Origin of the sequence: Microtetraspora malaysiensis (assembly GCF_050947145.1) — a bacterium.
Taxonomy (GTDB): Bacteria; Actinomycetota; Actinomycetes; order Streptosporangiales; family Streptosporangiaceae; genus Microtetraspora_A; species Microtetraspora_A malaysiensis.
The window spans coordinates 1978614-2034779 of sequence record NZ_CP191998.1 but is presented as its reverse complement, the minus strand read 5'-3'; the positions used below and the strand labels follow the sequence as shown (position 1 = coordinate 2034779).

Annotated in this window: 53 protein-coding genes, 2 tRNA genes and 1 pseudogene (2 of these 56 running past the window's edge); 24 read left to right on the top strand and 32 right to left on the bottom strand. The window is 70.9% G+C overall.

The features are described from left to right. The 4 genes from ACQP1V_RS09910 to ACQP1V_RS09895 form a co-directional block, all read right to left on the bottom strand. Nucleotides 1–35, bottom strand: partial view of a roadblock/LC7 domain-containing protein gene (locus ACQP1V_RS09910; protein ID WP_433421203.1) — the start only. The gene continues 403 nt to the left of window position 1, outside the view; the window shows 35 of its 438 coding nt (coding positions 1–35); it begins with the start codon at nt 33–35; its stop codon lies off the left edge, out of view. Nucleotides 36–96: 61 nt separating this feature from the next. Then, complete coding sequence (locus ACQP1V_RS09905) at nt 97–858, bottom strand: hypothetical protein (RefSeq protein WP_433421200.1); 762 nt, start codon at nt 856–858, stop codon at nt 97–99. Nucleotides 859–883: 25 nt separating this feature from the next. Then, nucleotides 884–1300 carry a hypothetical protein gene (locus ACQP1V_RS09900; protein ID WP_433421197.1) on the bottom strand — a complete coding sequence of 139 codons (417 nt, stop codon included), beginning with the start codon at nt 1298–1300 and terminating at the stop codon, nt 884–886. 239 nt (nt 1301–1539) lie between these two features. Next, nucleotides 1540–2682 carry a DUF4388 domain-containing protein gene (locus ACQP1V_RS09895; RefSeq protein WP_433421194.1) on the bottom strand — a complete coding sequence of 381 codons (1143 nt, stop codon included), beginning with the start codon at nt 2680–2682 and terminating at the stop codon, nt 1540–1542. Nucleotides 2683–2976: 294 nt separating this feature from the next. Between ACQP1V_RS09895 and ACQP1V_RS09890 the strand changes: the two genes are divergently transcribed. Then, entirely contained in the window at nt 2977–3390 is a 414-nt protein-coding gene (locus ACQP1V_RS09890; RefSeq protein WP_067135790.1) for a hypothetical protein, read from the top strand. 663 nt (nt 3391–4053) lie between these two features. On the opposite strand, the gene ACQP1V_RS09885 is transcribed toward ACQP1V_RS09890, so the two are convergent. From ACQP1V_RS09885 to ACQP1V_RS09870, 4 genes are all read right to left on the bottom strand, one after another. Beyond that, nucleotides 4054–4626 (bottom strand): exonuclease domain-containing protein, encoded by a 573-nt coding sequence (locus ACQP1V_RS09885; protein ID WP_433421192.1) that lies wholly within the window; start codon nt 4624–4626, stop codon nt 4054–4056. A 256-nt stretch (nt 4627–4882) separates the two neighbouring features. Then, the gene (locus tag ACQP1V_RS09880; RefSeq protein ID WP_433421189.1) at nt 4883–5884 is read right to left on the bottom strand and encodes a DUF418 domain-containing protein; all 1002 of its coding nucleotides are present in this window, start codon (nt 5882–5884) and stop codon (nt 4883–4885) included. 109 nt (nt 5885–5993) lie between these two features. Then, nucleotides 5994–6647 (bottom strand): response regulator, encoded by a 654-nt coding sequence (locus tag ACQP1V_RS09875; protein ID WP_433425798.1) that lies wholly within the window; start codon nt 6645–6647, stop codon nt 5994–5996. 68 nt (nt 6648–6715) lie between these two features. Continuing rightward, nucleotides 6716–7939, bottom strand: a complete 1224-nt coding sequence (locus ACQP1V_RS09870; RefSeq protein WP_433421187.1) for a sensor histidine kinase — start codon at nt 7937–7939, stop codon at nt 6716–6718. Here ACQP1V_RS09870 and ACQP1V_RS09865 point away from each other — a divergent pair. Beyond that, nucleotides 7931–8131 carry a hypothetical protein gene (locus tag ACQP1V_RS09865; protein ID WP_433421184.1) on the top strand — a complete coding sequence of 67 codons (201 nt, stop codon included), beginning with the start codon at nt 7931–7933 and terminating at the stop codon, nt 8129–8131. The genes ACQP1V_RS09870 and ACQP1V_RS09865 overlap by 9 nt on opposite strands. A gap of 58 nt (nt 8132–8189) precedes the next feature. Here the strand turns inward: ACQP1V_RS09865 and ACQP1V_RS09860 are convergent. The 5 genes from ACQP1V_RS09860 to ACQP1V_RS09840 form a co-directional block, all read right to left on the bottom strand. After that, a tRNA-Lys gene (locus ACQP1V_RS09860) sits at nt 8190–8265 on the bottom strand. A gap of 180 nt (nt 8266–8445) precedes the next feature. Further along, on the bottom strand, nt 8446–9348 hold the full coding sequence (locus ACQP1V_RS09855) for an HNH endonuclease (protein WP_433421181.1): 903 nt from the start codon (nt 9346–9348) through the stop codon (nt 8446–8448). 157 nt (nt 9349–9505) lie between these two features. Next, nucleotides 9506–10222 carry a restriction endonuclease gene (locus tag ACQP1V_RS09850; protein ID WP_433421179.1) on the bottom strand — a complete coding sequence of 239 codons (717 nt, stop codon included), beginning with the start codon at nt 10220–10222 and terminating at the stop codon, nt 9506–9508. 138 nt (nt 10223–10360) lie between these two features. Then, nucleotides 10361–10591, bottom strand: coding sequence for a hypothetical protein (locus ACQP1V_RS09845; RefSeq protein ID WP_433421176.1), 231 nt, complete (start codon nt 10589–10591; stop codon nt 10361–10363). Then, nucleotides 10592–11146 (bottom strand): DUF402 domain-containing protein, encoded by a 555-nt coding sequence (locus ACQP1V_RS09840; protein ID WP_433421173.1) that lies wholly within the window; start codon nt 11144–11146, stop codon nt 10592–10594. A gap of 309 nt (nt 11147–11455) precedes the next feature. On the opposite strand from ACQP1V_RS09840, the gene ACQP1V_RS09835 reads away from it, so the two are divergent. The 9 genes and pseudogenes from ACQP1V_RS09835 to ACQP1V_RS09795 all read left to right on the top strand — a co-directional run bounded on the left by ACQP1V_RS09835 (nt 11456) and on the right by ACQP1V_RS09795 (nt 26134). After that, nucleotides 11456–13030: a hypothetical protein gene (locus ACQP1V_RS09835; RefSeq protein ID WP_433421170.1), complete on the top strand. Its 1575-nt coding sequence runs from the start codon at nt 11456–11458 to the stop codon at nt 13028–13030. Nucleotides 13031–13034: 4 nt separating this feature from the next. Then, a complete protein-coding gene (locus tag ACQP1V_RS09830; protein ID WP_433421168.1) occupies nt 13035–17570 on the top strand; it encodes a DEAD/DEAH box helicase in 4536 nt (1511 codons plus the stop codon). A gap of 109 nt (nt 17571–17679) precedes the next feature. Continuing rightward, the gene (locus ACQP1V_RS09825; RefSeq protein ID WP_433421165.1) at nt 17680–19221 is read left to right on the top strand and encodes a TIGR02677 family protein; all 1542 of its coding nucleotides are present in this window, start codon (nt 17680–17682) and stop codon (nt 19219–19221) included. Next, the gene (locus ACQP1V_RS09820) at nt 19218–20657 is read left to right on the top strand and encodes a TIGR02678 family protein (protein WP_433421162.1); all 1440 of its coding nucleotides are present in this window, start codon (nt 19218–19220) and stop codon (nt 20655–20657) included. Before ACQP1V_RS09825 ends, ACQP1V_RS09820 begins: the two co-directional genes overlap by 4 nt. Next, the gene (locus ACQP1V_RS09815; protein WP_433421159.1) at nt 20654–24724 is read left to right on the top strand and encodes a TIGR02680 family protein; all 4071 of its coding nucleotides are present in this window, start codon (nt 20654–20656) and stop codon (nt 24722–24724) included. The genes ACQP1V_RS09820 and ACQP1V_RS09815 overlap by 4 nt, the downstream gene beginning before the upstream one ends. Nucleotides 24725–24786: 62 nt before the next feature. Further along, nucleotides 24787–24942 (top strand): annotated as a pseudogene (locus ACQP1V_RS09810) (TIGR02679 family protein); the annotation flags it as partial. 40 nt (nt 24943–24982) lie between these two features. After that, complete coding sequence (locus tag ACQP1V_RS09805) at nt 24983–25216, top strand: DUF2399 domain-containing protein (RefSeq protein ID WP_433421156.1); 234 nt, start codon at nt 24983–24985, stop codon at nt 25214–25216. Next, complete coding sequence (locus ACQP1V_RS09800) at nt 25217–25396, top strand: NucA/NucB deoxyribonuclease domain-containing protein (RefSeq protein WP_433425796.1); 180 nt, start codon at nt 25217–25219, stop codon at nt 25394–25396. An 81-nt stretch (nt 25397–25477) separates the two neighbouring features. Further along, on the top strand, nt 25478–26134 hold the full coding sequence (locus tag ACQP1V_RS09795) for a hypothetical protein (RefSeq protein ID WP_433421154.1): 657 nt from the start codon (nt 25478–25480) through the stop codon (nt 26132–26134). A 455-nt stretch (nt 26135–26589) separates the two neighbouring features. On the opposite strand, the gene ACQP1V_RS09790 is transcribed toward ACQP1V_RS09795, so the two are convergent. Both ACQP1V_RS09790 and ACQP1V_RS09785 read right to left on the bottom strand, forming a co-directional pair. Then, a complete protein-coding gene (locus ACQP1V_RS09790; protein WP_433421151.1) occupies nt 26590–27402 on the bottom strand; it encodes a transposase in 813 nt (270 codons plus the stop codon). 14 nt (nt 27403–27416) lie between these two features. Beyond that, nucleotides 27417–27848: a transposase gene (locus ACQP1V_RS09785; protein ID WP_433421148.1), complete on the bottom strand. Its 432-nt coding sequence runs from the start codon at nt 27846–27848 to the stop codon at nt 27417–27419. Between the two features lie 74 nt (nt 27849–27922). Here ACQP1V_RS09785 and ACQP1V_RS09780 point away from each other — a divergent pair, with 74 nt between their 5' ends. Together ACQP1V_RS09780 and ACQP1V_RS09775 are read left to right on the top strand one after the other, a co-directional pair. Then, nucleotides 27923–28483, top strand: a complete 561-nt coding sequence (locus ACQP1V_RS09780; protein WP_433425794.1) for a site-specific integrase — start codon at nt 27923–27925, stop codon at nt 28481–28483. Between the two features lie 430 nt (nt 28484–28913). Then, nucleotides 28914–29342: a hypothetical protein gene (locus ACQP1V_RS09775; RefSeq protein ID WP_433421145.1), complete on the top strand. Its 429-nt coding sequence runs from the start codon at nt 28914–28916 to the stop codon at nt 29340–29342. Between the two features lie 307 nt (nt 29343–29649). Here the strand turns inward: ACQP1V_RS09775 and ACQP1V_RS09770 are convergent. After that, nucleotides 29650–29726 (bottom strand) — tRNA-Lys (locus ACQP1V_RS09770). 88 nt (nt 29727–29814) lie between these two features. Between ACQP1V_RS09770 and ACQP1V_RS09765 the strand changes: the two genes are divergently transcribed. Both ACQP1V_RS09765 and ACQP1V_RS09760 read left to right on the top strand, forming a co-directional pair. Continuing rightward, nucleotides 29815–30660 (top strand): AAA family ATPase, encoded by an 846-nt coding sequence (locus tag ACQP1V_RS09765; RefSeq protein ID WP_067135788.1) that lies wholly within the window; start codon nt 29815–29817, stop codon nt 30658–30660. A gap of 95 nt (nt 30661–30755) precedes the next feature. Next, complete coding sequence (locus tag ACQP1V_RS09760) at nt 30756–32126, top strand: vWA domain-containing protein (protein WP_433421142.1); 1371 nt, start codon at nt 30756–30758, stop codon at nt 32124–32126. Here ACQP1V_RS09760 and ACQP1V_RS09755 read toward each other — a convergent pair. Next, a complete protein-coding gene (locus tag ACQP1V_RS09755) occupies nt 32123–32431 on the bottom strand; it encodes a GNAT family N-acetyltransferase (protein ID WP_433421139.1) in 309 nt (102 codons plus the stop codon). The two genes, ACQP1V_RS09760 and ACQP1V_RS09755, sit on opposite strands and share 4 nt — an antisense overlap. Nucleotides 32432–32584: 153 nt before the next feature. On the opposite strand from ACQP1V_RS09755, the gene ACQP1V_RS09750 reads away from it, so the two are divergent. Continuing rightward, complete coding sequence (locus ACQP1V_RS09750; RefSeq protein ID WP_433421138.1) at nt 32585–33058, top strand: GNAT family N-acetyltransferase; 474 nt, start codon at nt 32585–32587, stop codon at nt 33056–33058. On the opposite strand, the gene ACQP1V_RS09745 is transcribed toward ACQP1V_RS09750, so the two are convergent. Then, a complete protein-coding gene (locus ACQP1V_RS09745; protein WP_433421136.1) occupies nt 33055–33837 on the bottom strand; it encodes a nuclease-related domain-containing protein in 783 nt (260 codons plus the stop codon). The two genes, ACQP1V_RS09750 and ACQP1V_RS09745, sit on opposite strands and share 4 nt — an antisense overlap. 190 nt (nt 33838–34027) lie before the next feature. Between ACQP1V_RS09745 and ACQP1V_RS09740 the strand changes: the two genes are divergently transcribed. After that, nucleotides 34028–34627, top strand: a complete 600-nt coding sequence (locus tag ACQP1V_RS09740; RefSeq protein WP_387413005.1) for a TetR/AcrR family transcriptional regulator — start codon at nt 34028–34030, stop codon at nt 34625–34627. A 6-nt stretch (nt 34628–34633) separates the two neighbouring features. Here the strand turns inward: ACQP1V_RS09740 and ACQP1V_RS09735 are convergent, their stop codons facing one another. Genes ACQP1V_RS09735 through ACQP1V_RS09720 form a run of 4 tightly spaced genes read right to left on the bottom strand, consistent with a single transcriptional unit; the run spans nt 34634 to nt 39194 of the window. Then, complete coding sequence (locus ACQP1V_RS09735; RefSeq protein WP_433421132.1) at nt 34634–35821, bottom strand: acyl-CoA dehydrogenase family protein; 1188 nt, start codon at nt 35819–35821, stop codon at nt 34634–34636. After that, complete coding sequence (locus ACQP1V_RS09730; RefSeq protein ID WP_433421129.1) at nt 35818–37002, bottom strand: acyl-CoA dehydrogenase family protein; 1185 nt, start codon at nt 37000–37002, stop codon at nt 35818–35820. The genes ACQP1V_RS09735 and ACQP1V_RS09730 overlap by 4 nt, the downstream gene beginning before the upstream one ends. Beyond that, nucleotides 36999–38213 (bottom strand): acyl-CoA dehydrogenase family protein, encoded by a 1215-nt coding sequence (locus ACQP1V_RS09725; protein ID WP_433421126.1) that lies wholly within the window; start codon nt 38211–38213, stop codon nt 36999–37001. The genes ACQP1V_RS09730 and ACQP1V_RS09725 overlap by 4 nt, the downstream gene beginning before the upstream one ends. Nucleotides 38214–38216: 3 nt before the next feature. Further along, nucleotides 38217–39194, bottom strand: coding sequence for a phosphotransferase family protein (locus ACQP1V_RS09720; RefSeq protein ID WP_433421123.1), 978 nt, complete (start codon nt 39192–39194; stop codon nt 38217–38219). 75 nt (nt 39195–39269) lie between these two features. Here ACQP1V_RS09720 and ACQP1V_RS09715 point away from each other — a divergent pair, with 75 nt between their 5' ends. Beyond that, nucleotides 39270–39851: a GNAT family N-acetyltransferase gene (locus ACQP1V_RS09715; protein WP_433421121.1), complete on the top strand. Its 582-nt coding sequence runs from the start codon at nt 39270–39272 to the stop codon at nt 39849–39851. Here the strand turns inward: ACQP1V_RS09715 and ACQP1V_RS09710 are convergent. Continuing rightward, entirely contained in the window at nt 39843–40433 is a 591-nt protein-coding gene (locus ACQP1V_RS09710) for a TetR/AcrR family transcriptional regulator (protein ID WP_433421118.1), read from the bottom strand. The two genes, ACQP1V_RS09715 and ACQP1V_RS09710, sit on opposite strands and share 9 nt — an antisense overlap. Nucleotides 40434–40516: 83 nt before the next feature. Here ACQP1V_RS09710 and ACQP1V_RS09705 point away from each other — a divergent pair, with 83 nt between their 5' ends. After that, the gene (locus tag ACQP1V_RS09705; protein ID WP_433421115.1) at nt 40517–41668 is read left to right on the top strand and encodes an FAD-dependent monooxygenase; all 1152 of its coding nucleotides are present in this window, start codon (nt 40517–40519) and stop codon (nt 41666–41668) included. Here ACQP1V_RS09705 and ACQP1V_RS09700 read toward each other — a convergent pair. Together ACQP1V_RS09700 and ACQP1V_RS09695 are read right to left on the bottom strand one after the other, a co-directional pair. Then, nucleotides 41646–42515, bottom strand: a complete 870-nt coding sequence (locus ACQP1V_RS09700; protein ID WP_067135762.1) for a DMT family transporter — start codon at nt 42513–42515, stop codon at nt 41646–41648. The genes ACQP1V_RS09705 and ACQP1V_RS09700 overlap by 23 nt on opposite strands. A 90-nt stretch (nt 42516–42605) precedes the next feature. Next, entirely contained in the window at nt 42606–42965 is a 360-nt protein-coding gene (locus tag ACQP1V_RS09695) for a VOC family protein (protein ID WP_433421112.1), read from the bottom strand. A 151-nt stretch (nt 42966–43116) separates the two neighbouring features. Here ACQP1V_RS09695 and secA2 point away from each other — a divergent pair, with 151 nt between their 5' ends. Further along, nucleotides 43117–45378, top strand: a complete 2262-nt coding sequence (secA2, locus tag ACQP1V_RS09690; protein WP_433421110.1) for an accessory Sec system translocase SecA2 — start codon at nt 43117–43119, stop codon at nt 45376–45378. 3 nt (nt 45379–45381) lie between these two features. Here secA2 and ACQP1V_RS09685 read toward each other — a convergent pair whose 3' ends face one another. After that, complete coding sequence (locus tag ACQP1V_RS09685; protein WP_433421107.1) at nt 45382–46719, bottom strand: lanthionine synthetase LanC family protein; 1338 nt, start codon at nt 46717–46719, stop codon at nt 45382–45384. A gap of 166 nt (nt 46720–46885) precedes the next feature. On the opposite strand from ACQP1V_RS09685, the gene ACQP1V_RS09680 reads away from it, so the two are divergent. Next, nucleotides 46886–47437, top strand: a complete 552-nt coding sequence (locus ACQP1V_RS09680; protein WP_433421104.1) for an MFS transporter — start codon at nt 46886–46888, stop codon at nt 47435–47437. Nucleotides 47438–47477: 40 nt separating this feature from the next. Next, nucleotides 47478–48209: a YcnI family copper-binding membrane protein gene (locus ACQP1V_RS09675; protein WP_433421102.1), complete on the top strand. Its 732-nt coding sequence runs from the start codon at nt 47478–47480 to the stop codon at nt 48207–48209. Between the two features lie 66 nt (nt 48210–48275). Here ACQP1V_RS09675 and ACQP1V_RS09670 read toward each other — a convergent pair whose 3' ends face one another. Together ACQP1V_RS09670 and ACQP1V_RS09665 are read right to left on the bottom strand one after the other, a co-directional pair. Next, nucleotides 48276–50594 carry an FdhF/YdeP family oxidoreductase gene (locus tag ACQP1V_RS09670; RefSeq protein WP_433421099.1) on the bottom strand — a complete coding sequence of 773 codons (2319 nt, stop codon included), beginning with the start codon at nt 50592–50594 and terminating at the stop codon, nt 48276–48278. A 5-nt stretch (nt 50595–50599) separates the two neighbouring features. Continuing rightward, on the bottom strand, nt 50600–51325 hold the full coding sequence (locus ACQP1V_RS09665) for a nucleoside/nucleotide kinase family protein (RefSeq protein ID WP_433421096.1): 726 nt from the start codon (nt 51323–51325) through the stop codon (nt 50600–50602). 49 nt (nt 51326–51374) lie between these two features. Here ACQP1V_RS09665 and ACQP1V_RS09660 point away from each other — a divergent pair, with 49 nt between their 5' ends. Further along, on the top strand, nt 51375–51521 hold the full coding sequence (locus ACQP1V_RS09660; protein ID WP_433421094.1) for an SAM-dependent methyltransferase: 147 nt from the start codon (nt 51375–51377) through the stop codon (nt 51519–51521). A gap of 6 nt (nt 51522–51527) precedes the next feature. On the opposite strand, the gene ACQP1V_RS09655 is transcribed toward ACQP1V_RS09660, so the two are convergent. The 4 genes from ACQP1V_RS09655 to ACQP1V_RS09640 all read right to left on the bottom strand — a co-directional run bounded on the left by ACQP1V_RS09655 (nt 51528) and on the right by ACQP1V_RS09640 (nt 55262). After that, complete coding sequence (locus tag ACQP1V_RS09655) at nt 51528–52658, bottom strand: winged helix DNA-binding domain-containing protein (RefSeq protein ID WP_433421091.1); 1131 nt, start codon at nt 52656–52658, stop codon at nt 51528–51530. Between the two features lie 21 nt (nt 52659–52679). Continuing rightward, nucleotides 52680–53234: a 2'-5' RNA ligase family protein gene (locus ACQP1V_RS09650; RefSeq protein WP_433421089.1), complete on the bottom strand. Its 555-nt coding sequence runs from the start codon at nt 53232–53234 to the stop codon at nt 52680–52682. 108 nt (nt 53235–53342) lie between these two features. Next, nucleotides 53343–53957, bottom strand: coding sequence for a cysteine hydrolase family protein (locus ACQP1V_RS09645; protein WP_433421086.1), 615 nt, complete (start codon nt 53955–53957; stop codon nt 53343–53345). Between the two features lie 54 nt (nt 53958–54011). Continuing rightward, nucleotides 54012–55262 (bottom strand): MFS transporter, encoded by a 1251-nt coding sequence (locus ACQP1V_RS09640; RefSeq protein ID WP_433421083.1) that lies wholly within the window; start codon nt 55260–55262, stop codon nt 54012–54014. A 134-nt stretch (nt 55263–55396) separates the two neighbouring features. On the opposite strand from ACQP1V_RS09640, the gene ACQP1V_RS09635 reads away from it, so the two are divergent. Beyond that, on the top strand, nt 55397–56166 hold the 5' portion of the coding sequence (locus ACQP1V_RS09635) for a LysR family transcriptional regulator (protein WP_433421080.1). The gene runs 166 nt beyond the window's last position; the window shows 770 of its 936 coding nt (coding positions 1–770); it begins with the start codon at nt 55397–55399; its stop codon lies off the right edge, out of view.

Genomic DNA, 56166 nt, shown 5'->3' with positions numbered 1-56166 from the left:
TCGGGGGTCAGCCCTTCGATGCCCGGCGCGGTCATCCGGTCCCCCCGGCGGATCCGGATCCACCATCGCGGATCTCTCGATTCATCGCTCCCCCGTTCATTGGGCCACTGCCCGGAGAAAAGACATGGTGTCGCGCCGCGGGTCGGACAGCGTGTCCGCTGCCCGGGGCATCGGCGAAGCCGAGGTGCCGTCCACCGACAGTAGCCGCAGGGTGATCAGCCGGAAAACTTCGACGGTCGTGCTGAAAACGCTGTGCTCAAGCTCCCACGCGAGGTCGCGCGGCGTGGAGCGTTCGCCCGTCCGGATGAGCAGGGCCCACTGAAGCGCGGACACCTGCAGGCCGGGGGCCGCGATGTGCGGATTCCGCACGACCGTCGTGTCGGCCGTAACGGATCCGGACAGTTGCTTCACGATCTCCTGCCGCCGGGTCACCTCGGCAAGCAGCATCGGGAAGGGCATGCCGTTCAATCTGCCGACCGCGGGGGTTTCGAGTTCCCGGAACCGGTGACGCGGTGAATTCCGGGAGCCGCCTGACAGCAGTTCCAGCGCGGCGTCGACGGTGGCCTCCCTGACCGCGAAGCTCCACTCGAGCGAGCCGGCCGTCTCCGCATCGACGGCAGCGGCCGGGCCGCCCCGGGTCGCCTGCGAGCGTGCCGTGTCGGCCTCGCCCGGATGCCCCTGCGGCTGCACCAACCACTTGGACGGTTCGGGGGTGCGCTTCGACTCCGCGTAGACGACGTCGCCCTCGCTGAGGTAGAAGGCCCCGCCCAGAGCACCCGACACGCGCAATACACCGGTTTGCCCGGAGTCGGCGAGCTTACCCAGCCGAACGATCAGCGGATCCCTGTTGAAGTACACGGTGGTTCCCGTCCTGGCTCAGTGGTCATACCCGCTGAAAGTGATCCGGCAGGCCCGAATCGGGACGGCCGACGAAATTCAGGTCGAAGTCGCGAAGCTCCCGATGGGCCATCGCCAGGTTCGCTTCCGCACGATCCAGGACCACGAGCAGGAGGAACTGCAGCCTTGGGGCCGGGCTGAAATGCCGGATCAGGTGGTAGTGACCGCTCAACGTGATGATCGCGTCTTCAAGGCCGCCGTTCGCCGCCAGTTCTCCGGCCATGAGGGCGATCACGTTGGCCACGTCGGCGGCACCCGCCGCTGCCACCGGCAGGCGCAGGGTCTCCCGGTCCTGGACGTGACCCAGCACCATGCCGGTCGAGGCGTCGATCAAACACCCGAGCACAAAGCCGTCGATCTGTCTCACCTGAGAGAGCAGAGCTTCGAAGGGAGACTCGGGCATAAAAGGGATCCTTTCCACCAAATAGTGCAGGCCGAGTCTAGGGGACGTATGCGCCGCGGCCCAGTGTTCGGAGGCGATTCCGCGACAGGACGCCGAGACAGTCTCGGGTCGCCCCCTCCGCCTTCGATGAGGCCGCCGAGCAGGCCGAACCAGCCCCGGGAGAACGTACGCGTCGCCTTCCGGGGAACCGCACTCTGCGACGAACCGACCGGGGCGGGCGGTCCCGATGCCTGGTCGTGCTACTTCAACCGCCGGAGACCTTCCAACACCCGCCCCAGAATGTCGGGGTGCACGGGCGCGAACGGTGTCCTGACAACCTCTTCCAGTCCTTGCGGGAGGCTGTCGGATCCGGTGCCGACGCGCGCCCGATCCCATGTCGTCGCGCCCGGACTGCGGCGTGGCACCAGCCGTACCGCGCCATCCGCGGACTCAGGGGACGGTGCCGTCACCTCCGAAGCGTGGACGGTCGCTTCCGGATCGACGACCCGGGGCAGCTCCTCCGTGTCGTCCCCCGTGTCGTCCCCCGTGTCGGCCTCTGTGTCGTCCTCCGCCTCCGTCTCGTCGACCGCCCATGCGGGCCCGAGCCAGGCGACGCCACTGCTGGACCCGCGCGCGGGCCGGACCGCTTCCCGCTGCGGGGGGACCGCCTCCTCCGGAGCCAGCAGGGTGCACAAACCCGCCCGGACCAGCCCACTCACACTTGCGACGGTGTCGTAAAGCGCGAAGCCGTTTCGCCAGGCCAGTTCCCGGAGGGTGACAACGCCGTCGATCCGGCAGGCGACCATCCACTGCTCGCGTTCCACGATCCCCAGAGGGCCACGCAGGTCGGATGCCTTCGGGCGGCCGTCGAGCGAGACGTCATGCCCGGCCAGCAGCTCGGCCCGTCGTGCGACTTCAGACTGCACGAACTCGACTTCCAACCTGAGCATCGTTCCGGCCCAGGAACGTTCCAATGGCATGAACCGGATGCCGGTGGCAGATGATCCGCCTGCCATCCGGGCCGTCATCGCCGTCATCGCCGTGATCGCGTCCAGGACGACCGAACGCAGAACCTCCAGCATCTCGTCTTTGCCGATGAGGCCCTGTTCGACGAGAAGGGCGCCGAACCCGTCCGCCGGCCGCCTCTCGGCGCGCAGCATGTTCCATTGTTCGGCCGACAGCCGCCGAGAGCCGATCAGCCTGGCGGCGAGACCGGGAACCCCGGCCGCTTCGGCGAAGGTGAGGTATCCCCGGTCCAGGTAGATGGTTCCACCGGAATCTCCGTCGATCTTCAGGGCACCCGAGGCCCCGTCGCGCGTCAGGGCATGGAGCTCATCGGCGATCCGCGCTTCGCCACCCCTGTCCGGCTTCGTCAGCCGGACTCCGCCCTCCGCCGGGAACACGTGACTGTCAGCTCCCGTTCAAATCAAGACACCATGGCTTTCAGCTACCAAATCCACACCATTCGGCTATAGTGCAGCGTAGCGTTCTCGTGGTAGTAGCCGCCAGTGGGGTTCACGGCGCAGGAATCCAGAACAGGCTCAATGTCCGTTTTGTACCGAAAATACCCCTTTGCACATAGAGTCCAATTTGCCTGACTGATACCCATCAGGGAAGACTCATCGCGTATATACCGCACACATCCTCAATGTGCCATCCTGACCGGATTCCGGTATACCCAGCGCAGAAAGCTCCTGATGAACCTCACGCAAATCGTTACCAATGCCCTGAAGGCGTTCCGCCACGACGTCCCCGACTACATCGGGTCAGGGATCGTCGACATCTCGACAGGCATGCTGCTGGCGGTGGACACCGTCGACAATCACCCCCGCGAGATCCTCGACGTCGTCGCGGCGGCCACCACCGACCTGTTCCAGGGCCGGACCGTGGTGCAGGTCGAGGAACTGTGGAAGCAGAACCGCGGCACGACCGACAACCGGCACTACTTCAACGAAATTCTCGTCAACAGCGAGAACCTGGTCCACCTCTTCATGCGCAGCAAGAGCAACCCCGACATCGTGGCGGTCGTGATCTGCTCGCGTCAGGTGAACATCGGGATGCTCTTCGTCCAGGCTCGCCAGGTGATGCGACAGCTGGAGAACCCCCGCTGACCTGGCGGTCTCCCACGCCGGATCCTCCCGTACCGGCCTCATCGAGGTCCAAGCGAGCGAAAGGGGCCGTCGGATGCCATGGCGTCCGACGCCCCCCACGCCATGCGCCTGAATACCTTGCCGAGCTGCGGAAGGAAGGATTTCGGCCGGCGCGCGAACGACGGGCGACCATCATGATCAACACCGGGCGCGGGGCACCGCCGAGACGGTCGGCAAATAGAAAAACCCCAGGTCAGTGATACTGACCTGGGGTTTTTCGCTGGTGCGCCGCCAGGGACTCGAACCCCGGACCCGCTGATTAAGAGTCAGCGGTTCGCCCTGTCACTCCGTGCCAGCCACCCCCACGCCGCACCATTTGATGCCGGTTCGTACGACCGTCGCCCGCTTTGAGTGCCCCTCAATGCCAGCCCCTGACGCGCCGTTCCACAGCATCCGAGCAACCCCCGAGCAGCCAAACCGGGGAATGGCAACTGATCGACTTGGCGCTGCCCTCCCGAGTAGTGCCGTCGGCCCCGGTACGAGCGGAACTCGCGCACCGGCAGCCCTGCCAGGACCTTCCGCGGAATATGCGGTGGGCTGGGAGCAAGTTCTGGAGGTCCGTCTTGGTGCCCTCGGCCCCACTCCCCTGTCCAGCCTCCGCGCGCAGAGGGATGCCCGGCGTGGTCAGCATGGATCCGGCCAGACGCCCCGATCGGCCAGGTGGAGAACGAGGGCGGCGATGTTCCAGGCGTCGTCCTCGCCACGGTGGTGACGGCCTTCGAGCCGCCATCCGGCGATCTCCAATGCCTGTGCCATGCCAGGGCGTTTGCGCAGGCCGTATGCCTCGGCGAAGGCCACCTTGGCGTTGGTGTGGTGCCGGCCGAAGGGATAGGGCGCCCGGCTGGCCTGGCACTGCCGGGTGAACTGGTGGCGGTCGTAGTCGCCCCAGCTGGCCCACGGGCGCGTCCCGGCGTGGTGTTCGGCCGCCAGCAGCCGGCACGCCTCGGCGAAGCCGACGCCTCCGTCGACCTCGTGCTGGGTGAGGCCGGTCAGCTCCGTGCAGAACTCACTGACCGTGGACCGGACGGGCCGCACCAGGATCCGATGGCGGGCGAGGCGCTCCCCCATGTCGAGGTCGACGACGGTCAGCCCGATCTCGATGATCTCGCTGACCATGCCCGGCGGTTGGTGGCCGGCCCAGCAGGTGGCTTCGACGTCCACGACGTTCAGGAGGCGTTCGGCCCCGGTGCTGTCCATGGCGGGAAGCGTAGGGAGGAGCGGCAGCTCGGGCACCTGGTTTTGCCTGGGGGTGCGGATGCGCCGCCAGCGGGTGCGGGGCGGCGCCGCGGTCGGGCGGGCCCGACCCCGGTCCCGGTCCCGAACGAGGCCACGTTCGCCTCTCGGAGCGCGACGCGGTGGGAATCCGACGGCATGCCTGCCAGAACCCGGTCAGCAGCTCGTCGCTGAGCTGGCACGCGTTCCGCGGGTGAGCCCTCGGGCCGGGCTGGGGCGTTCAGCGGTGGTTGGGGACGCGCTCCCACCATGTGACGCAGCGCAGGCACCACTCGGCGGGGCCGTAGCGGAATCGGGCCAGCCACCAGCGGCTGAAGAGCGTCTGGACGACGAGGATGGCTAGGGCGAGGACCATGGTGGTTCCCCAGTGGAGGGACTCTCGCAGGCCGAGTACCGGTACGGTCGCGACGGCGAGGAGCGTGGCCGTCAGGTAGTTGGTGAGCGCCATGCGGCCGAGCGGTTCGAGGACGGCGGACAGGGCCGGGCCCACCGGGGTGCGCAGCAGGAGGAGCAGGGCGAGGGCGTAGGCGAGAGCGGTCACCAGCCCGGCACCGGCGGCGACGCGGGTGGCGTGGGCGTCAGTGGGGTCTATGGCGTTCTGCCACCAGGTCGCCGCCACGGCGGCGGGCGCGATCACGGCGAACGCGGCCGCGAGCCGCCCGGTGCTGTGGCCGAGGACGCGGGGGATGCCCAGGCGGGCCACTCCGAGACCGAGCAGGAAGAGGCCCGGAATGGTGGCGAGGCCGCCCGACACGAGCGTCACGGAGGCGAGGGTGATGCCGGCGCCGGCCACCAGGACGAGCGGGGTCGGCAGCCAGGTGGCGGGCAGCAGGACGATCAGCCCGTAGATCGCGTACGGCGTCAGCGCCTCACCCGGCTGGAGCATCTGGTGTGCCGCCCCGAGGATGCCGAGCGCGATCAGGCGGCGGACGAGGAGCAGCCGTGGCCGGTCCGAGCGGCGTGCGGCGCCGTCGAGGAAGAGGGCGAAGCTGATGCCGAAGAGGAAGGAGAAGATGGGGAAGAAGCGCCCCTCGACGATCAGGTCCAGGGCGTGTCGGATGGGGTGGGGCTCGCCGAGGCGCGGCCCGAAGGTCAGCCGGGCGATCGACGGGAGGTTGACCAGGAGGATGCCGCAGAGGGCGAATCCGCGGACGGCGTCGAGTGCTCGGATGCGGGACGCGGCTGGTGATGCCGTGGGCGGGGCGGTGGTGATCTGCTGCATGCCACCACGGTCGGTCAGCGGGGGCGGTCGGGGCCTCGGCCATTCGGCCGATGCCGGCCCACGTCCCTCGGCCGTTCGGCCGAGGGACGTGGGCCGGCATCGCGCGCGCTCAGCGGGAGTGGACCGCTCCCGTTTCCCATGCCCAGGCCGCGATCTCGACGCGGCTGCGGGCGCCCAGTTTGGTCTGGATGCTCCCGAGGTGCGTCTTGACGGTTCCGAGTGAGACGTACAGCTCCTGGCAGATCTCCTGGTTGGTCCGCCCCCGGGCCACGAGCCTGGCGACGTCCATCTCCCGGTCCGTGAGCGGGTGCGCGGAGCCGCCGCCCCTACCGGGCAGGGAGCCCGTGTACTGCCCGAGCCGTTCCAGGAGGCGCACCGTCACCGAGGGGGAGACCAGCGCGTCACCGCGGGCCGCCGCCCGGACCGCCTCCACCAGCAGGCCGGGGCCGGCGTCCTTGAGCAGGAAACCGCAGGCCCCGCCCTGGAGTGCGCCGTAGACGTAGTCGTCCTGGTCGAAGGTGGTCACCACCACGACCCGCAGCGGATCGGCGGCGTCCGGACCGGCGAGGATGCGGGTCACGTCCAGGCCGTCGAGTTTCGGCATCCGGACGTCCACCAGGCACACGTCGGGTCGCAGGCGCCGGGCGGCCTCCACGCATGCCGCGCCGTCGGCGGCCTCGGCGATCACCTCGATGTCCGGCTGGGTTTCGAGGATCAGCCGGAAGCCGGCGCGGACCATCTCCTGGTCGTCGGCGATGAGCACACGGATGGCCTGCGACGAGGCGGCGTACGTGGCCGGGCGGGGTTCGGGGGCGGACTGCGGGGTTGTGCTCACAGCTCCGATCGTGCCATGCCGGGGCCCGGCCCCTCGGTGGGCCCGCGGTCCAGGACGGGGAACCGCGCGGCCGTCTCCCAGCCGCCCTCGGCGGTGGGGCCGGCGGTGAGTGAGCCGCCGACCGCCTCGGCGCGTTCCCGCAGGCCCACCAGCCCGAAGCCGCCGCGCCCGCCCGTGGGCGCCCCGCCCCGCCCGGCCGGCGGCCGGTTCCGTACCTGCACGGCCAGCTGCCCCTGGCGCAGGCCGATGTCTACGGTCACCGCGTGCGCCCCGGGGGCGTGCCGGCGCACATTGGTCAGGGCCTCCTGCACCACCCGCCGGACGGAGGTCTCCACCTCCGGTGCGAGACGGGCGCGACGGGCGGCGGCGTCGATGCGGACGGTGACGTCCGGGCCGCCGCGCCGGGAGAAATCGGCGGCCAGGTCGGCCAGCCCCGCGTACAGCTCGCCGGGACGGACGGCGCGCCCCTCCTCCTCACGCAGCACCCGCACCAGGCGGCGCATCGAGTCCAGGGTCTCCAGCCCCGCCCTCTCGATGCCGAGCAGCATCGTGTCGACCTGCTCGGGGGCGGTCTCGCGGATGGTCCGGGCGGCCTGGGCCTGGACGACGATGCCGGTCACATGGTGGGCCACGACATCGTGGAGGTCACGGGCCAGCTCCAGCCGTTCGCCCTGGCGCACGGCGGCGACAGCACGGGCGCGGCGGGCGTCCAGTGCGCGGAGGTAGCAGCCGAGACCGAGGGCCGCGCCGACGCTCAGGGTGAGCAGGAAGGCGAACGTCGCGGTGTCGCCGTGGTGGCTCTGGCGCAGCGGGGCGGCGATCACCGCGGAGCCGAGGGCGGCGCACAGGGCGACGGCGGCGGCCGGCGGCTCGGCGCGACGGGCGGTGACCGCGAGCAGCACCAGGAGCGCCCCGCTCTCCAGCAGACCCCACGAGCCGGTGACGCCGTGGCCGGGGAGGACCAGCACGGCGGTCACCGCCCAGGAACCCGCCGCGACGACCGCCGCACGGCTCCGTAGGGTGAACCGCTCTGCGGGCACCAGCACCAGCGTGGCGAACACCGGCCCGACGGCGAGCAGGACGAAGTCCGCCACGTTGTGCCTGTTGCCGGTCAGCGGCAGGAAGCTCACCCAGTCGAACAGCCAGAACAGGGCGAGAGCCAGATACAACGCGCCGACGGCCGTCCACTGCGCGCGGCGCGGGAAGGGAAGATGTTCCACATCGGCAGGCTACGGAAGCACCGGGCCGCCGCGAGTCGGCCGAACGGCCGGGCCCGGAAACTTCTGGCGCTCGCCGACCCTGACGACATCCACACCCTGAACCAGATCACCGTCGTTACGCAAACAAGATCACGACAGATGAGCAACCACGGAGCAACCATCATGATCGCGATGGAGCGCGGGGCGCACTGAGACGATCGCCAAATGAAGAAAGCCCAGGTCAGATGTAACGACCTGGGCTTCTTGCACGTGCGCCGCCAGGGACTCGAACCCCGGACCCGCTGATTAAGAGTCAGCGGTTCGCCCTGTCACTCCGTGTCGGCCGCCGTCACGCCGCACCAATTGATGCCGATCAGTACAGCAATCGCCCGGTTCGCGTACCGCTCGATGCCGTGCCCTGACACCACGTTCCACGGCATCCGAGCAACCACCGAGCAACCACCCAATCCGACACGCGTGGAGTTCCCGCATTCTCCAGAAACCGCCCGCGGGGCCAGACAGCGGCCCTAACCCGCGCTACGGAATCGCTCGTACCGCTCTTCGACCAGCTCCGGGGCGGGCCTGTCCGCGCGGCGCCGCGGGAGCACTAGGGGGACGTTGTTCATCTCCTGCAGCCCGTGTTTGAGCATCGGCCCGTCGATCTCCTGCAGGATGTCGGCGCGTACCTCGATGGTGTAGTCGGGGCGGATGCCGAGGATGTTCTGATCGTAGGCGGCATGGTGGATCTTGCACAGAGCCAGGCCGTTGGAGATCGCGGGGACACCACGGGCGTCGCGGTCGGGGATGATGTGCGCGGCGTCCAGCAGTGAACGGTGGCGAAGGCGGCACATCGCACAGCTGGTCTCATACGCCTGGATCACCCTCTGCCGGAAGACCGGCTGGTGAAGTCGCTGCCGGGTGATCCGTTCGGAATAACGACGCTCAATCAAGCTCACCGGACCGCCCACAGGCACGTGCCGCTGGGCCTCATCCAACGCAACCGCGACCTGGGACAGCCTCTCGTCGACGGCGACGATCCAGACCGGGAAGAACGGCAGATACAGGCCCCGCTGAACGCCGAAGAACCACATCAGGGGCACACCGAGTTCGTGGGCGCGCCGCAGGCCGACGTTCGTGTAGTGCCCGAGGTTGCCCTGGAACTTGTAGCGCAGCAGCCCGTCCTCGCCGACCGCGTCTTCATACGGAGCGCAAGCGCCGTCGGAGGTGTAGGTCGTCAGTATCGACAGCGCGGCTGTGAGGCCCCCAGGTTTGCGGATGCCGAGTTGGTTGTCTATGAGCGGAAAGGTCCGGCCCTCGAACTGGAAGCCCAGCAACTCGTCCCGGCGGACCACCGGATCCTCGGCCGTGCACCGCTGCCGCAGCCAGGCCATCGACGCGGCGCGGATACGGCTGTCCAGGTCGTCACCCAACGACATGATCACATCGGTGTTCTACACCTACGGCCGGCTCGTCCACCAGAGGTCTTCAGGCCCCCGGCCAAGAAGCTGTGCAGGACGCTCGGCGGCCGTATGGTGAGTCTGTCGTCCACTGTCCCGGACGGCCACTCAGCGACGGGCAGGTGATGGCCTATTCTCCGAGTGCTCCGCCGAGGCCGAGATCGTCCCCGGCGGACGGCACGACCGGGCGACGCGGAGATCGAAGGCCAGCCCGTACGCGGGCGGCCGGGGCGAGAACGAAGGAGCCAGTCAGCCAGGCGGCAAGCTGGGCGCGATCAATAAGGATCAGGTCCGTGCCCGCCGCGCACTGCCTGGCGGGGACCGTGAACTTCGCCGTGGTGACGAGGACGCCGCGATGGCCGGGATAGGCGTGCAGGGCGCCAAGAAGGTTGCGCACCTCGGGCGAGCCAACCGAGTTGGTCCACCTCTTGCACTGGACGACGAAGCGGTCCCCGGTAGGCGCAACTCCAACGACGTCGACACCGCCGTCACCGCTGCCGCCGACCCGGTGCACCTTGTGGAAGCCCTCGCGCCGGAGCAGGGCCTCGACGAGGGCTTCGAACTGACCGCCAGTCATTCGATCGGCCTTCTCAAGGCGGGCGTTGTCCCTCAGCCACTCCTGCCGCCGGGCCTCGATCCTCCGAGATCGCAGCACCAACGCTCCGATGACGCTGGCCACCGACACGATCGTGATTCCGATGACCAGCGGCCAGTTGGCGGTGATGAGCTCGATGAGCCATTTGGCCACCACGACCAGGGTGATCGCGGCGACCAGCCATAAGAACCAGTCGGCGTTGTTCCTGCGCCGCCGTGATCGTCGCCGGGCTGGGGTACGTCTTCGTGCCATCGGGGTCTCCGGGGAAGCTGGGGAGTTGCCGTCCACTCTGACTGTGTGGACTGACAATTTCCGCGAACCCGGTACTCATGTGACAGATGGTGCGGAAGTTCTCCAACTCCCCGCCGGCAACTGCTCCGATGCGGAGCCTTACTGACTCCGGGTACGCCAGATGGTGATGACGCTGCCGCCGCTCGCGGCGACCCTGACCAGTTCCCCGAAGCTCTGCAGCATCGGCAGGGGCCGCCCGTGATCGAGCCGAGGGTGCAGGTCGGCAGGGCCGTACCGATGGCGGGAGCCGTCTCCGGTCGCTCTGCATGGCAGCCGGTAAGACGGCGTGGCCGCGAGCCGGTAAAAGCGGCTGATCGGTTCGGTGGACATCTAGGTTCCCGGTAGATCGGGCGGCAGCATGGGCAGCGGCCACATGGGATTGATCTTCCAAGAGTCCGCGAACGGTCCCCGCCGCTCGTCGATCAACCCCATCACCTGATCGCGGGCTTCCTGAACCGCGCGGTGCTCTGCGTCGCCGATGACGCCCAGGCGGCGGCCCTGCCGATATTCGTCTTCGTCCTTCCACTGATAACCGGACAGATCCGGTTCCACCACCAGGTCCAGCAACAGGTCGAAGGTGTCAATCCCCCACTCGGTACGCCGGTAGGGACGCTGGAAGTTCACGTACCACCGCAGCAGACGGTGCTCCGGATCGAAGAACTGCCCGATCCCGAAGTAGTCCCCGACCTGCTGGCTACTCACCCAGAGCGTGTCGCGCCAGGTCCACCTACCGAGTCGCCACCGGCCAGAGACGAGGTCGGCGGTCATCCGATCCCGCTCGGCGGGATCTCCGGTCTCCAGCGAGGCGATCCACGTACAAGGCGCCAGGCTCACGATCCCCGGCCAGTACGCGAGGGTGATCCGATCCCCGTCGTCCGCCAGCACCCGATGAGGCGAGGCCGTCCAGACCTTCTCCCGGAAGACATCCCGGCGAACCACCGTCTCGCCCTCATCGAAACGCGACTTGATCACAGCCATGTGCAGCTCCAGTTCTCACACCCCGTCACGGTGGCCGCTCTCCGAACTGCGCGGCACAAGCAGCGCCCGTTTCGGCATGCAGGGCGGCACACCAGCTCACGGCACACCAGCTCACGGCACGCCGAATCGACCAGCGAGCGCCCGCACGGGCATGCGGCGCGATCGACTCAGTACGCTGGACGGCGACGTCCCTCCTCGCGCAGGTGTTGCAGATCCATGCCCGACCGCCAGACCTTCGACGCATCGGCCCTCCTCGACCTACTCGAGCGGTCGTGGGGTGCACAGCTGCGACGGGTGTCGCTGGTCATCGAAGCCGATGTGCCCGAGGAGACGATCAAGGCGGCTGCCGACGCGCTGGGCACGGCCTACCGGCGACTCGGCCATCAGGAGCTTGCCACCCGCTGGCCCGCGTGCGTCGTGGTGAGCCTCGCCGGAATCGCCGCCCGCCATGATCCGGACAGCCCGTTCTGGCCCCACTGGTGGGCGGCCACCCGCCATCGGGGGAGCCCGAGTAGGTGGGGTGCCGCGTTCCTGAACGCGTTGCGCGCCTTCGGTCTGCCCGCCGATCGGGACGCCAAGCAGTCGATCATGACGCATGCTGGTTTCGGCACCTCGGCTTCCGGCGATAAGGGCGAGGCTCCGCCGCTCCATCTCGACCCCTTCGGGCAGGGGATCCAGTGTGCCGGCGCGCCACTGCCCCGCCCCACGGAGGAGACCATGCTCGTCTTCGCCGAAGACGGACGACATCTGCCCGCGGACCTTCCTCCTCGGCCGGTCTGGATCGTCCACCCCCGAGACCGCGAGCCGGCCGCGGACGTCCCACTCCGGACACTCGCCGAAAGCCTGCTCCCCCTCGGCTGGGAGGGCTGGCGGCTCGCACAGGTCGACCTGGGGGATGCGGCCTGGCTGGCGCTGACGGACGGGCCGCGCCGTACGGTCAGGAAACGGTCCAGGCCACGACTGTCGGCCTGCCGGCCCGTCCCCGGCGTGACCACACCGGACGGCTCCGCCGTACTGTCCTCTCCTCCCGCTCTGTGGCTGCCGAAGGGGGACTGGACGGTCACGGTGGAGCGTGCCGGCACTCACCCGGATGGTCCCGCCGACCACGCCGATCTCTGGGCGCGGCTGCCACGGCCGCTGCTCGGCACGTTCATCGTCACCGTCAAAACCCCGGGCGGCCAGGCGACCCGGGAGACCGTGACAATCGCGGAAGGGCTGGAGGTGCGCTATGAGCCGCCGGTCCGGCTCTTCGACGACGAGGGCCTGATGCCGTCGGACGTCTCATTCGCCGCGGAGCCCGGCTTGACGGTGACGCCTCAGGCGCTGGCCTTCGCCTCGCGCGAGCATCTGCGCCGGATCACCTGCGTCGCCTCCGGCCAGCTCATGGACCTCGTCGTCACCCCGCCGCACATGCGGGTACGGACCGGAGGGGAATGGCACACCGCTCCGGTCCACCTCACCAGGGCCGCCGTGGAGGCAATGGAGACGCTCCGGCTGGACATCCCCGGCATCCGGGAGCGGCTTCCCATCGAAGTCGTCGCCGAATCCGCCGACGAAAGCAGCGGTGACGCCGCCGCCGAAAACGGGAGGGGCGGAAGGACCGTGCAGGTGTTGACCCCGCACACGCGTGGCGACTATCCATTGCGACGGGTGCTGGACACCCTGGACGCGAGTCTGGACACGCACGGGAACGCCGCCCTGATGGTCAGAGTGGGCGGGCATATCGTGCCACTGGCCTTCATCTCCCCCGGAGAGCGACATGTCCCCGATCCATGGCTCTGCAACGATTGACGGCATGGATCCTCTCGCGACCGGCGCGCTCATCACCGGCACCTACCGGCGCTACCTACGTTCGCTGCTGCCGGTGCGGGATCCCGGGATCGCCGCGGCCCTGGCCGCTGAGGTGGCGGCGAGCCCGCTGTTGACCAAGGGGCCGTTGCTGGAGGCCACCCCGCCCTACCGGACCGGGGCGACCCTGCGCGAGCTGATCGGCGAAGGTGTCCTCGATCCGGCCTTCGCCGCGCTCACCGGACCCGCGCTCCCGGCGGACCGTCCGCTCTACCTGCATCAGGAGCAGGCGCTCCGCAAGGCGGCCACGGGACGGAACCTGGTGGTGGCCACCGGCACGGGCTCGGGCAAGACGGAGAGCTTCCTGCTGCCCGTCCTGTCCTTCCTCACCGCGCAGCAGACGCGCGGTGAGCTCGGACCCGGAGTGCGCGCACTGCTGCTTTACCCGATGAACGCTCTGGCCAACGACCAGCTCAAGCGTTTGCGAGATCTCCTCGCCGCGGTGCCGTCCATCACATTCGGCCGGTACACCGGGGACACCCCGGAAAGCGCCCGTCAGGGCGCCGCGCTGTTCGAGGAGCTTCACCCAGGTACGCCCCGGCTCCCCAACGAACTGCTGAGCCGGGAGGAGATGCGGGCAGCTCCCCCTCACCTGCTGCTGACGAACTACGCGATGCTGGAGTACCTGTTGCTCCGGCCGGCCGACCTGGAGCTCTTCGAGAAGCAGGACACCTGGCGGTTCGTGATCCTGGACGAGGCGCACGTCTATGACGGGGCTCGTGCGGAGGAACTTGGCATGCTGCTACGGCGGCTGCGCGACCGGGTCGCACGCGGACGGACCCTTCAGTCCATCGCGACCAGCGCCACGGTCGGTGACCAGCCGAGCGCCGTAATGGAGTTCGCGAGCCGGTTGTTCGACTCCCCCTTCGAGTGGGTACCCGGCGACCCCGCGCGGCAGGATCTGGTGAGCGCGGCACGGGTGGACATGCCGTCCGGTCCCTTCTGGGGTCCGCTCACCGCCGAGGAATATCGCAAGCTCGCGGTGCACGAGGACCCGGGAAACGAGCTGGTCCGGCGCTCCGGTCTGCCCGACGCCGGTACGGCTCTCGCCCACGAGCACGCCATGGCGACCCTGCGGGGCACGCTGTCCCGGGGGCCCCGGCCGTTCGCCGAGCTCGCCCGGTTGCTCTTCGGCGGGCAGGACGCCCCAGAGGAGGGTCTGGCAGCGCTGATCGCCGTGAGCGGTTCGGCGCTGTCGGCCCGATACCACCTGTTCGCTCGTGCCACCGAGGGTGCGTTCACCTGCCTCACCCCTGCCGGCCCGCATGTCTCGCTGGCACGCCGCGAGGTCTGTACGGCATGCGCCGGCGTCATGTTCGAGTTCGGGGCCTGCAAACGGTGCGGAGCGGTCCATCTGATCGGCACGGTGGAGCACGCCTCCGGCGGGCAGGTGTTCAGCCCGCGGGCGACCAAGGTCGATACACGGGTCTGGCTGCTGCTCGGCGACAGCCCGAACGTCACCGACGAGGACGACGAGACGCTGGAGGCCCTACCGGAGACCGAGGCGCAGGACGCGGTCCTGTGCGGCACGTGCGGGGCGCTGCGTGCCGGACCGGCCGGCGCGTGCTGCGACGCGCCCCATCCACGGCCGGTGCGACGGCTCGCCTCCACGGCCGACTCACCCAGCGGCTGTTTGGCCTGCGGCGCCCGGGGCACAGGCATGATCCGCCAGTTCGAGAGCGGAAACGAGGCCGCGGCGGCCGTCCTGGCCACGACCCTCTATCAGGCGCTCAGCCCGATGCCCGAGCAGGAGGACCGTCCAGGTGGCGGGCGCAAGCTGCTCACCTTCAGCGACAGCCGCCAAGCCGCCGCGTACTTCGCCCCGTACCTGGAGTCGAGCTACGGCCAGATCCAGCAGCGGCGGCTGATCCTCGCCGGTCTCCGGCGAGCTTGCGCCCGGGACGACGACGCCACGGTGGACGACGTAGTGGACGAGGTGGTCAGGGCCGCGGGGGAGGCCGGGGTGTTCGAACGGCGGACCTCCCGGCAGCAGCGGCGCCGCGAGGTGGCCCTGTGGGTGATGCGGGAACTCGTCGCGATGGACGAACGCCAGTCCCTGGAAGGGCTGGGTTTGATGCGGGTGGAACTGGACCGGGATCCAGGCTGGCGGCTGCCGGCGCCGCTGCTGGAGTTGGGCCTCACCGAGCGGGAGTGCTGGCTGCTCCTGGCCGAGCTGGCCCACTCGCTGCGCCGGCAGGGCGTGCTGAGCATGCCGGAGGAGGTCGATCCGCGTGACGAACTGTTCGATCCGCGCCGTGGTCCGATCTACGTCCGCGGCGACGGCGCCGAAGCCAGGCTGAAGGTACTGAGCTGGCTGCCGACCCGTGGCGTCAACCGGCGGCTCGACTACCTGAGCCGGGTCCTCGCCGCCCTCGGCTCCGACGCGGACGCCCGTGAGACCCTGGACGGCTGCTGGAAACTCCTCACCTCGCTGCGGGATGGCTGGCTGGCCTCGGCCGCCCTGCCCAGGCTCGGCCGGGTCCACCAGATGGATCACACCTGGCTGAAGCTGTCCCCCGTCACCCGGATCCATCGCTGCGACCTGTGCCACCGAGTCGGCGCGGACGCGCTGCGCGGGGTCTGCCCGACACTCGGCTGCCGGGGGGTCCTCGGCCCGGCGGAGCCGGACGCCGACGACCACCATCGGGTGCTCTATCAGGAGATGACACCTGTTCCGCTGCTGGCCCGGGAGCACACCGCCCAGTGGACCGGTCTGGAGGCCGCCGACATCCAGCAGCGGTTCCTGCGCGGCGAGCTCAACGTGCTGTCCTGCTCCACCACGTTCGAACTCGGCGTGGACGTCGGTGAACTGCAGGCGGTGATGCTGCGCAACATGCCACCGACCACGGCCAACTACATCCAGCGGGCCGGGCGGGCCGGGCGGCGGGCCGATTCGGCCGCGCTCGTGCTGACCTATGCCCAGCGGCGCTCGCACGACCTGTCGCGTTATCAGGAGCCGGAGACGATGATCTCCGGCCAGGTGCGGGCACCGTATGTGCCGCTGGGCAACGACCGGATCGACCGGCGGCATGCCCACTCGGTGGCGCTCGCGGCCTTCTTCCGGCACGCGAAGGAGACCTCGGGCACGGTCTGGAAGACCGCCGGCGACTTCTTCCTCTCCGGCGGGACGCCCCAGGTCAGGGCGTTTCTCACCCCGGTCCCCGCCGACGTGCTCGCCTCGCTGCGGCGGGTGCTCCCCCCGCCGGTCGCCGCCACTCTGGGGGTGGAGACGGGCGCGTGGGTGAACGTGCTGTGTGATCTCCTGGAACAGGTACGCCTGGAGCTCGCCCAGGACATCGAGGCGTTCGAGGAGCGCCGTCAGGAGGCGTTCGCGCAGCGCCGCAGCGACCTCGCCGCCCGTTACGAGCGTACGGTCAACACGCTGACCCGGCGCCCCCTGATCGGCTTCCTCGCCAACCGGAACGTGCTCCCGAAGTACGGCTTCCCGGTGGACAGTGTGGAGCTGCGCACCGCGCACTGCGACAGCCAGGTAGGAGCCCGCTTGGAGCTCAGTCGCGACCTGTCCTCGGCGATCTACGAGTACGCTCCCGGCTCCGAGGTGGTCGCCGGCGGCGTGCTCTGGCGTTCGGCGGGGGTCTACCGGCTGCCCGGGCGTGAGCTGATCAGCAGGTACTACACGGTCTGCCGTTCCTGCCAGCACTATCGGGAGGGTGACCGGACGTTGGAGGCGGCCTGCCCCGCCTGCGGCAGTCCCGGCGACGGGCCGCTGCGGCAGTACTACGTACCGGAGTTCGGCTTCGTCGCCGACCCGCGTACCGCCAAACCGTCCGGGGCCCCGCCGAAGACCTCCTGGCGCGGTGCCACACACGTCGTCTCCCTGGGCGAGGAGCTGGCCGAACGGCACTGGGCGGCGCCGAGCCATGCCTCCGTCTGGTGCCGTTCCGGTTCCCGGGGACGGCTGGTCGTCCTGTCCGAGGGAACCTCCGGCAGCGGGTTCCTGATCTGCGACTGGTGCGGCTGGGGTACCGCCAACGTCGGCAAGACGGCGAAGTCACATGTCAACCCACTACGCCGGGCGGCGTGCACCGGACCTCTGCGCTGGCGCTCCCTGGCGCACAGTTACGAGACCGACATCCTGGAACTGCGCCTCGACGCACCCGGCGTGACCGGTTCCGGGCAGTTGCGGTCCGCCCTGTACGCCCTGCTCGAAGGTGCCGCCGAGGGGTTGGAGATCAGCAGGAACGACGTGGACGGAGTGATCAACCCCGGCTCGGACGGCCGGACGGGCCTGGTGATCTTCGACACGGTGCCGGGAGGCGCGGGCAGCGCACTGCGGATCGCGGAGGCGCTCGACGTGGTCACCGCCGCGGCCCTGCGCCGGGTCGCCTCCTGCGACTGCGGGGCGGAGACCTCCTGCTACGGCTGCCTGCGCACCCGGCGAAACGAGCGCTACCACGACCAGCTCAGCCGTGAGGCGGCCCTGCGCGTGCTCACCGCGGTGACCCCGCTGACCCTGATGTGAGAACTCCGGGCGGCGGAGCAGGACAGCCTCCGGAACGGCACGTTCCGTCGCCGGCATGCGGCATCCTGGATGGCATTCACCTGTCGCGGCCCCAGCGGATGGAATACCCGTGGATCCACACGCCTCTGAGCGCCCTACCGAGGGCGGCCCCTTCGGGATAGACGCGTTCACTCTCGACGACCGGATGCGGCTGTTCCATTTCGCCGCGGCGGAGAAGCGCAACGAGTATCTCTGGCTACTCCGCGCCTTCGACCGCGGCCGGGCCAACTACCAGGTGCTGCTGCACGCCGGCAGCGCGCGGGAGCTGCTCGCGCAGCTGCGTGCGGAGCACCCGGACTGCCCGGAGATCGGTGAGGTGCAGCCTCTGCTCGACTCGCTGAACGACTGGCGGCTGCTGGACCGAAGCTATGACGGGACCCGGGCCGCCAACCTGGCCGAGTACCGCAACCGGCACTACGTGTACCAGTTCACCCAGGCGGGCTACCGGGCGTATCGCGCGGTCGAGGACGTGCTCGGCGCGACGCTGGAAGACGCCCAGCTATCAAGGCTGATATTTCCCGACATTCTGGCCGACCTGCAGGCGTTGGCGACGGCCAACGAGATCGGCGACGCCGACGAGGTCTACCGCAAGCTGAGCCGCCTGGACCAGGTCCTGGGCGACATGGCGCAGCGGGCGGCCCGCTTCTACCTGATGCTCGGCGACCTCGCCCGGACCAATGACACCCGGCCCGAGGTCTTCCTCCGGCACAAGGACGCGCTCCTCACCCACATGCGCGAGTTCACCGCCGAGCTGGCCCGCTACACCCCCCGCCTGGCGGCGGCCGTGCACACCGTGGCGGAGACCGGGGTGGACCGGCTGATAGCGCAGGCCGCCTCCGCCGACAACCGGCTCTTCCGCACGGCCAGCGAGCGGGAGGACGACTGGCGGCAGCGCTGGGCCGGTCTGACCCACTGGTTCGGCACCGGCACCGGCACCGGCACCGGCCGCGACGCGCCCACCGAGGCCGACCGGCTGCAAACGGCGACCGTCACCGCGATCGCCAACGTGCTGGCCCTGCTCAGAAGGGTGACCGAGGCCCGTCGCGGGGGCGTGAGCCGGGAAAGCCAGCTACGCCACCTGGCGCAGTGGTTCGTCTCCAGCCCGGACGACGAGGCGGCGCACGGACTCTTCCAGGCCGTCTTCGGCCTCGGCGGGCCACGCCACATCGCGGTGCCGCACGAGGACCCCGAGCTCATCCCGGCCCGGCTGTCCTGGTGGGACGCCGAGCCCGTACCGCTCGCGCGGGGCCTGGTGGAGGCCGGCCGGGAACCGCAGAAGACCGGGCGCACCGCGAGGATCGAACGGAACGACGCCCAGCGGGAACGGCTGCGCACCGAACAACTCAAGCTCCAGCGGGAACGCCGCGGCGCCGCCCTCGCACTGGCGGCCGACGGCCTCTACGACCGGGTGCTGGACGAGCCGGAGACCCAGGCGCTGCTCGGCCTGCTCGACCTCGCGCTCAGCGCCCGCGTTCCGGCGAGCCGGACCGTCACCGCGAGCGGCTCCGCGCACGGCGTCCGGCTCACGCTGCGCCCGTGCGAGGGGTCAACCACGGTCAGGACGGTACGCGGCAGACTCCACCTGTCCGGCGTCAGGCTGGAGGTGTCATGACCTCGGACCGGGAGCAGGCTGGGTACGTGGGCTCGGCGGAGCGGGACATGCACCGCGTCGCCAAGGATGTGAGCCCGCTGGATCTGGCCGATTATCAGCGCGCGGTGCGGGTGCTGCTGAGCAACCCGCTCATCACCGACGTCTACCCCGACCGCCGCTCGCTGCCTCTCGTCAGACGATGGGCGGCCCAGCTGCGCACCGACCTGCACGAGGCGCTCGGCTACCGACTGGTGACCACGGCGAACACGGCCCGGCTGCTGCGCGTTCAGGACGAACTCGACACCACCCGCCCCGCGCGAACGAGAACCGACCGGCCCTTCGACCGCCGCCGCTACGCCTATCTGGTGCTGACACTCGCCGCGCTCGGCAGGTCCGGCACCCAGATCTCGCTGAGCGAGCTGGCCGACTCCGTCGGCGCCGACGCCACCCGCGTGGACGGACTCGGCCTCGACACCGAGAGCAAGCCGCACCGCGACGCGTTCGTCGACGCCGTCGCCTGGCTGGAGGCGCGCGGCGCGCTGTCCTTGGCCGACGGCTCTGCAGCCGACTGGGTCAACAACCCGGATCGGGCCGAGGCGCTCTACGACATCGACCGCGAGATCGTCTTCGCCCTCTACACGCCGAGCCGGGTGCTGCAACACCTGCGGTCGGTGACCGCACTGCTGGAAACGGATCACGGTTTCGCCCAGGGGCAGACGACGCAGCGCAAGGCGGCCGCCCGCAAGGCCAGACGGCTGGTGCTGGAACGGCCGGTCGTCTACTACGCAGACGCCGACGAGACGATCCGCGGCCAGCTCCGGCACGCCTCGCTCGGTGAGGACCTGGAAAGGCTGACCGGCCAGACCGTCGAGCGGCGCGCGGAGGGAGTGGCGATCGTCGACACCTCCGGACGGCTGTCCGACGTGCGGTTCCCCAGCGGCGGCACGCCCTCGCAGGCCGCGCTGCTGCTATCAGCCCGGATCGCCAGATACGTGGCGAACGACGATCCGCCGAGGCTGCCCGCCGCCACCGCCGCAGAGCGGGACGAGGCCGCCGCGGAGAGGATCGACGCGGGCCTGCCCCTCACCGGCATCCTGGACGAGTTGAGCGAGCCCGCCCCCACACCCCCGGGGAACCCGGAAGACCCGGAGAACCGGGGCGGCCCGGCGGGGGCCGCGGAGCCGGCCACCTACCCGTTCGTCGGCGACGCCTGGCTGCGCTCGGCGATGCGGGAGTTGAACGACGTCTACGGCGCCGCCTTCGCCGTGGCCTGGCGGGGCGATCCCGACCGGCTCCTGCGCGAGGCGGTGAGACTCCTCGCCTCCCTCCGCCTGGTCGCGAAGATCGACGGCGGTGTGCTGGCGCTGCCGCTGCTCGCCCGCTACCGGGGCACCACCGCGGTGGTCAAACCCCGCAAGAAGCCGACCCCTGTCTTCGACATCGAGGATGTTTCGTGACGCGGTACGTACCGACCCGGGCAGGCATCATCAACCTCTGGGACTACCGGGACGAGGAGTTCGGCTTCGCGGGCGGCTGGCTGATCCTGCGCGGCCCCAACGGCTCGGGCAAGACCAAGGCGCTCGAGGTGCTGTTCCCCTTCGTGCTGGACGGGCGGATCGATCCCAAGCGGCTCAACCCGTTCGCCTCCGAGGACCGCACGATGAAGTCCAACCTGCTTTTCCGCGGGCAGGACAGCGCGGTCGGCTACGTCTGGCTGGAGCTTCGGCATCGCGACACGGGCGAGTCGGTCACGATCGGCATCGGGCTGCACGCCCAGCGGCACCGGGACACCCCGGTGCGCTGGCATTTCATCGCCGAAGGCCGGGTAGGTGAGGACTTCTCGCTCATCACCCCCGACGACCGGCCGATGAGCAGGAAACAACTCGTCGAAGAGCTCGGCGAGAACGCGATCACGGCCACTCCGTCGGATTACCGGCACGCGATCGACCAGCGGCTGTTCGGCCTGGGCCGAGAGCGGTACGAACAGCTCATCACGCTGATTCTCACGTTGCGACGCCCGCAGCTGGCCAAGAACCTCGACCCCGGCAAGCTCTCCGACACGCTCACTGACGGGCTACGGCCGGTCGACGACGATCTGATCGCCGAGGCGGCCCGTTCCTTCGACGACATGGAGACCGTACAGCGGACCCTGGAGGGGTTGGTCGCCGCCGACGAGGCGACGCAGTCCTTCCTGGCCAGCTACACGACGTACCTGCGCGCGCACGCGCGCTGGGCGGCCGACGCGCTCACCCGCCGCCGTGAGGTCACCGGCGCCCACCGTGCCGGGCTGGGGGAGGTCACCGCGGTGCTGGCCACGGCCGAGCAGGCCCAGACGGAGTCGGCGCGCGCGCTGTCCGCCGCGGAGGACACCTTGGCCGGGCTCCGCGCCCGGCTGGAACAGCTCAAGAGCAGCGCCGGCTACCAGGCCCTCGAACAGCTCGCCGACCTCGAAAGGCTGGTACGGACCTGCGCGGACACCGCCTCGGCGGCCGAGACGGAGCTGGAGCGGCGGGCCGGCGCCGCCCACCGGGCGCAGGCCGAGCTGGCCGACGCGCGGCGAGCACTCGCCGAACTGGAGGCGGCGGTCTCACGCACCGCGACCGAGCTGGCCGACGAAGCCACGGCGGCGGGGATCGGCTGGTCCCCCGCCGAGGCGGAACCGCACGGCTTCGCCGAGCGGGTGGGTGGCCGCGTGGCCGCGCGCGCCGTTGACGTTCGGGCGATCCGCGCGGCGATCCAGACGCACCGCAGCGCCGAGCAGATCCGGGACCTCGCCCAGGTGGCCCTCGACAAGGCGTCGGCGACGGCCGCAACGGCGGAACTGGCCGAGGCGGAGGCGGCCGGAGCCGTCGAGGCCGCCCGTGAGAACGCCGGTGAGCAGCTCGCCCAGTGGGCGCTGCGCCATCACGACGTCCTCGCCGACGGGTCTGGAACGGGACTGCTGGAAGCGCTGGAACAGGCGCTGGAGCAGGCGGGCGAGCCCGACGCCCCCGGGCTCGACGCGGTCTTCGCCACCGTGAACGCCCCCGCGGTGGAGGACCTCCGAGACTCCCAGGCGGAGATCAGAGCCGAGCTCGGCTCGCTACGGCGGGACAGGTCACAGGTCCGGGCGGAGCGGGCGCGGATCGCCACCGAACGCGACGACGCTCCGCCCCCGTTCGCGGCCCGTACCGCCCCCAGGGACGGCAAGCCCGGAGCGCCGCTCTGGCGTCTGGTCAGGTTCGCCGACCAGGTGACCGAGGAACGCGCCGCGTCGATCGAGGCGGCCCTTGAGGCGGCCAACCTGCTCGACGCCTGGGTGGCCCCCGGCGACGCCCCCGTCGCCGCCGGAGACTCCGAGGGCTATCTCGTCCCAGCCGCCCCGGTGACCGGGGCGAGCCTCGCGGACCTGCTGGTTCCCGAGGAGGAGACGGTCGTTCCGGCCGAACGGATCATCGCGATCCTGCGCTCGGTGGCCCTGGACGGGGCCGCCCCGGTGATCTCGTCTGACGGCCGGTTCGCCCAGGGGATCCAGGTCGGAGCGCATCACAAGCCGCACGCGGAGTATGTGGGCGCGACCGCGCGTGCCCGCCGCCGCGCCGTACGGCTCGCCGAATGCGACGCCCGCATCGCCGCGCTCACCGAGGCCGTCGCGGAGCTGGAGCGGCGCGCGGCCCAGGCTGAGAACGCGTTGGAGGCGATCGCCGCCGCACGCGCCGGGCTGCCGAAGACCGGACCGATCGTGGCCGCCCTGCGGGAACACGAGCGCGCGGCCGGGCGCCTGCGCGCCACCCGTGAAGGGGCCGACGACGCGCAGACGGCCTACGACGAGGCGGTCGCCGCCTGCGGCGCCGCCGAGCGCGCGCTGCGCCGGGCGGGGGTCGAGCACGCGTTGGATCCCGCGTCCGTGGACGAGGTGGCCCAGGCCGTGCAACGCTTCGAGACCGCGGCCGGGACGCTCGTCGGACGTCGGCGCGAGGAGGAGCGGCAGCATGACGTGGTGCGGGGCGCCACCGACCGTCTGGAGTCCGCCGACGACGACGAGGCGTCGGCGGCCCGGATCGAGCAGGCGGCGCGGCGGCGGCACACGGAGGAGGCCGCCAAGCTGAACGCGCTCCAGAAGACCATGGGGGCCGAGGCCAGCGCGGTGCTCGCCGAACTCCAACACGCCGAGACGGGCATCGCCGTCGCCACCCGCGAGCTGGAGACGGCCCGCGAGGCCGAGCGGGAGGCGCTCGCCGAGGCCGCGGCCGCCCGGGCCAGGCTCGCCGCCGCCCGGGAGGCGCTGAACGTCGCCTCCGCCGAGGAGCGGCAGACCGCCAGAGCGCTGGCTCCGTTCGCCCGGCGTGAACTGCTTGACGTGCTCAGGTGCCCGGCCGGTCTGTCGTGGCCCGCACAGGAGGCGGACTGGCTGGGCGAGGAGCTGCCCGCCGAGGTGAGCGCGGTGCACGAGGCGATCCTCGCCGTGACCCGCGACCTGACCCCCACCGAGGTCTCGCTCAAGCAGTCCACGACCCGGCTCACCAAAGCTCTGGACGAGCTCCAGGCGCAGCTCGCCGCAGCCGGACAGGACTACCGGCCCGAGTGGGACGGCTCGGACGGCGTGATCGTGGTCAGGGTCGCCGACGAGGAGGGGCCGCTGCCCGTGGGCTCCTTCGCCACGAAGATGGCCGCCAGCCGCCGTGACCAGCAACAACTCCTCAGCGACTCCGAGCAGCGCATCCTGGAGGACGCGCTGCTCACCCGGCTGGCCCAGCAGATCCACGACCGTACCGTGGACGCCCGCGACCTGATCAGGCGGATGAACGCGGAGATGCGGTCGCGCCGCATGTCGTCGGGGACCACTGTCGGGGTGAGCTGGCAGCTCTCCGACAATCTCGACGACGAGCAGCGGGCGGTCTGCGGCCTGCTCGACGCGGACGCCGCCCGGCTCGGCCCCGACGAACTGACCCGGATGCGTGGCCATTTCGCCACCCAGATCAAGAACGCGCGGGCCCGCGAGCGGGAGACTCCGTACAAGGAGCTGCTGTCGAAGGTGCTCGACTACCGCCGCTGGCGGCAGTTCACGTTCCAGCTCATCCGGCCCGGCGGGGCCGAGGAGCGTCTCACCCGGGCCAAGCACAGCCGGCTGTCCGGCGGCGAACAGTCGGTGTCGTTGCACCTGCCGCTGTTCGCCGCGGCGCACGCCATGCTCAACTCGGCCCGCCCCGACGCGCCCCGGCTGCTCGCGCTGGACGAGGCGTTCGCCGGGGTGGACGACACGGGACGCAGCGAGCTGATGAGCCTGGCCGCCCAGTTCGACCTCGATCTGTTCATGACCGGCTACGACCTGTGGGCCGCCCACGCCGCCGTACCCGCCGCGGCGCACTACGACCTGGCCCACTCCCCGGTGGACCACACGGTCAGCGCGTTGCTCCTGGTCTGGGACGGCTCCGAGCTACTCGCCGACGACGCGGGTGAACTGGCCGTCGCTCTCGGCTCTCCCGGCGTGCGCCGCGTGCCGTCGACGCCGACGATGACGGACATGGTGGACGTTCATCGATGACCTGAACGGCGACGGCTGGCGGCGGCCGGAACCGCCGCCAGCGCCGCGGAGCCGTCACCGGCGACACCAAGGCACTCGTGGCCGGAAGTCCCCTGGCGAGCCTGGTGCAGCGGGCCCTCGCGATCCGGTCGGGTGGTGCGGTCGGCCGAGGGGTGCAGCAGCGGGCTCTATGGGAGTCCGTGGGCGTGATCATGGACACATGGCCAGCCAGGTGCTGATACTCAACGTCCGTACCCGAGGCGGCAACCCGATCTCCCGGTGGCTGGACGACGCCGCCGCCTTGGCATCCCGTTCCGGCTCACCTTGCACCAGCAGGCGGAGCACCCGGTCGTGCCGGCCTGCGAGGAGATCTTCGTCTGTGAGAACCCGGCGATCCTGCGCACCGCGGCGGCCAAGCTCGGGAAGGCGTCGGCCGCGTTGGTCTGCACCGAGGGGATCCCATCCGCCGCCTGCCACAGGCTGCTCGCCGCCGCCGTGGCGGCCGGGTCATGACTGCACTGGCGGGACCCTTTCGGATCGACCATCGAAGGGGCGGCGAATCCTATCTATGATTACTCGCTCCGCGCCTTGAGTGGAGCACAAAACTCAACGCAGGGGAATGCGCTCAAGGCCTTCTATCACACATATCGAATTGGCGACGGAAGTCACTTCTGGGTGCAGATCGCCCCCTAGTTACTCCACAGGGCGGGTGGCAGGGCAAAGCAGCCCTGCCACCCGCCCTGGCAGGATAATCGCCACTCATCAGGAGAGACCATGTACGACAATCCGGCGGAGTCCCAATGGGATCTCCTCGCTCCATACGGCTTCCAGGACTCGCTTCAGATCGATTGGATTGAAGGAGAAGACCCGGCGGAGATAGCGGTTCGGATGGGCCTCGACCCCGCGTCGAGAGCACACTGCGACCTTGGCGATGCCGTCGCAATCACCCATAAATTCCCACTCAAGGACAACATCTGGATCGGCCACCATTCACCGGGATGGGTCTGTGCTCTTGGCATGTTCGGAACCGTCCCATACGTCGACCTCGGCCAAGGTGGCCGGAGATTCACGCTCAGCTATCACACGGAGTACGGGTTCGGGGGATTCACGCTCTGGAAGGGCAGCGAACTCGCGGGAGAATTCGGTTCGGATGCGATTGTCGATGGAGAATTACCTGCTATTTTTGAGCGATATGGGAGTGGTCTTGGGGTTCCGTCCTCCGAATCATCTCGCGGTTTTGAAATTCCGAGATTCCCGCTTGGAATGGAATCAAACGATGGATCTCATGGCGGCCGGGGGCTCTGGCCGCGCGATGAAGCAGAGAATCTAGAAGTTCTTCTCTCCGTCGCCGGCCGCATAGTCGGGAGATTTATCGATCGTGCCATGCTGTCCGAAACGCGTATGCTGTACTTCAATCAAGAGGTCATCTAGCCATCCGCTCCGCCGTCGACAAGCTATTCCGGCTCTACGCATTGCGACAGATTTGGTAGTCAGGCCTGGTCCATGGTTGCATTCTGTGACGACTGAGGCCTGGATCCACCGAGCCGATTCTGACTTGATTGCCGTGAAATGAGAGGAGGTGCCCTGCGACCTGGGATGATGGAAGTTCTCTAAGCTTCCAAGATCCGCAGCCGAAGGACACCTCGTACGTGCGATTGTTTCATGCCGCCGCCAGGACCCATGCGAGCTTCGACCTCGATGACCCAGGTCCCAGTCGAGTCACCTGAAGCATTCAACCTTGCGGACGTTTCTGCCCGATCGTCCTGTTCGGTATTCGGTACGGCATGCGTCGTCACCCGAATCGCTCGGGTAGGCGTCGGCTTCCACGGGCCGCCGGGGTGGCGCGGTTACCTCCCTTTCGCGTTGCCGGGTCGTCTTCGTGCTGGTCAGACAGGGTCCGGTAGCGCGCACAAGCGCTGCCAGCAGGTGAGGAACGCGTTCGTCCACGGCCAGGTCGCACTGATCTTCACGACCCGGCGGCGGGCATGGGACACAAGCCGGGCTGGCAGGTGCCACAAGCAGTAGCGCATGGTCTGAGGCTCGGCACGGGCGAGTTCGGCGTCGTCGTACAGGCCGAGCAGCCGGGTCCAGGCATCCAGATCGGCGGCGAGGTCGGCCGCCAAGACCCATCCGCAGTTCACGGTCCAGACCTTGCTCGGCAAGTTACGCAATCCCATCGCCTTATTCGTGCGCACCCGGTCCTCCACTCCGGCGTGTGAGCGGTGCAGGACATCGATGAACTGCACCTGGTGACTGCCGGGCACGCCGCGCATCCGGCCGATGTTCGTCGCGATGATCGAGTACCTCCAGCCGGTCCGCTTCTCCAACGCCATGAGCGTGGCCTGGTGCCTGCCCGCCGGCTTGGTCCGGCGGACGATCAGCCGCGTCTTCCAGGTGGCGGCGCGCTTGTTCACCCCGGTCAACTCGGCCACAGCGGCGTGCGTATGGAGACTGCCGTCCTGATGGAGTCCGGCGTCCCAGGCCCCCTCGGGCAGGGCGGCGATGGCCGCCTCGTCGACATCAGTGATCCTCCAGCCGACCGTGTACCGGACCGTCCGCCGCGCCGTGTTCAGCCCCTCCAGACGTTCCAGCAGGTCATGAGTGGCCCCGGCCCCGTCGATGCGGATCAGCAGGTTGGCCCGCCGCGCGGCGGGGATCTGCGCGATCGCCGCGGCGAGCACCTCCAGATGGTCGGCCACGGTGTTACTCCCCGCTAATGGGAGCTACCGGGTCGCCTGATCGGGCAGACTCGGTGCCTGGTAGCCGCTGGTGAGTGAGCACTTTCCTCCGCTGGACCGACCTTGAGTCCCGACCCCCGCCGCAGCAGCATCGCCAAGGACTCTTGGGTGTTGGCGCACCACGCGGCCAGCGGATGAAAACCCCAGGTCTTCTTGAACGTGGCCGCTGCACCCTCCTTGTTCGAATGGGCGAGCACGATCGTCGCGTCCAGATCGATCACGACCCAGCCGGTCAGCGTCTTTCCCTCGACCGTCAACCAGGGGAATCCCGCCTCGGTGGCCTCGATGAGCTTCCACACGTGCGCCCGGACCTTCGCCCGGGCCTTGGCGATCCGCCCGAGCAGCGCAGGGTCGGCCAACTCCAGCGTCCGGCGCACCGTCGAGTCCGACGGCGGGTCACCGAACACGGGCTCCTGATGGGCGAGCACCGCGATCTGCCGAACAGACGGGAGCTTTCCTCTCCGCCGCCCGCGCCCACGAGCTGTACGCGCTGTATCACCTGATCGCCCTTCGAGGGCTGCGACGTGGTGAAGCGTGTGGACTTCGGTGGAGCGATGTCGACCTCAAAGCCGGGATCGTCACCGTACGCTGGCAGATCACTCAGCTGGGTTGGGCCACGGATCAAGGACAGCCGAAATCGGAAGCAGGCGAACGCCACGTCGCGCTCGACAGCGAGACTGTCAAGGTTCTCCGCGCCCACCGGAAAGAGCAGCGGCGGAAGCGTCTTGCGCTGGGAGGCGACTGGGTGGAGAGCGACTTCGTGTTCACCAAGGACAACGGTGCGATGCTCCATCCGGCCCACGTGACCGACCAGTTCGAGCGACTCGCCCGCCAGGCAGACCTACCACCCGTACGGCTGCACGACCTCCGCCACGGGGCCGCGACCCTCATCCTCGCCGCTGGGCACGATCTCAAGGTCGTTCAGGAGACCCTCGGCCTGTCCTCTATCACCATCGCCGCCGACACCTACACCTCGGTCCTCCCCGACCTCGCCCGCCAGGCCGCCGAAGACGCAGCAGCCTTGATTCCCCTCCGCCGGTGACGCGGCGAACGTCAGCAGCCTGAGCCCCTTCGTATGACGACGAGGATCTTCCCAATTCCCGCAAGGAACAACGGTTCAGCCTGATTCGGCTTTCTCACGGGACACGCGTATGAGTCGAAATACGCAAGGGTTTCTCCTCCCACCCCTTCGTCCAAGAAGCATGACCATCTGGACAGTATCCGGATTACCAGGACTATCGGATGGTCGTTTCATGGCCAAGATCTGCGGTTCCACGGAGACGCGCACCGGAAGGCCTTGCAGGCGTCGTAGAAGATCTCCCTGCGGCGACCATCGGGGCCGCGCGCCCTCGTATGGCGGACGTAGGAGTCGAAGATCTACCAGTCATGCCGCTGCGCCGCCGTTCAGCACCGCCGAAGAGACCGTCATCGCAACCGTCGCAGCTACATGCACGGACGGCTGGGCGGCGGTAGTGGCCAAGCAGGGGGTCGCCGTGCTCGGTGAGAACCTCTGGGGCCAGGTGGAGTCCAGCCAGAACTCAGGCTGTCTCCCGTTAGCACAAGCAGCGCGCCGTCTCCTCGAGGCGAAGGATCATGCACACGAATTCGTAGCCGACATTCTCGTCGGCCAGTCGCCCACAGATCAGGCCGGGCGTGCCCTCGTCGACATCCTTCGAGAGTACGCCAAGAAGATCCCGATCCCGGGCGAGGAAATCGTGGAGTCGTCTGCCCACGCGCTCCGCATCATGGGCATCTGCATCTGCATCATCGCGGCGAATCTGAGCAGCTGTTACTGCCTTGCCGACCTTGCAGAGGCCGCCGGGAAGGGAAAGATCGAAGAGGCCCTTGCCGCAGGCCTGAACGAGTGGGCAGAGAAAGCCTCCACACCATCCAAACACTGATCCTTTGTCCCACTCGAATGTGGATCATCATTGCTCTGTCGCGGGCGGGGCCACCACGCCCGCCACCGGACACGGCCGCCGATGCCCCCCCGTCCTGCACCTGCCCTGCCCCGGACAAACGTCCTCGGGCGATACGTGGCCCTAACAGGGAACCCGCGAATGGCGTATGGATCATGACGGAAACAAGATCACGACAGACGAGCAACCACGGAGCAACCATCATGATCACGATGGGGCATAGGCCGCGGTTGGGTTAGGTCCAAAATGAAGAAAGCCCAGGTCAGCTATGCCAACCTGGGCTTCTTACTGGTGCGCCGCCAGGGACTCGAACCCCGGACCCGCTGATTAAGAGTCAGCTGCTCTAACCAACTGAGCTAGCGGCGCGGAAGCAGTAAGAGGTTATCGTACGGCCCAGATCCCTCAAAATCGGGCTACGCTAGAACAACGTTCGGTTCGATCAAGAGGAGCGGCGATGTGGTTCGCCTCGCCTGACGAGGTCCGAGGGCGGCTCGCCTCCGTGGATTACCTTGCCGACGACGGCATCGCCACGTCGGTGTTCCTCGCGGGCGCGCTCGGCAAGCCACTGCTGGCCGAGGGCCCGGCCGGCGTGGGCAAGACCCAGCTCGCCAAGGCGGTGGCGCAGGCGACCGGGGCGCGGCTGATCCGGTTGCAGTGCTACGAGGGCCTGGACGAGGCCCGCGCGCTCTACGAGTGGAATTACAAGAAGCAGCTCCTGCGCATCCAGGCCGACGGCGACGCGTGGGAGGACATCTTCTCCGAGGAGTTCCTGCTGGAGCGTCCGCTTCTCAGGGCGATCAGGAGCGACGAGCCCACGGTGCTGCTCATCGACGAGACGGACAAGGCCGACGTCGAGGTCGAGGGGCTGCTGCTGGAGATCCTCTCCGACTTCCAGGTCACGATTCCGGAGCTCGGGACGATCACCGCGATCCGCCGCCCGTACGTGGTGCTCACGTCGAACGCGACCCGCGAACTTTCGGAGGCGCTGAAGCGGCGCTGCCTCTACCTGCACCTCGGCTATCCGTCACCGGAGCGCGAGCGCGACATCGTGCTCGCGCAGGTGCCGGAGCTGCCCGGCCTGCTGGCCGAGCGGCTCGCCCGTACGGTGGCCACGCTGCGCGGCCTGGAGTTGAAGAAGTCGCCGTCGATCGCCGAGACGGTCGACTGGGCGCGCACGCTGCTGGCGCTGGGCCGTACGGACCTGGACGAGGGCGTGATGGCCGCGACGCTCGGTGTGGTGCTCAAGCACGACTCCGACCAGAGCCGGGCGGCCAAGGAGCTCGGGCTGCCCCGGCCATGAGCGGGCGGCCGGCCGGACGCGGCCGGGCCGGTGGAAGGGCCGGTGGGAGGGCCGCACCGATCGAGGCGTACGCGCACTCAGAAAGGTAGGGCGGTGTGAGCGAGCCGCTGCTAGACCGGCATGTGGCTTTCATGGGCGCGCTGCGCGAGGCGGGGCTGCCGGTGTCCCTGGCCGAGGGCCTCGACGCCGCCCGGGCGCTGACGGTGATCGACCTGGCCGAGCGCGAGACGCTGCGCGAGGCGTACGCGGCGACGCTGGTGAAGCGTCCCCAGCACCGGCCCGGCTTCGACGCGCTGTTCGACCTGTGGTTCCCTCCGGTGATCTCGGACGGTCCGCCGGAACCGGCTCCCGGCCACGCCGAGCGCCCGGTCCTCCCGAACGAGACGGCCGAGCTGCGGGACCGGCTCGCCGATCTGCTCATGGGCGACCCGGACGATCCCGCGTTCCGCGCGTTCGCCCGGTCGATGGTGGGGCGGTTCGGCCGGGTGCCGGCCGCGGGGAACCGGCAGTCGTGGTTCTCGTACCCGGTGCTGCGCGCCCTCTCCCCGCAGACGCTGATCGCGCGGCTGCTGGACGCGATGCTCGCCGAGCGCGGCGGCGTCCCGGAGACGCTCGCCCGAACCCAGATATCCCGAAATATCAGGAAGTTCGAGGAGGCCGTCACCGCCGACGTCCGCCGCAGGATCGCCGAGGAGTCCGGCATCGAGAAGATCGCCAGGACGTCGGTGCCGCCGCCGATCGACCGCGTCGACTTCCTGCGGCTGACGAGGGACGAGCTGACCCGGCTGCGCCGGGAGGTCCACCCGCTCGCCCGCCGCCTCGCCACCCGGCTCACCGCCCGGCGGAAACGTGGACGGCGGGGGCGGCTCGACGTCCGCCGCACCGTGCGGGCGTCGCTCTCCACCGGCGGCGTGCCGCTCACCCCCCACCTGCGTCCGCGCCGCCCACACCGGCCGGAGCTGGTCATCCTCTGCGACGCGAGCGGCTCGGTCGCCGCGTTCTCGCACTTCACGCTGCTGCTGACGTTCGCGCTGCGCGAGCAGTTCACCAAGGTGCGGGCGTTCGCGTTCGTGGACACGGTGGACGAGATCACCGCGCACTTCCGCCCCGGTGTGGACGTTCTGGACGCCGTCACCCGGATGACCGAGGAGGCCGACATCGTCAGGTTCGGGCGGACCGACTACGGCCACGTCTTCACCCGGTTCGCCGAGCGGTACACGGACGCGATCGGGCCCCGGACGTCGCTGCTGATCCTGGGCGACGCCCGCTCCAACTACCAGGCGCCCGCCCTGGACGCGCTGCGGCGGCTCGCCGGGGAGGCCCGGCACGCCTACTGGCTGAACCCGGAACCGCGCCCGCAGTGGGACACCGGCGACTCCCTCGCCTCGGCGTACGCCGGGATCGTCCCGATGTACGAATGCCGCAACGTCGCCCAGCTCGCGACGTTCGTCGAAGAACTCACCTAGCCCTTCGAGGCCGGCTTCCACTCCTGGACGAGGAGCCCGAGCAGCACCTGGTCCAGGAACTCGCCCATCACCCAGGCTGAGGAGCGCAGCACGCCCTCGCGGACGAAGCCGTTGCGCTCGGCGGAGCGCAGCATCGCGGCGTTGTCCGACAGCGTCTCAATCTGCAGCCGCCGCAGGCCGCGCACGACGAAACCGTAGTGGCACAGCACCGCGACCACGTCGGTGCCGTAGCCCTTGCCGCGGCAGGACGGCAGCAGCCCCAGCCCGATGTGCGCGGTCCGGTTGTGGTTGTCGATGCCCCACACCGTGCCGGCTTCGCCTCGCTGAGCGGGCTGCCGCCCAGGGAAAGGACGTCGCGATGCTCTCCTGTTTCGTGCGACTCCTTCGGGCAGGACTGTCGGAAGCCGCTGTTAGATTTCTGCACGAGTTGAAACGGCCAGGTGATGGGGAGAGCGTCGATGTCGGATGTGGCGTTGCGGGATGTTGAGGACGGCGACCTGGATGCGCTGTTCCACCAGATGCGCGATCCCCAGTCGGTTCAGATGGCCGCCTTCACGTCCAAGGACCCCGACGATCGCCAAGCGTTCGATGCGCATATGTCGAAGCTGAGGACGTCCCCCGATGTCATCCTGCGTGCGGTGACCCGAGATGGTCAGCTGATCGGCAGCATCTCCAGCTTCGTCATCGAAGGGGCCACCGAGGTCACCTACTGGATCGACCGCGCGGCCTGGGGGCAAGGAGTCGCCAGCCAAGCTCTCGCCCAGCTCCTTGAGCTCGTCCCCGTCCGCCCGCTGTATGCCCGTGCCGCCAGTGACAACCTCGGTTCACTCAGGGTCCTGCAGAAGGCCGGTTTCACGATCACCGGCACCGAGACCTCGTACGCGCCCGCGCGAAACGCTGAAATCGAGGAAAGCATCCTGCGCCTGGGCTAGCGGCGGCGCAGGGCGGTGCCGCGCAGGATGCGGGCGGCGGTGCGGGCGAGCACCTCGACCTGCTCCTCCGTCAGGGAGCCGTTGGGCTGGGAGCGGATCCAGCGGGCCACCCTGTGCGGGTAGGCGACGGTCAGCCCCTCGGCGGTGACCGTCCCTCCCCTGCCCTCGATCTTGCCGCTGTGGGCGGCGAGCACGGGCACGATGGTGACGTCGATGCCGGTCTCACGGGCGAGGAGCGCGGCCAGCGTCGACGCGGCGTCGATCAGGCCCTTGGCGACCGAGGTGCCGAACTTCTCGTCGAAGAACAGGCGCTCGCCGTACCGGGCGATGTAGGTGTCGGGCGACCACGCCTCGTTGTCCACGATCCAGACGCCGCCGGGCCCGATGACGAGATGGTCGATCGACGCCTCTCCCGGTACGGCCCGGCCGTCCATGACGCGGTAGCCGTGCCGGGTCAGGGCGCGGCGCAGCAGGCGGCCGGTACGGACCTCGCCGCGCCGGCTGCCCCGCCACACTGCGGTACGGGCGAAGGACCGCCAGGCGACCAGGAAGTCGGCGAGCGCGGCCAGGGCGCCGACCACGACCCCGGGCAGCAGGGTGTCGGACCACCCGAACCGGGTCGCGAGCAGACTGCCGGCGGCGAAGCCCGCCACACCGATGACTCCGCGGGTCCACAGGCGGCTCTTGCGGCCGGCGTACCAGAAGGTGACGTAGAGGTTCTGCGGCGACGCGCCGGTAAACTTCTCGTCGCGCGGCACGTAGATGGACCCGCTTTGCACCGGATGCTCCCCGAAAGACCAGGACTGCTTGTCTCACGCTAGACCGAGCAGGGGCCCCAGGTCTCGAAAACGGGGCTCCAGGTCAGGAAAAGTCGCATCTCCGCAACAAAGACTCATATCCGGGCAACACGCTCGGAACCGACCAGTCGGTATGCTGGTGCGCTGTCGGTCGCATCAGGGGAGGGTCGTCATGGCGCGCAACGGAGTCGCCGCCGAGGAACCCGTACGGCATCGCCTGCTCGCGGAGGCCACGCGCCTGTTCGCCGAGAGAGGCTTCGAGAGCACCTCGGTCCAGGAGATCGTCACGGCGGCCGGGGTCACCAAGGGCGCCATGTACCACTACTTCGGTTCGAAGGACGACCTCCTCCAGGAGATCTACGGCCGGGTCCTGCGGATGCAGATGGAGCGCCTGACCGAGTTCGCCGAAGGGGACCGCCCCGTCGCCGAGCGCCTGCACGCCGCCGCCATGGACGTGGTCACCACCACGATCGAGAACCTCGACGACTCCAAGATCTTCTTCCGGTCGATGCACCAGCTCGCCCCGGACATCCGCCGGACGGTACGGGCCGAACGCCGCCGCTACCACGAGCGCTTCCGCGACCTGGTCGTCGAGGGCCAGCGGTCCGGGGTCTTCCGCGACGACACCCCGGCCGAGATGGTGGTCGACTTCTTCTTCGGCTCGGTCCACCACCTCGGCACCTGGTACCACCCGGACGGGGCGCTCAGCGGCGCGGAGGTCGGCCGCCACTTCGCCGACCTCCTCCTCGCCTCGCTGCGTCCGGCATCCTGACCCGCCTCAGACGGGAGCGGGGACGTCCACGAGGCCGGCGAGCGCGGCGCGGTGCTCGCCAGGGGCGCCGAAGGCGATCTGATCGGCCTTCGCCCGCTTGAGATACAGGTGCGCGGGATGCTCCCAGGTCATCCCGATGCCACCGTGGAGCTGGACGCACTCCTCGGCCGCGTGGACCGCCACGTCCGCGCAATGGGCCTGCGCCACAGCCACAGCCACCGGCACTGGCCCTGGCACAGCCACTGGCACCGCCGTCCCGGGATCGCCGTCCGCGAGGGCACCGGCCGCGTTGCGCGCGGCGGCCCGCGCGCCGCCGATCTCCAGCCACAGGTCCGCCAGCCGGTGCTTGACCGCCTGGAACGACCCGACGGGGCGGGCGAACTGGCGGCGCTCCTTGACGTACGCCACGGTGGCGGCCAGGCACCACTCGGCGAGGCCGAGCTGCTCCGAGGCGAGCAGCCCCGCGCCGAACCTGAGCGCCTCCCCGACGATCGAACCGCCCGCGTCCGGCCCCACACCCCGGGCGACGATCCGGCCCCGGGCGGACCCGAGCGACACCATGGCCACCGGCCGGGTCAGGTCCAGCGACGTCACCGGAGTGATCTCGACGCCCCGCTCGCCGGCCTCGACGGCGATCAGTGCGCTCTCCTCCCGCTCCGGCAGGCGGGCCGGGACCAGCAACACGTCGGCGATCTCGGCGCCCGCGACGCCCGCCACCCGGCCGCTCACCACCGCCGCGTCGCCGTCCGCCGGCTCGTACGTCACCTCGGCGCCCGCCCGCCGGTACGGCGAGGCCGCGAAGGACACGGCGAGGGCCGCGGTGGCCTCCCCGGAGGCGAGCCGCCGCAGCAGGTCGTCAACCACCTCGCCCGGCCCCGCCGTACGCGCGGCGAGCAGGGCGCGGGTGGCGACCACCGCGCTGGTGAGGAACGGGACCGGCGCGACGGCCCGGCCAAGCTCCTCAAGGACCACCGCCGCCTCGCGGGCCGACGCGCCCGCGCCACCCAGCTCCTCGGGGACGAGCAGCCCCGCCGCGCCGATGTCGCGGGCGAGCGCCTTCCACAGATCCCCGTCGTACGGCGCGGCCGACTCGATCCGGGCGAGGACGGCCGAGTGGGGGCAGGCGTCGGCGAGCAGGTCCCGGACCGCCGCCCGTAGTTCCTCCTCGACCTCGGTGTAGAGCAGCGTGGTCAACGCGGCACTTCCTTCCAGGGGATGTCCTTGTCGGCGCGCGGCTCGGAGGGAAGGCCGAGCACCCGCTCGGCGATGACGTTGCGGAGGATCTCGGAGGTGCCTCCCTCGATGGAGTTGCCCTTCGCCCGCAGGTAGCGGTAGCCCGCCTCGCGCCCGACGAAGTCGACCGTCTCGGGGCGGCGGAAGGTCCAGTCGTCGTAGGCGAGGCCGTCCTCGCCCAGCAGCTCGACCTCCAGCCCGGACAGCTCCTGGTGCAGCCGGGCGAACGACAGCTTCATGCCCGACCCCTCGGGCCCGGGGCGTCCGGCGGCGAGCTGCTCGCGCAGCCGCGCCCCGGTGAGGCGCAGGACCTCGGCCTCCACCCAGAGCCGGAGCAGCCGCTGGTGCAGGTCGTGGGTGCGCAGCTCGGGGCGCGAGCGCCACGTCTCGCAGACCACGTCGATCATGGTGCGCCGGCCGGAGGCCGCGCCGATCGCGACCCGCTCGTTCATCAGCGTCGCCTGCGCGACCCGCCAGCCGTCCCCGATCGCGCCGAGCCGGAGCGAGTCCGGGAGCCGGACGCCGGTGAGGAAGACCTCGTTGAACTCTGCCTCGCCGGTGATCTGCCGGAGCGGCCGCACCTCGACGCCCGGCGCCCGCATGTCGCAGACGAAGTAGGTGAGCCCCCGGTGCTTGGGCACGTCCGGGTCCGTGCGGGCGACCATGATCGCCCAGCGGGCGGTGTGGGCCACGGAGGTCCACACCTTCTGCCCGTCCACGACCCATTCGTCGCCGTCCCTGACCGCGCGCGTGGCGAGCGAGGCGAGGTCGGACCCGGCACCTGGCTCACTGAAGAGCTGGCACCAGACCTCCTCCCCCGTCCAGAGCGGGCGCAGGAAGCGCCTCTTCTGTTCGTCGGTGCCGAAGGCGAGGATCGTCGGCGCCGCCATGCCGAGGCCGATGCCGATCCGGCCGGGCCGGTTGTCCGGCGTCCCCCGCAGCTCGCTCTCCACCGCGGCCTGCAGCTCGCGCGGCGCGCCGAGGCCGCCGAGCCCCTCGGGGAAGTGGACCCAGGCGAGGCCGGCGTCGAACCTGGCGCGCAGGAAGTCCAGCCGGTCCATCACCGCGGGGTCGTTGGCGGCGAGGAAGGCGCGGGCGCGCTCCCGCACCGCCGCCTCGTTCCAGGTCGCGTCCGCCGTCATGCTCGGTCCTCCATGTACGTGCGGAGCTCGCGGTACGCCAGGGAGCGCTTGTGCACCTCGTCCGGGCCGTCGGCGAACCGCAGGCTCCGGGCGCCCGCCCACATGGCGGCGAGCGGGAAGTCCTGGCTGAGGCCGCCCGCGCCGTGCGTCTGGATCGCCTTGTCGAGGATCCACTCGACCGTCGCCGGGGTCGCGATCTTGATGGCCTGGATCTCGGTGTGCGCGCCGCGGTTGCCCACGGTGTCCATCAGCCATGCCGTCTTGAGCACGAGCAGGCGGAGCTGCTCGATCCGCACCCGCGACTCGGCGATCCAGTCCTGCACCACGCCCTGCTGGGCGATCGGCTTGCCGAACGCGGTGCGGTCCAGCGCGCGGCGGCACATCATCTCGACCGCCCGCTCGGCCATGCCGATCAGCCGCATGCAGTGGTGGATCCGGCCGGGCCCGAGCCGGGCCTGCGCGATCGCGAAGCCGCCGCCCTCCTCCCCGATCAGGTGGTCGGCGGGCACCCGCACGTCCTCGAAGATCATCTCGGCGTGGCCGCCATGGTCGGCGTCGTCATAGCCGAAGACGCTCATCCCGCGCCGCACGGTCAGCCCCGGGGTGTCGCGCGGCACGAGGATCATGCTCTGCCTGCGGTGCGACGGCGCGGACGGGTCGGTCTTCCCCATCACGATGAAGACCGCGCAGCCAGGGTTCATCGCGCCGGTGATGAACCACTTGCGGCCGTTGACGACGTACTCGTCGCCGTCCCTGACGATCGACGTGGCGATGTTGGTCGCGTCGGAGGAGGCGACGTCCGGCTCGGTCATGGCGAAGGCGGAGCGGATCCGGCCGTCGAGCAGCGGCTCCAGGTATTTCTTGCGCTGCCAGTCGGTGCCGAACTCGGCGAGCAGCTCCATGTTGCCGGTGTCGGGGGCGGCGCAGTTGGTGGCGGCGGGGGCGATGGCCGGGGACCTGCCCATGACCTCGGCGAGCAGAGCGTACTGGAGGTTGGTGAGGCCCGCTCCCTCCTCGCCGGGGAGGAAGAGGTTCCACAGGCCGCGGCGGCGGGCCTCGGCCTTGAGCTCCTCCAGCAGCGGCGGCGGGGACCAGCCACCGGCGGCCGCCTGCTCCGCGAAGGCGGGCTCGGCGGGATAGACGCATTCGTCCATGAACGCGGTCAGCCGCTCGCGCAGCTCCAGCGTGACGTCGTCGAACCCGAAATCCATCGGTCAGACCTCCATGAGTCCACGAGCGACCAGCGGGACCACCTGGTCTCCGACCTCGGCGAAGCCCTCGCCGACCGTGAGCCCCTTGGTGTATCGGAAGTGGATGCCCTCGGCGATCACCGCGAGCTTGAAGCAGGCGAGCCCGACGTACCAGCCGAGCCGGGAGATGTCGCGGCCGGACGCGTCGGCGTAGTGAGCGGCCAACTCCGGCGCGGCGAGCAGCGGGTCGGTGAGCAGCGGGTCGGCCGGCGCGGCGCCGCCCGGGCCGTCGAGCTCGGCGAACTCCCCGTACAGAAGGAACAGCGCGAGGTCGGTGAGCGGGTCGCCGAGGGTGGACATCTCCCAGTCGAGCACCGCCCTGACCCGGCCGTCCGCGATGAGGGTGTTCCCGAGCTTGAAGTCGCCGTGAACGATCGCGGGGCTGCCCGAGCGGGGCACGTCGCGGGCCAGCCGGGCGTACAGGTCGTCGATTCCGGGCACCTCGCGGCTGCGCGAGGCGTCGAGCTGCCGCTTCCACCGGCCGACCTGGCGTTCCAGGAAGCCGTCCGGCCGGCCGAAGTCGCCGAGGCCGACCTGATCCGGGTCGATGGAGTGCAGCGTGGCGAGCACGGACACCAGGTCGCGGGCGATCTCCGGGGTGAGCGGCGGGTGGCCGCCCTCGACGTACTCCATGACGTAGAAGGGTGCGCCGACGACGTCGGGGTCCTGGCACAGGTGGTACGTGGCGGGCACCGGGACGCCGGTGTCGCGCAGTGCTGTCATGACGCGGTACTCGCGGCCCATGTCGTGCGCCGTGGCGAGGACGTGCCCGAGCGGGGGCCGGCGCACCACAAGCGTCCGCTCCGCGTCACGCACGACGTAGGTCAGGTTGGACTTGCCCCCGTGGATCACCTCCGCCCGCAGCGGGCCGCGGGTGAGGCCCTCCCGTTCGAGGTGGTGGGAGAGGCGGGCGAGATCCAGGCCGGGCGGGTCTGCGTTCACGCCAGGCAGCGTACCGACCAGACGGTATGTATGTCGACAGCGGCCGCCCTCCACGGCCGCCACTAACCTGCACACATGACCACGAAGATGCCCGAACCCGTCGTGCTCGACGGCGACGTCGTCCAGCTCGTTCCACTCGCCCTCGACCACGCGTCCGACCTGTTCGCCGCACTGGACGGCGACGAGGAGGTCTGGCGGTGGCGGCCGAGCACGATGCCGCGGTCGGAGGCCGCGATGCGCGAGATGATCGCGGGCCTCCTCGGCGACCGGGACACCACCCAGTTCGCGGTGATCTTCAAGGAGACCGGGCGCGCGATCGGCTCCACCGGCTTCTGGGACGTGAGCGGCTTCGACGCCTGCCTCGAGATCGGCTCGACCTGGTACGGCCGCGCCTACTGGCGCACGGGCGTGAACACCGAGTGCAAGGTGCTGCTGCTCGACCACGCCTTCGACGTGCTGGGCCTCACCCGCGTCGTGCTCAAGACCGACATCCTCAACCTGCGCTCGCAGGCGGCGATCGAGCGGATCGGCGGCGTGCGCGAGGGGATCCTGCGGCGCCAGTACCGCCGGGCCGACGGCACCTGGCGGGACAGCCCCTACTACTCGATCCTCGACGACGAGTGGCCCGCGCACCGGGCCCGTCTCACCTCACGCTGACGGCGCTCCGGAGAGGACGCCGCGGAGGAACTCGGTGAAGGCCGCGCGCAGGTCGTCGATCGACGGCGCGGCCCCCGCCCCCACGACGGAGTCGAACAGGATGCCCTCGAAGAAGGCCACCGCCTGGCGGCCGTGCCGTACGGGATCGGCGGAGCCGACGGCGGCGAGCAGCGCGACGGCGGGCTCGCGGAAGCCGCGGCTGGTCAGGTCGTAGACCTCGCGCAGCTCGGGCCTGCGGGTGGCCTCCAGGGCCAGCTCGTAGCGGGCGATCGTGACGTGCCGGTCGCGGTTGAGCGCGCGGTGCATCACCTGCGCCAGGGTCTCCACCAGATCGCCCAGATCTCCAGAGCGCCCGGCGTCCCCCTCCGGCATCAGCTCGGCGAAGACGACCCGCTCCAACTCGGTGAGACGAGCCAGCGTGAGCCCGAGCAGCGCGGCCCGGGTGCGGGCGTGGTTGGAGGTCGATCCCGAGGGCAGCCCGGCCGCCTCGTCCACCGCGCGGTGCGTGAGCCCGCGCATCCCCCGTTCGGCCAGGATCTCGATGGCCGCGTCCGCGACGCGCGTCACCCGCTGGTTCGACATGCCTGGATACTACAGCCGTAGTCACCCTCGACCGCGGCCGTAGTATGCTCGGACTACAGATGTAGTGAGCGACGGAGGTCGTCATGGGCGATGCGTTGGTGATCGGTGCGGGGATCGGCGGGTTGACGGCGGCGGCCGCCCTGGCCGGGCGGGGCTGGACGGTGACGGTGTGCGAGCGGGCGTCCTCGATCGAGCCCGTCGGCTCCGGCCTGGCGATCGCGCCCAACGCGCTGCGGGCATTGGACACGATCGGCATCGGCGACCAGGTGCGCGAGCTCGCCGCGCTGCAGGGCGTGGCCGGCATCCGCCGCGCCTCCGGCGGCTGGCTGTCCCGCACCAGCGCCGAGGCCGCCCAGGCGCGGTACGGCGACCCGATCGTGCTGCTGCGCCGCGCGACGGTCATGGAGCTGCTCGCCGGCCTACTCCCGCCCGGCGCGCTGCGCCTGAACACCGCCATCCACGACGTGGACGCCTCCTCGGGCCGGGTGAGCACCGACGCGGGCGAGCTGCGCGCGGACCTCGTCGTCGCCGCCGACGGCATCCGCTCGGCGACCCGCCGCACCCTCTTCCCCGGTCACCCGGATCCGGTGTACTCGGGCACGACTGCCTGGCGGTTCGTCGTCTCCGGGCGCGGGATCGCGGCGCTCAACGGAGCGGAGTCGTGGGGGCGCGGCGAGGTCTTCGGCGTCATGCCGCTGGCCGGCGACGAGGTGTACTGCTACGCCACCGCGACCGTCCCGTCCGGGCCGGGCCACGCGGACCCGGCGGAGGAGAAGGCCGAGCTGCTGCGGCGGTTCGGGACCTGGCACGCCCCGATCCCCGCGCTGGTGGAGCGCGCCGATCCGGCGGGGGTGATCCGCAGTGACGTCTTCTTCATGGACACGCCGCTGCCCGCGTTCCATCGGGGCCGGGTCGCGCTGCTCGGCGACGCCGCCCACGCGATGACGCCGAACCTGGGCCAGGGAGCCTGCCAGGCGATCGAGGACGCGGTTACCCTGGCGCACCACGTGAGCGCGGGCTCCGTCGAGCGCGGCCTCGCCGCCTACACCCGCGACCGGCTGCCCAGGGCAACCGGGATCGTACGGCGCTCCGCCGCGATCAACCGGCTGACCCGGTGGTCGAACCCGGTCGCCGTCGCCGCACGCGACGGGGTGATGTCCCTCGCGGGGCTGGCCGGGCCCACCGCCGCCCTGCGGCAGGCGGACGCGACGTTCAACTGGTGGCCGCCGGCGTGACCGGGACGGGGGCCGCGGCCGGCTTGGTGGAGTGGTCCGGCGTCAGCCGGCCCAGTGTGATCGTGCCGCCGGCGAGCACGGCCGCCGCCAGCAGGGCCGGGATCACCTGCCCGGCGCCGGTCGGCAGCGACTCGCCGAGAAGGATCGCGCCCGCGAGCACGGACGTGATCGGGTCGACCACCTGCACCCCGGCGTACGCGATGCCGAAGTAGCCCACGGCGTACGACTTCTGCAGCAGGACCACGGCGCAGATGAGCAGCACGGGGATGGCCAGGGTGAACCAGTGCAGCAGCTTGGACAGATCGCCGTGCAGCCCGCCGCCGACGACGCGGACGAACGTGGACACGGTGGCGGTGACCGACCCGGCGCCGACCGCCATCGCCAGCGCCTTGCCCGGGCCGCGCAGGAACCGCGCCACGCTGAAGCTCACCGCGACGATCACGGCGACGCACCCGATCAGGCCGAGGGCGGCCCCGTCGGAGAGTGACGGCGTGACGTTGTGCGCCGGCACCAGCAGCATCAGGCCGAGCAGCCCGGCCGCCACCGCGATGGAGCCGAGGATCTCGGCCCGGTGCGGCCGGCGGCCGTGCAGCATGGCGGCGAGCGGCACCGCGAAGACCAACGTGGCGACGCTGACCGGCTGCACCGCGACCAGCGGCGCCATGCTCAGCGCCACCGCGTGCAGGCTGGCGCCGGTGAAGCCGATGATCCCGCCGAGCCACCAGCGCGGCCGCTTGACCAACTGGAGGGTGGCGCCGTCACGAACGGCCTCGAACTGCTGCAGGGCCGCGCCCAGCGCGTATCCGAGCGCGCCGACCAGGGCGATGACCACACCCACCCAGATCATGGGCACCGGCCGGGGAGTCGTTCATCGAGGGATCTCACCACGTCAGCTTAGGGACAAAATCCACCGCCCCCGTCACTGACGCGGGCGAGATCATGACCTTTCCGGGCAAACGCAGAACAGGTGACCCTCGGGGTCGGCGAGGACGGCCCAGCTGTCGCCCGGCTGGAACTCCGGCTTGGTCGCCCCCAGCTCCAGGTACTCCTCCACGGCCTTCGCCACGTCGGGGACGCGGAAGTCGAGGTGGAACTGCTTGTCCGGGCCGGGCCAGGAGCCGGGCCTGCGCTCGGGCACCCGCTGGAAGTAGATGCTGGTGGTGCCGTCCCCGATCCCGGCGTACTCCTGCTCGGCGTACTGGACCTCGAAGCCGGTGATCTGGGCATAGAACTCGGCGAGCCGCTTCGGCTCGGCGCAGTCGATGGTGAAGGCGATCAGTTTCGCGATGGTTGTCATGGGCCCTAATCTGCCCGCCATACCTGTCAGGGCGTGTCATGAACATTTCGCACTCGAAAGATCATTGGGTTTGAATGGCTCGGGGAACCGGACAAACGAAACCCGGTCCGGCGAACTACCTTTTGGAGCGGGCATGGCCTGGGTGCCGCAGATGATCAGACGCCTCCTGGACAAGCCGGGAAGCGTGGACCTGACCCGGTTCCAGGCGACGGTCGCCGAGGCCGCCCGGCTGGAGTCCGAGGTGCGGGCGCGGCCCGAGCTGCTCCCTCCGGCGGAGGCCGCCGTCGGCACCGCCGAGTTCTGCGCGGTGGTGCGCGAGGCGGCCGTGCGGACCCTCGGGCAGCGGCCGTACGACGTGCAGCTCGTGGGGACGCTCGCGCTGCTCCACGGCCACGTGGCCGAGATGGCCACCGGCGAGGGCAAGACCCTGTCGGGGGCGCTCGCCGCCGCCGGGTTCGCGCTGCGCGGCCGGCGGGTCCACGTGATCTCGGTCAACGACTACCTGGCCCGGCGGGACGCCGAGTGGATGGCCCCGCTCTATCAGGCCCTCGGCCTCACCGTCGGCTGGATCGGGCAGGGCTCCACGCCCGAGGAACGGCGCGCGGCCTACGCAAGGGACGTGACGTACGCGGCGGTCAGCGAGCTGGGGTTCGACGTGCTGCGCGACCGGCTGCGGACCGACCCGGCCGACCTGCTGGTCCCGGCGCCGGAGGTCGCGCTGGTCGACGAGGCCGACTCGGTGCTGGTGGACGAGGCCCGGGTGCCGCTGATCCTGGCCGGGGCCGCCGACCCGGGCCGCGCGGCGCCGGAGATGGCGGCGCTGGTCCGGCGGCTGTCCCGGGGCTACCACTTCGAGGTCGACGACGAGGGGCGCAACGTCTTCCTCACCGCCAAGGGCACCGACACGGTCGAGACGGCGCTCGGCATCTCCCTCTACGACCATCCCGGCACGGTGGCCGAGGTCAACCTGGCACTGCACGCGCACGCGCTGCTCACCCGGGACGTGGACTACATCGTCAGAGACGGCCGGGTCCACCTGATCAACCCGTCGCGCGGCCGGGTCGCGCTGCTGCAGCGCTGGCCGGACGGCCTGCACGCCGCCGTCGAGGCCAAGGAGCGGCTCGCGCCGTCGGAGACCGGGGAGATCCTCGACTCCATCACGATCCAAGGCCTCCTCACCCGCTATCCCGAAATATGCGGCATGACGGGGACGGCGGTGGCCGTCGGCGACCAGCTCCGCGAGTTCTACAAGCGGGAAGTGGCGGTGATCCCGCCCAACCGGCCCTGCGTACGCGTGGACGAGCCCGACCGGATCTTCGCCGCCGCCGACGACAAGGTCGCCGCCGTCGTCGAGGAGATCGCCGCCCAGCACGCCACCGGCCGTCCGGTCCTGGTCGGCACCCTGGACGTCGCCGAGTCCGAGCGCCTCGACCTCCGGCTGCGCGCCCGGGGGCTCGCGCCCGTCGTCCTCAACGCCAAGAACGACGCCGAGGAGGCGGCGATCATCGCGCGGGCCGGGGCCCGTGGCGCGATCACCGTGTCCACCCAGATGGCCGGGCGCGGCACCGACATCCGCCTCGGCGGCGCCACGGAGGAGGACGGCGACGACGCCGAGGAGGCGATCAGGCGGCTCGGCGGCCTGTACGTGATCGGCACCGGCCGCCACGACAGCAGCCGCCTCGACGACCAGCTCCGGGGCCGCGCCGGACGGCAGGGCGACCCCGGCGGCTCGGTGTTCTTCGTCAGCGGCGAGGACGTCCTGCTCACCGCGTACGCCCCCGACGCCTCCCTGCCCGACGCCGACGTCGACGGCGTCGTACGGAATCCGCAGGCCGCCTCGACGGTAGGGCACGCGCAGCGGGTCGCCGAGGGCGCCAACCTGGAGATCCACCGCAACACGTGGCGCTACACGCGGCTGCTCGAACGGCAACGGGACGAGCTGCTCGAACGGCGCGACCGGATCCTGCACGGGGACACGGGCGCCCGCGCGCTGGAGGAGGCCTGCCCCGAGCGGTACGCCGAGCTGCGCGAGTCGGCCGGGGAGGCGGCCGTCGAGCGGGCCGCCCGCCAGATCGTGCTCTTCCACCTGGACCGCTGCTGGACCGAGCACCTCGCCCACATGGCGGACGTCCGCGAGGGCATCCACCTGCGGGCGCTGGGGCGGCTCAACCCGCTCGACGAGTTCAACCGCGAGGCGGTGCCCGCGTACCGGCACCTGCTCGACGAGATCGGGCGGCGCTCCAAGGAGACGTTCGAAAGCGTGGACGTCACCGCCGACCTGGCCGGGCAGGGGCTGGCCCGCCCGACCGCGACCTGGACCTACCTGGTGCAGGAGAACCCGTTCGGCTCGGAGTGGGACCGGGTGCTCTCCCGCGTCGCCGACGCGCTGAAGGGCCGGCGGCGCCGGCGGTGACGCTCAGGGCGAGTCGCGCAGCAGCGCGGCGGGCACGGGGATCGCGGGGAACGGGTTGTCCGGCGGCATGACGAGGCGGCGGGGCTCGCTCGCCCGCCCGGCCGCGTCCAGGTGCAGCAGCGCGGCGCCGATCCCGGCCGCGCCGACCATGTAGCCGGTGTCGGCGGTCACCTCCCACGGCCGCAGCCGCCGGTACGCCTGGTACCACCGGTAGCCCCGCCCGTCGTGGCCGGTGGCGCGGGCGACGATGTCGTCGGCGAGGGACCTGGCGAACTCGAGGTGCGCCTCGCGTCCCGTGGCCGCCCACAGGCCGACGAACAGCTCCACGAGCCCCGCCGCGCCGCAGCACTGGCAGGCGACGTTCCAGTACCCGGCGGTCTGCCGTCCCGGCACGCCGCTCTGGACGACGCCGTGCGCCAGCCGCTCGACCCAGTCGAGGTCGCCGGGGTCCCCGGTCACGCGGTGCAGCTCGTAGAACATCCGGGCCACGCCCGCCGACCCCGAGCAGAAGCCGAGGTAGTGCAGGCCGCGCCCCTGCGGGACGTGGTGCGGCACGAGCGCGCACCTCTCGGTGACCAGGCTGACGGTGCGGACGAAGTCGGCTCCCCTGCGCGCGGCGACGAGGAAGCGCTCCTCGCCCGTCAGGCCGTACAGGCGGGCCAGCAGGAACGCGGTCCCCGCGGTGCCGGACAGGAATCCGGGGGTGACGGCGTCGGTGGGCAGGTCCGGGCAGGAGTCGCCGCCGAACCGGTGCCCCGGCACCGCCATCCCGGCGATGCGCTCGCCCGCCGCCACGGCGATCTCCTCGTACAGCGGCACGCCGAGCATCCCCGCCGCGTGCAGCAGCCCGAGGACGATGCCGCCGTCGCCGCACTGGGCGGGGTCGCCGGTCCATCCGACGCCCCCGTCCATCGGGCGTACGGCACGGGCGAGGTGGTCGGCGCCCGCCCGCGCCGCCTCGCACAGCCGATCGTCGCCGGTCGCCCAGCCGGCCTCGGCCAGGGCGAAGACCACGCCCGCGAGCCCGTGATGGAGGGAGAGGTCGGACCGGCCGCGCCAGTTCGCGGCCAGGTGGCGGGCGCCGGCGTGGGCGTCCTCCAGGTATTCCTCATGGCCGGTCGCGGCGGCGAGTTCGAGGAAGAAGAGGACGATCCCGGCGGACCCGGAGTACAGCGAGAACCGGTCGCCGGCCATCGCGGAGCGTCCGCGCGGATCCGGGTTCGGCTCCCAGTGCCGGCCCCGATCGGGGCCGCGCCCGTGGTCGACGGCGGCCGACCTCACCCAGCGCGCCGCCATGACGGCGGCGGTGATCGGCGTCTCGGCGCGCGGCCCTGGGCTCACTGGCGCACCATCCTCTCGCGACGGCGACCATTTCTGACAAATCCCTACCAGGATAGTCATAAATCCGCGCGACGTGCGGGATTCAGCAGTCTACGGATGGCGGGATCGACCGGCCCGCCCATTGGAGAGACGGCTCGGCCACTCTCTGTGAGAACATTTGGGCGCCATGCGTGCCCGTCTCCCCCTGCGTCTCGCCCGCGCCGCCGCCTTCTCGGTCGTCTGCGTGGGTCTCGGCGTGTTCGCGCACAGGTTCGCGGGAGGGACCGGGCCGACGTCGGGCGCGCTCGCCGTCGGCGGCGCCGTCGTCATGGCGGTCTCGGCCGTACTGGCCGGGCGCGAGCGGTCGCGCGCGACCATCACCGGCCTCCTCGCGGCGGCGCAGCTCTTCCTGCACCTGCTGCTCGGCCGCGCCGCCCTGCCGGACGGCCTCCCGGCGCCGCAGCACACGCACCGCCTCGGCGTGGACGCCGGCATGGTCGCCGCCCACCTCGTCGCCACGCTGGTCACCGGATGGTGGCTGGCGCGCGGCGAGACGGCGGTGTGGTCCCTGCTGCGCCGGCTCGGCGCGTCCGCGCTGCGCCTGCTGACCCCGGCGGCCACACCCGCCGCGCCGCACGTCCCGCTCCCCCGCGCCGCGGCGGCGCCCGCGCCCCTGACCGGCCGGACGCTCAGGCACACGCTCGTACGACGTGGCCCACCGGTTCTCCCCGCCTTCTGACATCCCCTGACCGTTCACGAAGACGACCGGAGAACCTCCCATGCCCACGACCACCACAGTCCGCCGCGCCGCCGCCGTCACCGCCGGTGCGCTCGCGCTCACGCTCGGCCTCGCCGTACCCGCCCTCGCCCACGTCTCCGTCAACCCCGGGACCGCGGTGAAGGGCTCGTGGACCAAGCTCGCCTTCCGCGTTCCGAACGAGCGGGACAACGCCTCCACCACGAAGGTCGAGGTGGAATTCCCGACCGACAACCCGCTGCCCTTCGTCTCGGTCCGGCCGGTCCCCGGCTGGGACGTGAAGGTGACCCAGGGCAAGCTCCCCGCCCCCGTGGTGTCCGACTCGGGTGACACCATCACCGAGTCCGTCCTGAAGATCACCTGGACCGGCGGCAAGATCGGGCCGGGGCAGTTCGAGGAATTCGAGGCGTCGGTCGGCCCGCTGCCCACCAAGGTGGATGAGCTGACCTTCCCGACCGTCCAGACCTACTCGGGCGGCGAGGTCGTGAAGTGGGCCGACCCGGCCAAGCCCGACGGCTCCGAGCCGGACCACCCGGCGCCGGCCCTCAAGCTGGTCGCGGCCGGCGACGACACGGCGGGCGGCACCGGGGCGGCGTCCCCGTCCACCGCGCCGCCCACCGGGCCGTCCGTCGCCGCGGCGAGCGAGGGCGACTCCTCGGACGGCACGGCCCGGCTGATCGGCGCGGTCGGGGTCGTCATCGGCGTCGTGGGGACCGCCGTCGGCGTGGCCGGGCTGCGCCGCCGTACCCAGTGAAAGCGCCGGCTTCTCGGCCCTGAACAGGACGGCCCGCGTGGAGTGTCCGCGCGGGCCGTTCCGCGATCAGGCGGGCGCCGCGTCCGACCGGCTGAGCCGGACGACGACGCTCTTGGACGTCGGCGTGCCCGAGGTCTCGGCGACCGAGTCCAGCGGCACCAGCACGTTCGTCTCGGGGAAGTACGCGGCGCAGCAGCCGCGCGCGGTCGGGTAGGCGACGGCGCGGAACGCCTCGGCGTGGCGCTCGCCATCGGGCCACTCACTGGTCAGATCCACCAGGTCGCCGTCGGCCAGGCCGCGCTCGGCCAGGTCGTCGGGGTGGACGAAGACGACCCGCCGCCCGCCGCGCACCCCCCGGTACCGGTCGTCCATGCCGTAGATCGTGGTGTTGTACTGGTCGTGGCTGCGCACGGTCTGCAGCAGCAGCCGGCCCTCGGGGACGCGCAGCACCTCCAGGGCGTTCACGGTGAAGTTGGCCCGGCCGGTGGCAGTGGGGAAGCGCCGCTCGTCGCGCGGCGCGTTCGGCAACGCGAACCCCTCAAGGGCGCGCGCGTTGAAGTCCTGGAAGCCGGGGACCACCCGCGCGATCCGGTCCCGGATCGCGCCGTAGTCGGCCGCGAACTCCTCCCACGGCAGGTGGTCGTCCGGGCCGAGCAGCTCGCGGGCCAGCCGGCAGACGATCTCCACCTCGGACAGCAGGTGCGGCGAGGCGGGCCGCAGCCGCCCGCGCGAGGCGTGGACCAGGCCCATGGAGTCCTCGACGGTGACGAACCTGTCGCCGTCCTGTTCCGTACGGCCCAGCGTGGGCAGGATCAGCGCCTCCTCGCCGCACACGGCGTGCGAGCGGTTCAGCTTGGTGGACACCTGGACGGTGAGCCGGGCGCGGCGCATCGCGGCCTCGGTCACCTCCGTGTCGGGGGTCGCCGCGACGAAGTTGCCGCCCATGGCGAAGAACACCTTGGCCTGCCCGTCGCGCAGCGCCCGGATCGCCTCGACGGTGTCGAACCCGTGGTCGCGGGGCGGTTCGAAGCCGAACTCGTCCCTGATCGCGTCGAGGAACGCCGCCCCCGGCTTCTCGTTGATGCCCATGGTGCGGTCGCCCTGGACGTTGGAGTGCCCGCGCACCGGGCAGACGCCCGCGCCCGGCCGGCCGACGTTGCCGCGCAGCAGCAGGAAGTTGACCACTTCGCGGATCGTGGGGACGGAGTTCTTGTGCTGGGTGAGGCCCATCGCCCAGCAGACGATCACGGACTCGGCCGCCAGCACGTCGCGGACGGTCTCCTCGATCGCCGAGCGCTCCAGCCCGGTCGCCTCGGTCACCGTGTCCCAGTCGAGGTCACGCAGGCTCGCCGCCCACTCCTCGAAGCCGTGCGTGTGCTCCTCGACGAACTCCCGGTCCACGACGGTGCCGGGCGCGGCGTCCTCGGCGTCGAGCAGCAGCCGGGACAGCGCCTGGAAGAGCGCGAGGTCGCCGTTGAGCCGGATCTGCAGGAAGCGGTCGGTCAGCGTCGTGCCGCGCCCGACCACGCCCGCCGCGCGCTGCGGGTTCTTGAAGCGGAGCAGCCCGGCCTCGGGGAGCGGGTTCACCGCGATGATCCGGGCGCCGTTCCGCTTGGCCTTCTCCAGCGCCGACAGCATGCGCGGGTGGTTGGTGCCGGGGTTCTGCCCGACCACGAAGACGAGGTCGGCGCGGTGCAGGTCGGCGAGCGACACCGTCCCCTTGCCGATGCCCAGGGTCTCGTTGAGCGCGGAGCCGCTGGACTCGTGGCACATGTTGGAGCAGTCGGGCAGGTTGTTCGTGCCGAACCTGCGGACCAGCAGCTGGTAGACGAACGCCGCCTCGTTGGAGGTGCGGCCGGAGGTGTAGAAGAGCGCCTCGTCGGGGCTCGCCAGCGCGCGCAGCTCGCGTGCGATGACGGCGAACGCCTCGTCCCAGCCCACCGGGCGGTAGTGGTCGGATCCCGCCGGCTTGTACATCGGCTCGGTGAGCCGTCCCTGCTGGCCGAGCCAGTATTCGGTGCGCCCGGCCAGCTCACGTACCGAGTGGGCGGCGAAGAACTCGGGGGTGACCCTGCGGGTGGTGGCCTCCTCCGCGACCGCCTTCGCGCCGTTCTCGCAGAACTCGGCGGGGCTGCGGTGGTCGCCCTCGGGCCAGGCGCAGCCGGGGCAGTCGAAGCCGTGCTTCTGGTTGACCCTGGCCAGGGTGAGCAGGGTGCGCCCGGCGCCCATCTGGTCGTACGACATGCGCAGCGAGTTCGCCACGGCGGTGACCCCGGCGGCCCAGTCCTTCGGGGGGCCGACCGTGAGGTCCTTCTCGCTGACGTCCTCGTCCGGGGCCTTCCTCGCCACGTCGCGCCTCCTTGTCGTCCCGAATGCGCCCGACATTCCGTTTATTGTCCACTACGTCCTACATCGCGGCCAAGTATGGGCAGGGCCCAGCCGTCGACGCGTACGCGCACGTCGGCGTGGTGGGCCGTGCGACCGACCAGCGCCGCGTTGCGTTCGTCACTGCCGGTGGCCCACAGCCGCGCCTGCTCAGGAGCCTTGCCGAAGGCCGCGTGCCGTGCGGTGAGGCGGTCGAGCCTGAGCGCGTCGGCGACCTCCACGTACCAGACCTCGTCCAGGAGCGCGCGGACCCGCCGCCACGGCTCCTCGTCCAGCAGCAGGTAATTGCCCTCGGTAACGACCAGCGCGGTCTCCCTGGGGACGGGGACCGCTCCCGCGACCGGCTCCTCGATGGCCCGGTCGAACGTCGGGGCGTACACGACGGGCTCGCGCCCGCCCCTGATCCGCTCCAGGAGGGCGAGGTATCCCCAGGCGTCGAACGTCTCCGGCGCGCCCTTGCGGTCACGCAGCCCCAGGCCGGTGAGCACCTCGTTGCTCAGGTGGAACCCGTCCATGGGGGCGAGCACCGCGACGCCGGGCCGCTCGGCGTTCAGCGCCTCGGTGAGCGCGGTGGCGAGTGTCGACTTGCCCGCTCCCGGCTTGCCGGTGATCCCGAGTACGGCGGGACGGCCCGTGGCGGAGGACCGCGCGGCCAGCACCCCGGCCCGGTGCACCAGCCCGGCCCACTCGTCCGCGCCGTACGCGCCGCCGGGTCGGTCTGCGACGTCCATGGCCACCTCTCCGGTTCGTCGGGGTTCCTCGCAGGCTAGTGCCCCTCCCGTGATTCCCCCATCGCGCGCCCGCCTCTTCGACGGGCTGGAGCTCGTGGAGCCGGGCGTCGTCTCGTGCCCGCGCTGGCGCCCGGTCTTCCCCGAGCACCAGGCCCGCGAGGTGGACGAGTTCTGCGGGGTCGGCCGCAAGCCCTGACCCCGCTCACCCGCCGGTCGGGGCCAGGATCCGCACGTCGTGCGCCGCCGAGCCCGCGGCGGCGAAGCGGAGCAGGCGGGCGCCCTCCTCCTCGACCGCTCCGGCGTCCCGCCGGGACAGCGCCGCGAACGGCCGGACCTCCAGGACGGCGCCCTGCCTGCCCTGGTCGATCCGCCACGTCGCGGCGGTGAGCCCGTCCACCAGCACGGTGCCGGGCAGGACGGCGTTCTTGATGGCCGAGCGCACCCGGGCGCACGCCTCGGTGAGGACGCGGCTCCGGTCGGCGTGCGACAGCAGCAGGTTGTCGAAGTCGTAGAGGAACCGCGGCGGCGCGGGCGCGTCCGCGCCGGGTCGCGGCGCGTCCGGCAGGTCGAACAGCTCCCGGCCGCACTCGTCGCGGAACACGGCCAGCCCGGGCCGCAGGCGGTCGATCACCTCGCCGAGGCGGGTCAGCCCCGACCAGGTCTGCGCGTCCTGGACCGTGGCCGGCCCGAACGCTTCGAGATAGCGGAGGATCACCCGTTCGACGGACGGCGCCGGGTCGAGCGGCCGGCCCAGCCAGGTCTCCGCCGTCGCGTGCCTGGACTGGCCGCTCGCCCCCCAGATCCCCCTGGGCGGCACCTGGACCAGCGGAACGAGGTCCCGTACGACACGGGACAGGGCGGCGGGCCGGCCCTCCGGGAACCGCTCGTGGAGCAGGGCGCCCAGCTCACCGGTGGTGCGTGGTTGTTCGTCCAGCAGCTCGCGCCCGGCGGCCACCACCTTGGCCAGGTCCAGGCCGTCGAGCGACCGCACGTCGCGGTTGGCGTGCAGCCCGCGGTCCATCGCGGGTTGCACCACCGGACGCAGCGCCAGGCAGTCGGCGGCGGTCACCAGGTGGATCGTCGAGCGCATGAGCGCGACGCGCACCAGCTCCCGCCCGGCGAGCGGCTCGGAGGCGTGCTCGGGGCGGAAGCCCTCGATCCGCGCCCACAACCCGGCGTACCAGCTGTGCGGGGTCTGCGCCTGCATGCCCACGAGCCGCTCCACCACCTCGGTCACCGGCAGGTCGTGGCGGCGCAGCAGGAGCTGGCGCTCCAGAGTCGCCCGGTTGAGCTCTCGTACGCCGATCGCCCGCGAGAAGGTCGTCTGTGCCATGCGGGCGACACTAGACGTCCTTTAGGACGGTTTTTGTCCTAACTTCCCGGCTAATGGGAACTCCGCCTCGGGGTGCCACCGCTCGCCGTCGAAGACCTCCAGCGACACCGAGCGGGCGTGGGCGACCACCGGTAGGCGGGCCGCGACCTCCCGCTCGACCGCGTCCAGGTCCTCGCCGTCCGCCACGGTCAGGTGCGGGATCACCTCGTCGAACTGCCCCCGGTACGGCGGGGCCTCCGGCCAGCGCGCCGCGACCGCCTCGGTCAGCGCCACGAACCGCGCCTCCGGCTCGGGGACGAGGTACAGGATGCCGGGGAAGCGCCCGCACCGGTCGAACCGCGCCTCGAACGACGTGTGCCCGGCGAACAGCCCCCGCAGCTCCGCCACCACCCGGGCGTCGATCCTGGCATGTTCGAGGAACGGGTACAGGACCGTGACGTGGGCGGGCACGCCGTAGGCCGCCGACGGGTCGAAGCGCTCGCGCCAGGGGCTGACGATCGGCTCCGCCTCGGGCAACTTGACGATGAGGGAGGTCTCCCCCGCCGCGAACGGCGACGGCGTCCTGCTGGTGGTCACATCGGTCCTCGGAGATACGACGGCACGCGCCCGGCGCCCAGAGAGCAACGATAGAAAGAAACAGGGACGCCGTCATGTCCACTCTCCAGGACGACCCCGGGACATGCGTCACGGCCCCGGATGGCTTCCGTGCAGGAGCGAGCGCAGTTCGGCGGTGTCGATGATGTGGGCCACTCTCGGGAAAACGCTGGTCATCAGGGTCTGATGGGCTTGCGGGTCCGGGTCGGTGACGCCGTCGGAGAGGACGTAGAGCTGGTAGTCGCGGTCGGCGGCGTCAGTGACGGTGGACAGTACGACGCCGCTGGTGGTGATGCCGGCGATGACCAGGGTGGTGATGCCGCGATCCCGCAGCTGCCGGTCCAGGTCTGTCGTGGACAGCGCGCCGTAGCGGGTCTTGCGGACGGTGATGTCGCCGGGCTCAGGAGCGAGCTGACGGTGGACGTCTGTGGCGGGATCAGCGTGGTGCATGAGGCGCTGCTGCCCGAGGAAGGAGAAAGTCTTGTTGGCCGACGGGATCGCCGCCCAGTCGGCTTCGGTGAAACCGACTCGCACGTAGGCGATGGCGGCGCCGTGTGCTCGCATGTCGGCGATGGCGCCGGCCACCCGTGACAGCAGCGCTTCCGGGTCGGCCAGGCCGGGGAGCGAGGCCAGGATTCCCTGCTGGTAATCCATGACGAGCAGCGCAGCCGTCCGGGGGTCCAGCGCCGGGGTCGTGACGGTCATTTTCTCTCCTTCGGTGAAAGCGCCCTGACACGCGAGATCGCACGCCGGGGCCGGCTACACATTGGGCACGTGAGCCACGATCTCCGGCTCGGCGAGGGGCGCCGCGGCGCGTCGGGGGAGCAGCAGCGGGGTCGCCAGCAGGAGCACGCCGGCCAGGCCGATGGCCATACGCGGGCCGAGCAGGCCGCCCAGCGCACCCCATGCGGCCGTCAGGAGCGCGGTCGAGACCTTGGTCGTCACCGACCAGGCAGACAGCGTGCGGGTGACCCGCTCGGTCGCGGTGCGCTCGAGGCGGTAGGAGGCGTAGACGGGGTTGAAGACCCCGCAGCAGAAGATCAGCCCGAGCTCGACGCCCATCACCAGCAGCAGCCCACCGGTCCCCGGCCCCACGAAGGCCAGCCCGACGGGCCAGATCACGCGCAGCACCCCGGCCACGACCAGGACCCGGTGCTGCCCAAAGCGGGTGACGAGCGGTCGGGCCAGCCGCGAACCGAGCAGTCCGCCGATCGCGGGCGCGGCGAAGGCGAGGCCGTACTGCCACGGCGCGAACCCGAGCCGGCCGAGCATCAGGACGGCCAGCAGCGCGTCGGTGGCCATCAGCAGGCCGTTGAACAAGGCGGTGTTGAAGAACAGCGGACGCAGCGTCGCGTCGGCCAGGATGCACCGCCAACCGTCGAGCAGGTCCCCGGCCCGCATGCGCGCGGCCTCCCGGCGCTCGGGCCGCGGCTCCTGGCCGCCCGCCGCGCGGATGCCCAGGGCCGAGAGCAGGTAGCTGACCGCGTCGGCCACCACCGTCGCCACCGGACCGAGGACCCCGATCGCGGCGCCGCCCAGCGGCGGTCCGATGATCGTGGTCGTCCAGGTCGTGGACTCGAATCGGGCGTTGGCGACGAGCAGGTCCTCGGCCGGCAGCAGCGTCTTCAGGTACGCGCCGGAGGCGGCGCGGAACGTGATGTCGGCGGCCGCGACGACGACCGAGACCAGCAGGAGCTGGACGAAGGAGAGCACACCGAGCGCGAACGCGGCGGGGATCGTCAGCAGCGCCGCGAACCGCACCAGGTCCATCCCGATCAGCACCGGCCGCTTGCGGCGGAACTCCACCCACGGACCCAGCGGCACCGCCACGGCCGCGCCCGCCAGAGCTCCCACGGAGGACAACGCCGCGACCTCCGCCGGCCCGGCGTGCACCACCTCGATGGCGATCAGCGGGAACGCGCCGAAGGCGAGCCAGGTGCCGAGCGCGCTGGTCCCGTACGCTCCCCAGAGCCACCCGAACTGCCGCCCCAACCGGTGCCCGCTCCGCATGCTCGACGCCCCTCGTCACTCACTCGCACAACCGATCCGCGATCGGAAGCATCAAAGCGAGCACCATGCCCAGGGATCAAACAACGGCAGGACCGCCCGGCCACAACCGAGGGTTGTATCCATAGGGTGTCCGCATGGACCTCGACATCGTCCGGACCTTCGTCGCCGCCGCCGACGCGGGGCAGTTCCAGGAGGCCGCCGCCGAGCTGGCGATCACCCAGCAGGCCGTCTCCAAGCGCATCGCCGCGCTGGAGCGCGACGTCGGCGTGCGGCTGTTCACCCGCACGCCGCGCGGCGCCGAGCTCACCATCGACGGGCAGGCGTTCCTGCCCCACGCCCGGGAGCTGCTGCGCGTCGCCGAGCGCGCGGTCGCGTCCGTGTGCACCGGCCGCCGTCCGCTGCGCGTCGACATGCTCGCCTCGCGCAGCGCGGCGTCGGGCCTGATGCGCGGCTTCCACCGCGCGCATCCCGAGATCGACCTCGACGTGGTGATGCTGTTCGATATCGAGAAGGCCGTCGCCGCCATCCGGTCCGGTGCGATCGACGCGTCCTTCCGCGCCGTCGCCATGCCCGGCCGGCCCCTTCCCGAGGACATCGAGTCCGTCCGGGTGCTCGACGAGCCGCTGCAGCTCCTCGTCGGCCCCGCCCACGCGCTGGCGTCCGCCCGGTCGGTGACCGTCGCTCAGCTCGCCGGGCACCGGATCTGGATGCCCGGCCTCGTCCCCGGAACCGAGTGGACCGCCTACTACGACGACCTCGTCGCCGAGTTCGGCCTCACCATCGAGGCGACCGGCCCCAACTTCGGCTCCGACGCGCTCCTCGACACCATCGCCGACACCCCGGCCCTGGCCACCTTCATGGGCGGGCGGACCCGCCTCGTCTGGCCCGCCGGCCACGGCCTGCG

Bases quoted from the DNA above. Each gene is read 5' to 3' on its own strand.
- ACQP1V_RS09705 (WP_433421115.1), top strand. From the start codon at position 40,517: ATGGGCGATGCGTTGGTGATCGGTGCGGGGATCGGCGGGTTGACGGCG.
- ACQP1V_RS09885 (WP_433421192.1), bottom strand. From the start codon at position 4,626: ATGGACAGCACCGGGGCCGAACGCCTCCTGAACGTCGTGGACGTCGAA.
- ACQP1V_RS09715 (WP_433421121.1), top strand. From the start codon at position 39,270: ATGACCACGAAGATGCCCGAACCCGTCGTGCTCGACGGCGACGTCGTC.
- ACQP1V_RS09820 (WP_433421162.1), top strand. From the start codon at position 19,218: ATGACCTCGGACCGGGAGCAGGCTGGGTACGTGGGCTCGGCGGAGCGG.
- ACQP1V_RS09675 (WP_433421102.1), top strand. From the start codon at position 47,478: ATGCCCACGACCACCACAGTCCGCCGCGCCGCCGCCGTCACCGCCGGT.
- ACQP1V_RS09795 (WP_433421154.1), top strand. From the start codon at position 25,478: ATGTACGACAATCCGGCGGAGTCCCAATGGGATCTCCTCGCTCCATAC.
- ACQP1V_RS09880 (WP_433421189.1), bottom strand. From the start codon at position 5,884: ATGCAGCAGATCACCACCGCCCCGCCCACGGCATCACCAGCCGCGTCC.
- ACQP1V_RS09730 (WP_433421129.1), bottom strand. From the start codon at position 37,002: ATGACGGCGGACGCGACCTGGAACGAGGCGGCGGTGCGGGAGCGCGCC.
- ACQP1V_RS09695 (WP_433421112.1), bottom strand. From the start codon at position 42,965: ATGACAACCATCGCGAAACTGATCGCCTTCACCATCGACTGCGCCGAG.
- ACQP1V_RS09865 (WP_433421184.1), top strand. From the start codon at position 7,931: ATGTTCCACATCGGCAGGCTACGGAAGCACCGGGCCGCCGCGAGTCGG.
- ACQP1V_RS09670 (WP_433421099.1), bottom strand. From the start codon at position 50,594: ATGTCGGGCGCATTCGGGACGACAAGGAGGCGCGACGTGGCGAGGAAG.
- ACQP1V_RS09890 (WP_067135790.1), top strand. From the start codon at position 2,977: ATGAACCTCACGCAAATCGTTACCAATGCCCTGAAGGCGTTCCGCCAC.
- ACQP1V_RS09830 (WP_433421168.1), top strand. From the start codon at position 13,035: ATGGATCCTCTCGCGACCGGCGCGCTCATCACCGGCACCTACCGGCGC.
- ACQP1V_RS09655 (WP_433421091.1), bottom strand. From the start codon at position 52,658: ATGGCACAGACGACCTTCTCGCGGGCGATCGGCGTACGAGAGCTCAAC.
- ACQP1V_RS09680 (WP_433421104.1), top strand. From the start codon at position 46,886: ATGCGTGCCCGTCTCCCCCTGCGTCTCGCCCGCGCCGCCGCCTTCTCG.
- ACQP1V_RS09645 (WP_433421086.1), bottom strand. From the start codon at position 53,957: ATGACCGTCACGACCCCGGCGCTGGACCCCCGGACGGCTGCGCTGCTC.
- ACQP1V_RS09725 (WP_433421126.1), bottom strand. From the start codon at position 38,213: ATGGATTTCGGGTTCGACGACGTCACGCTGGAGCTGCGCGAGCGGCTG.
- ACQP1V_RS09850 (WP_433421179.1), bottom strand. From the start codon at position 10,222: ATGGCACGAAGACGTACCCCAGCCCGGCGACGATCACGGCGGCGCAGG.
- ACQP1V_RS09740 (WP_387413005.1), top strand. From the start codon at position 34,028: ATGGCGCGCAACGGAGTCGCCGCCGAGGAACCCGTACGGCATCGCCTG.
- ACQP1V_RS09640 (WP_433421083.1), bottom strand. From the start codon at position 55,262: ATGCGGAGCGGGCACCGGTTGGGGCGGCAGTTCGGGTGGCTCTGGGGA.
- ACQP1V_RS09765 (WP_067135788.1), top strand. From the start codon at position 29,815: ATGTGGTTCGCCTCGCCTGACGAGGTCCGAGGGCGGCTCGCCTCCGTG.
- ACQP1V_RS09750 (WP_433421138.1), top strand. From the start codon at position 32,585: ATGTCGGATGTGGCGTTGCGGGATGTTGAGGACGGCGACCTGGATGCG.
- ACQP1V_RS09665 (WP_433421096.1), bottom strand. From the start codon at position 51,325: ATGGACGTCGCAGACCGACCCGGCGGCGCGTACGGCGCGGACGAGTGG.
- ACQP1V_RS09835 (WP_433421170.1), top strand. From the start codon at position 11,456: ATGCCCGACCGCCAGACCTTCGACGCATCGGCCCTCCTCGACCTACTC.
- ACQP1V_RS09710 (WP_433421118.1), bottom strand. From the start codon at position 40,433: ATGTCGAACCAGCGGGTGACGCGCGTCGCGGACGCGGCCATCGAGATC.
- secA2 (WP_433421110.1), top strand. From the start codon at position 43,117: ATGATCAGACGCCTCCTGGACAAGCCGGGAAGCGTGGACCTGACCCGG.
- ACQP1V_RS09900 (WP_433421197.1), bottom strand. From the start codon at position 1,300: ATGCCCGAGTCTCCCTTCGAAGCTCTGCTCTCTCAGGTGAGACAGATC.
- ACQP1V_RS09700 (WP_067135762.1), bottom strand. From the start codon at position 42,515: ATGATCTGGGTGGGTGTGGTCATCGCCCTGGTCGGCGCGCTCGGATAC.
- ACQP1V_RS09845 (WP_433421176.1), bottom strand. From the start codon at position 10,591: ATGTCCACCGAACCGATCAGCCGCTTTTACCGGCTCGCGGCCACGCCG.